This is a genomic window from Clostridium sp. TJA085 (assembly GCF_058310235.1).
Genome location: NZ_JBZEEZ010000001.1, coordinates 980415 through 1038085, shown reverse-complemented (window position 1 = coordinate 1038085; position 57671 = coordinate 980415). Strand labels below are relative to the sequence as shown.

Sequence of the window (57671 nt, the reverse complement as noted above, 5' to 3'; positions counted from 1 at the left end):
CTGATGCAAGTTCAGCTCAAGCAACAGTATCATTAATAAAAAGTTTAGGTATTGCTATTTCACCTAATATATTAGTTAATTTTATAGCAGTTGCGGGAGATAAAATGCCATCAAAGTTAATGGAAGTTATGCCACCAATTAAGGGTATGACAGGTAGTATGTCACAATCAATTGGTAGTGGTGATGTACCAAGACATATATTAAACTCTTTTCAAAATGCAGATGTTACAAGTATAGCAAATGTAATGAAAGAATTTTCAAGTTTTATGTTTGATAAGGCAAGACCAGCTATAGAAAAAAGTTTAGTAGGTCACATTCCACCAAATGCTGATGTAAATGTAATTTTTAACAATATGAAGAATGACTATATACATCAAGTTGAGGCATCTAAAGTAGCTATACAAAATACATTCCAACAAACATTAAATAATGGGTTTTTAGGATTATTTGTTACATTAGCTATAATAGCTGCAATAGGTTTTTGTGTAGCACTTTTCTTAAAAAAGAAAAATGAAGTTGTAGAATAAAATTAAATTTTAGAATTTATTTATGTAAATATTAATTAACATTAATAAATGTTTTAAAATCAATAATTTAAAAAAGAATTAGGTTAATAATCTAATTCTTTTTTTATTTTATATTACAATAGGTTTAATTATAAGATTTTTAATATTAAATGAAGAAAATAAGACTTAATTACTTTAAAAGCTAAAATTTAATAAAATATGGCTAAAAATTTGAAAATAAAAAAATAATATGATATAGTATATAGGCATATAGTGTATTTATTATATTTTTTAATAAATAATAGGAATTATTATATATAATAAGTAAAGGGGATGAAATTATGTTTAAGTTACCAAATTGTCCAAAATGTAATTCAGAATATACATATGAAGATGGAAATATGTTTGTATGTCCAGAGTGTGCTCATGAATGGAATGAATCATCAGATAATGGAAGCAATGAAGATATATTAGTTGTTAAAGATGCAAATGGAAACATATTAAATGATGGAGATTCTGTAACTGTAATTAAAGACCTTAAAGTAAAAGGAGCTTCATCAGCACTTAAAAAAGGTACAAAAGTTAAGAATATACGTTTAGTTGAAGGAGACCATAACATTGATTGCAAAATTGATGGATTTGGTGCTATGCAATTAAAATCAGAATTCGTTAAAAAATTATAATTAAAATAATTGATATAAAAGGTTAGGAAGATTCCTAGCTTTTTTGTTATATAATTGTTTTATATGTTTAAATTAAATATAAGAAATATTATATAAAATAAGATAGAAGATAGAATTATATACTGTAGATATAATGATATATTATAAAAGAATATAAAAGAATATAAAAGAATATAAAAGAATATAAAAGAATATCTAAATGAATTTTGTTTTAAAGAAAAAAGAAAGTAGTAGGTTAAAATGCGTAAGATTTTGAGAGAACATTTTAATCTACTACTTTTTTAATTTATAAATAAAGGTTTATTTATGAGCTAATTTATTAATTACATTCTAATTTTTTTCTTCTAAGTTTTCTGATTTTCTTTTCTTCACCATAAGCAACTACTAGAAGTAATATTACACCTATGATAAGTGCTGCATAGAATACAACGAAAACATCATTCCAACCGTGAAGAGTTGTACCAAATACTGTTATACCTGATGATTTTGGGTCAGCAATTTTTGCAAGTGCAACTTTAGCTGTTGAATCACCAAAAAGATATCCAAATGTTCCACTTAATCCGTTAGTTACAGTTGTTGCTTTCTTTGGTGTAAAGCCTACTATTGATACACCAATTAGAAGTTGTGGTCCAAATATTAATGCGCCTAAGCAGAATAGTGATACATTTATCATTGTAACGCTAGTAGCATATCTATATCCAAGTACAGCAAATGCAGTGATTCCTAATAAGAATGCTGCAAGAACAGCTCTTCTTCCTTTTAAAAGGTCAGATACATATCCCCAAGTCATACTTCCTAAAAGAGCACCCATTTCAAAATAGAAAATTGTATCAACGGCATCACCAATTCCAAATCCTAAGTGTTCAGTAACATAAAGTGGTGCCCAGTTATCTATTCCAATACGTACTATGTATACGAAAACATTTGATACGCAAAGTACCCAAATCCAAGGATTCTTTAAAACGTATTTTTTGAAAATTTCAAATTTAGTCATTGATTCACTTTCGATATTATCTTCATCTACAGGTTCACCAAATATTTCTTCAGCTCTATTCCAACCTAATTCTTCAGGTTCATCTTTACCAACAAACATTAAGACAACACCAACTATAAGTGCTATTATTGCAGGGAATATAAACATACCTGCAACGTTTCCATGGAAGAAAGTATTTGCACCCCATAGAGCAAGTATTCCAGCAACAGCTCCACCTATATTGTGAGACATATTCCAAAATCCTAAATATCTACCTCTTTTAATTGTTGGAGTCCATCTTGAAATAGTTGAGTAAGCTGCTGGACCTCCTGGAGCTTGTAAAAATCCACTTAATCCCCAAAGTAATAATATAATTCCTGATGGTTGCTTACCAGCAAGTAATAAAAGTCCTATTACTAATACTATAGTTGCTGCCATAGCTAATAAAAATGAAACTATACGTTTTGCATTTCTACCATCAATTATGTATCCTAATAAAGTTTTACCTATTGCATATGTAATTGAAAAACCGAATCCTATGTATCCAAGTTCAGATGTAGTATACCCTAGTTGTCCTTTTAAAAGTGGTTGTGCTGCTTTGAAGTTATTTCTAATTAAATACATACAAGCATAAACAACAAATACAACAAAGAACGCTTTTAAAAATTGTTTTGCCCATTGTTTTCTTTGAACTTCTATTGGAACAGAAACAGGTTTTTTGTTAATACTAAAAAATTTGCTTATTGTGTTCATATAGACCTCTCCTTACTTAATTTAATTTTTTTTAATAAGTGTACAGTAATAAATCCTGGAAAATGTTTTCAGAAAACATTTACAGATGTATAATAAAATAAAATATAAACAAAAAAATCTCTAAAATGTTTCATAAATGTAACATTTAGTTTTGAGGTTTATGAATGAATTTAATATTGATATTATATTATAGTTAATTATGATAAATTAATTATAATTTAAGGTTTATATTAAAAAAAATATATATAAAAACGTTTTCTTTAGAAAATATAATAAAACGTTATTTCTTTGAAATATATTTAGATTATTAGTATTTATAACTATTTTAAATTAATATTCTTAAAATTTATGGATTTACGTATTTTCTAGTGAAAATATTTATTGTAAAAAAATAAAGGTTTCTTCGAAGGAGTAAATTAAATTTTGCATAAATTAAGGAGTATTTATTATAAGAAAATAAAATTAATAATAAGAGAGCACTAAGCTAGTGCTCTTTTATTAATTAAATAATAAATTTATTATAAAATATATAACATTGATTATATATTTTATTTTGAGTGATATATAATATTTTAGTAAGAATTTTTTATTATAAATTAATAGAAATTTTGAAATTGATTAAATAGTAGTTATAATAAAAATTCTTTTTATAATAATAAATATATAATATTAAAATTTTAAGGGCGATAAATAATAATAATAATAATAGAAAAATAGAAAGGACTTTTTTATGAAAGAATTAATTGATTTATATTTTCTATTCATTAAATTAGGTTTTATGAATTTTGGTGGTGGATATACTATATTTCCAATACTTCAAAAGGAAATAATTGAAAAGAGAAAATGGATTACGAGCGAAGAACTTACAGATTATTATGCTATTGGACAATGTACACCTGGGGTAATTGCTGTAAATACTGCTACGTTTATAGGTCACAAGAGAAAAGGAAATTTAGGTGGTATAGTTGCAACTCTTGGTTTTGTAACACCATCAATAATACTTATTTCAATAATAGCAGCTTTTATTGGTAATTTTGCGGATATTCCATTTGTAAAACATGCATTTGCAGGAATACGAGTATGTGTAGCAGTTCTTATATTAAATACGTCTATAAAGTTACTTAAAACTTCTGTAATTGATATAAAAACTCTTATTATATTTTTATTAGTAGCTGGTTTTTCTATATTTACAGATATATCACCATTTTTATTTATAATAATTTCAGGAATAAGTGGAATTGCAATTAAATGGCTTGGAGGTAAAAAGCATGATACTAATTAAAATATTTTTTGAATTTTTTAAAGTAGGTCTTTTTGCTGTTGGTGGTGGAGCAGCCACTATACCATTTCTTTATAATATTTCTGATAGAACCCATTGGTTTACTCATACAGATCTTGCTAATATGATTGCAATATCTCAATCTGTACCAGGAGCAATGGGAATTAATATGGCATCATATGTTGGATTTTCTACAAAGGGAATTACAGGAGCAATTGTTTCAACAATTGGTATTATTGTTCCTTCAATAACAATAATTTTAATTGTAGCAAGAGTATTAAATAAATTTAAAGAAAATGAAACTGTAAAAAGTTGTTTTTATGGATTACGACCAGCAGCAACAGGGTTACTTTTTGCAGCTGGTTTTGAAATAGTAAAAATATCAATATTAACTATAAATAAATTTTTTGAAACAAAAAATATTTTAAATATAATATCTTTTAAAGCATTAATACTTGCTATAATTTTATATTTTTTAATATCTAAATATAAGAAATCACCAATTTTTTATATAATATTATCTGCATTTATAGGAATTATATTTAAATTTTAATATAAATAATAAAAAAGACTATATCTATTATTTAAATTTAGATATAGTCTTTAATTTTATAGATTATTAAATGATATAATAAATTAACAAATAAAATTAAATAATAATGTAATATATTTTGTTATTTATAGTGAAATTTACATTATTTATAATACAATTATATATAGTAATAAGTTATAAATACTTAAATATAAGCAGTTTAAGGAGAGTAGGAATGAGAGTATTAGAGAGACTAGAACCTAAAAAAGTATTTGAATTTTTTGAGGATATAACTAGAATACCACATGATTCTGGTAATGAAAAAGAGATTAGTGATTATCTTGTTAAGTTTGCAATGGATAGAAATCTTGAAGTTATTCAAGATGATGCATTAAATGTAATAATTAAAAAGCCTGCCACAAAAGGATATGAAAATATACCAGGAGTTATAATACAAGGTCATATGGACATGGTATGTGAAAAGTTAAGTGATATTAAGCATGATTTTAAAAAAGATCCACTACAATTAAGAATTGTTGATGATAAATTTGTTTATGCAACAGAAACTACCTTAGGAGCAGATGATGGTATGGCAATAGCATATGGTTTAGCTATATTAGATTCAGATACTATAGAACATCCATCAATAGAATTTGTAGCAACTACAGAGGAAGAAACAGTTATGGGTGGGGCTAATAATTTAGATACATCAGTACTAAATGGTAAAATTCTTTTGAATATAGATGCCGAAGAAGAAGGAGTATTTATATTAGGTTGTGCTGGAGGAATTATGCTTTATCCAGAAATGAATACAGAATTTGAGAATTTTTCAGGAGAGGCTATAAAATTAGAGATTACAGGTCTTAAGGGTGGTCATTCTGGAATGGAAGTTCACAAGCAAAGAGGAAATGCTAATAAGTTAATGGGAAGACTTTTATATAATTTAAATAAAGAAGTTGATTTTAATATTGTATCAATTAATGGTGGTTCAAAATCTAATGCAATACCTAAAAATTGCAAAGTTATAATTAGTGTTAATAAAGAAAATATAGAAAAAGTTAAAGAACTTTGCTTTAATTTTGAAAAAGATTTAAAGCATGAGTATAAAGTAGAGGAACCAAATATTAAAATTATTATTGAGGATTCAGAAAAATTAAATAAACAGTTAACTAAAAAAATAACAGAAAATTTAATTAAATTCTTAATTTTAATTCCTGATGGGGTTCAATCTATGAGTAAAGATATTCATGGCTTAGTAGAAAGTAGCTTAAATATTGGAATAGTAGAACTTTTAGAAGATAAAATTAATTTTGTTGTTGATATAAGAAGTTCAGTTAAAAGTAAAAAGATAGAGATTGTAGACAGGGTGGAAGCTCTTTGTAATGTAATGGGATTGTCTGTAATAAAAAAAGGAGATTATCCAGAATGGGAATATGAAGCAAATTCAAAAATAAAAGATTTAAGCATTAAAACTTATCATGATTTATTTGGTGTTGAACCAAAAATAACAGCTTTACATGCTGGACTTGAATGTGGAGTATTCAAAGAAAAGATGGGTTCAGATATAGAAATTATAAGCTTAGGTCCAGATATATTTGATGTACATACACCAAATGAACATTTAAAAATAGAATCAGTAGAAAAGTATTATATATTTTTAATTCAGTTATTAAAAAATATGAAATAATAAATAAAAATATTTATATAAATATTTTAAAAGAAAGTGGGTAATGGAATTGAGAAAAAAAGAAAAAAGAATAGAAGAACAAAATATTTTATTGTCAAGAGTTTATGATTTAATTTTAGATACACAAACTAATGAAGATGAACGTATTAAACTAATTGAATTTAAAGATGCAGTTGAAAGTGGAAAAGATTTTGAAAAGCAAACAATGAAGCTAGCAGAAGGTCTACGACAATTAGCTGTTCGTAAGTTTAAATATAAAGAAAAACTTAGTTCGGAAGTTAGTAAGCTTTATATAGATATTTCTACAACTGGATTATTTAAAAAGAATTTAGGGATTGGCTTGGCATCAACTAGCTTTTATTTTAAGTAGAGAATTTACTTTATAGACTATTACTTTTCATAATTTTTAAAACTAATAAAGAAATATTTAATAATAAACTCTAATTTTTAAAAATTAGAAGTATGTTTAAAATTAGAATTGATTTAAATAAGATGAAAATTAAATTTATTTTTATAAAAATGATTTAGGTTGTACTACCGTTGCATTACTTTTAATAATATACTTCAAATAGAGTTAAATTTTAATTATATTCTTTTTAGCTAAGGGGTTTATAAAATAATTATTTTATAATAAGTTAGTTTAATTTTAATATCTTTCCTATTACGAGCAAGTTAATTGAATTATTAAATAAAGTATTCAAAGTAAAATCTACTACTTGTTTATAAGAAAGTAATTTAGTTTGCTCTTTAAATGAAATAATTTTTTGAGGTAATCTTGAAATTTATATCTTTTTTATATAATTTCAAAATAAAAAAGGATATAACTTTAACTTATGGAATATTAATGTTAGGTGTATTATGTTTTATTGGAGATATAAATTTATGAAAAAAAATATTTTTGTTTTATTTAATCTTATATTAATTATTATCGTTTTTATAATTCCATTTATACCGTATAAAATTCATAAAGAAGAAAACAATTCTACTTTAGATAAAATTCAATTTCGTTTTGACTCTATGGATGGATTTGTAAGTAGCCATGAGTATTATCGCTATAAATTCTACGAAAATAGTCTTATTGGAAATACATTATATGATGAACTAACTACTTTTAAAAATGGAAATCCAACTTATATAGATTTTGATTTATACGGGAATATTATAACAGATAAAAATGGTAATAAATTTTTAGATGTAAAAGAGTGGTATCCTTCATATGGTTATATAAAATTAATGCATACTTATATTTGGGAAAAAAATATTAAAGATAAATATTTAATTATCTGTATACTAATAATAATTTTTCAAATTTTCCTAGTAATAAAAAATAAATTTCATATAACTTAATAAAACATTTTAATTACGAAATATTACATGATGATTTTATAATTCGAATGCAGGTTATCATTTTAAAATTGATGGTAAAGCGAGAATATATTCTCCTAATGGAGGTGCTATGGATAGTTTGGACACTGGATGCATGGTTGTCCCAGCAGATGATGCTAGAACAGGAGATAGTATGAAACAGAATTTGAAAATAAAAAAAGCTTATATTCCAATTAGTGGGAAAGGACAGTATGTACGTGACCTTGAAGGTCACTTCATTAACACAGTAGTAGCTACGAGTTCCACTAATACAATAGTATATGGTAATTGGAATTAATAATAATTTAATTTAAAAACATAAAATAATAAGTATAAAAATAGTATAGCAAAACTTCCTTGGCTAACTATAAATTCAAATAATTGTTTATCCATAAATCTACTCCTAAAAATTATATTTTATGTATATAAATAATAAATATAATATTATGTAAATTAAAAAAGTTAAGTTTATAAATACTATTAGAAAAACAAGGCAAATATTTAGGTATCTAAACTTTTAAAAAAAGAAACTCGCAAAACTATAAACATAAGTGTTTTCAAGGTTTTGCGAGTTCTAAAGTTTTGTTTGGTGCCACCAGTGGGAATCGAACCCACACGGTAAAACCGCATGATTTTGAGTCATGTGCGTCTGCCAGTTCCGCCATGGTGGCAAACTAATGCCGTTTTCAATAACGATAATATTATATCAAAAATACTTTAAAATATCAATTATATAAATAAATTTATCAAAAATGTGAAAAAAAATAATATTTTAGTTGTTTGATGAGTAGACATTTGCTAAAATGTATGTAGGATAAAACTTACCCAGTGGGGCAGTTTTTGACCTAGCTAGATAATGTAAACAAGTTTTTATACATAGAGACTGTTTATAATCTAATAATTAGGGAGGAGAAATAAGAATATGATGTATTCAACAGAAGTTCAAGAAATGTGTGTAATCGCAAAAGGACCTAACCATGGACCAGCACCAATTCCTGTAGAAGGAAAATGGGTTTTAGCTAAAGAAGTAAAAGATATCTCAGGTCTTACTCATGGAGTAGGTTGGTGTGCACCTCAACAAGGAGCTTGTAAGCTTACTTTAAACGTTAAAGATGGAATAATAGAAGAAGCATTAGTAGAAACAATTGGATGTTCAGGAATGACTCACTCAGCTGCTATGGCTTCAGAAATATTACCAGGAAAGACTATATTAGAAGCATTAAACACAGACTTAGTTTGTGATGCTATAAACACTGCAATGAGAGAATTATTCTTACAAATCGTATACGGAAGATCTCAAACTGCATTCTCAGAAGGCGGATTACCAATAGGAGCTGGACTTGAAGATTTAGGAAAAGGATTAAGATCACAAGTTGGTACTATGTACGGAACAGTTGCTAAGGGACCAAGATACCTTGAAATGGCAGAAGGATATGTAACAAAAGTTGCTTTAGATTCTGATAATGAAATTATCGGATACAAGTTCGTTCACCTTGGAAAGATGATGGAATTCATCGGAAAAGGAATGGATGCTAACGAAGCAATGGAAAAAGCATCAGGACAATACGGAAGAGTTGACGATGCTGTTAAATTAGTAGATCCAAGACATGAATAATTTAAAAAATTAATTTACCATTTGTAAGGAGGAATTTTATCATGGCATTATTTGAAAGTTATGAAAGAAGAATAGATCAAATCATTCCAGTACTTAATAAGTATGGAATGGAAAGTTTAGAAGATGCTAAAGCAGTATGTGACGAAGCTGGAATCAATCCATACAACATAGTAAAAGAAACTCAACCAATCGCATTCGAAAATGCAGGATGGGCTTATACTTTAGGTGCTGCTATAGCTATAAAGAAAGGTTGCAAAAAAGCTGCTGATGCTGCTGAAGCAATCGGAGAAGGATTACAAGCTTTCTGTATCCCAGGATCAGTTGCTGACGATAGAAAAGTTGGTCTTGGACACGGAAATCTTGGAGCAATGCTTTTAAGAGAAGAAACAGAATGTTTCGCTTTCTTAGCAGGTCACGAGTCATTTGCAGCTGCTGAAGGTGCAATTAAAATAGCTGAAAAAGCTAATAAAGTAAGAAAACAACCATTAAGAGTTATCTTAAACGGTCTTGGAAAAGATGCTGCTATGATAATCTCAAGAATTAATGGATTCACATATGTTGAAACAGCATTCGATTTCTACACTTCAGAATTAAAAGTTGTTAGAGAAAAAGCTTACTCAAATGGACCAAGAGCTAAGGTTAAATGCTATGGTTCAAATGATGTTAGAGAAGGTGTTGCTATAATGCATCACGAAGGAGTTGACGTATCAATCACTGGTAACTCAACTAACCCAACAAGATTCCAACATCCAGTTGCTGGAACATACAAAAAAGAATGTGTAGCAGAAGGTAAGAAGTACTTCTCAGTTGCATCAGGTGGTGGTACTGGAAGAACTCTTCACCCAGATAACATGGCTGCAGGTCCAGCTTCATACGGTATGACTGATACAATGGGAAGAATGCACTCAGATGCACAATTCGCAGGATCATCATCAGTTCCAGCTCACGTTGAAATGATGGGTCTTATCGGAATGGGTAACAACCCAATGGTAGGAGCTACTGTTGCTGTAGCTGTTGCTGTAGAAGAAGCAATGAACAAATAATATTATAATCAAAGCATTACGAAGATTTTTAATATTATAGATAAAATGAATTTATAAATAATATAAATTAAACTAATGAGTACTCGTTATTTTATATGATGAGTGCTCATTTTTTTTTTTTTTTATTTTAAATTAATATATAACAATAAAATATGTTTAAAAAAATAATATAAGTAAAAATATGTAAACTTATTATGAAATGCATTGTATTTATGTAATTGTTTTCATAAAATAAAATTATAGTTAGTCTTAGGAGGTGGAAATTTTATGTATACATTAAGTTATAGTAAAGATACACTAAGAGAATTTAAGGAAATGATAAAAGAATGTGATGAGAAAATCAAGGAGTTAGAAAATGAATTAGAAAAGGCTAAAAAATATGATAAAAGGCAATGTATTTATGACTTCTGTAACATAACAAATAAGGTTAATACTGATAACATAATAGGAGAATCTATTAAAAACATACAATCAGAGGTAGAAAAACTAAAAATAGAAAGAGAAGCTTTGCAGGTTGGATTAGATAGATTTTCTAAAGAATATAAAAATGAGATACAAAAAGAAGTTATGTTAGAAAAAGAAATTTATGATAAAAAAAATTAGAAGGATTTATAAAAACGTTTATGCATAATAATAAGATGAAATAATTACTTAAAGGTATCGTGTTTTACGATACCTTTTTGTATTAAAAAGTAAATAAAATCATTAATTTAAAATGATAACATAATGTGGTACAATTGTAATAATAAATTTAAATTGTTAAATTTATAACTACTTAAACAAAAGGGGGACATTATGAAAATAGAAGCACAAGGTATAAGCAAATCCTTTGGTGATGTGCAAGCTCTTAAAAATTTAAATTTTACTATTGATAGTGGAAAGGCATTAGGGTTACTAGGAAGAAATGGAGCAGGTAAAACTACAGCTATAAGAATTCTTTTAGGAATACTTCCAAGTGATAATGGAAAGGTTTTAATTAATAATAAGGAGTTAAACTTTAATCAAAAATCCTTTGGATATTTACCTGAAGAGAGAGGATTATATTTAAAGTTTACTGTAAAGAATCAGTTATTATATTTTGCATCTCTTTATGGAATGAGAAAAAATAATGCTTTAGAATCAATAAAATATTGGTTAGATAGGTTTGAAATAAGTAAATATTTAAATAAAAAGGTTGAAACATTATCAAAAGGTAACAAGCAAAAGATTCAACTTATAGTTGCTATAATGCATAATCCAGATGTAATAATATTAGATGAACCATTTAGTGGATTAGATCCTGTAAATGTTGAAACTTTTAAAATTGTTATAAGAGAACTGCTTAATAAGGGAAAAACTTTAATTTTTAGTAGTCATAGAATGGCTGATGTTGAAGAGTTTTGTGATGATATAATAATGCTAAAAAAAGGAGAAACAATTCTTCAAGGAAATTTAGAAAAAATTAAGGAAGATTATGGGGTAAAGGCTCTTATTATAGAAGGAGAAAAAGGTATAGAAGATATATTAAAAATAGAAGAAGTGAATTCATATAAATATGAAAATGGAAAATTTATAGTTGATATAAGAAATATTAAAAAAGGAAAAGAAATTTTAAGGAAAATCACTAACCAAGATTTAGATGTTAATGGTTTTTATTTTGAAAAACCATCATTAAATGATATTTTCATAGAAAGGTTAGGTGATTAAAGTGAGTAAATTTTTAACGATATTTGCTTTTACTTATAGAGAAACAATTAGAAATAAGGGACTTATAATTTCTACTATAATTACTTTAATAATAATGCTTGGATTTTTTAATATGGATAAAATAATGTCTTTATTTAAAAGTAATTCAACAGATAATATTATGATATGTGAAGTGAATAATAATGGAGCGATTAATAATAAATTAGTTAATAAAGAATTATTAAGTAAAATAAATGATGATAGTTATAATTTTGTAATAGCAAAAAATATTGATGAAGTTAATAAAGTTAAATCAGAACTTGAATCTGGAGATTCAAAATTTAAGGCTATATTAGAAATTTCAGAAGTAAAAGATGTAAGTGGAAAGTTATACGTAAATAAATCACCAGGTCAAGAATTAACCAATAAAGTTAACTCTATATTAAGTGAAATAAAAATAATGAATAATATGAAAAAATATAATTTAAGTAATGAGGATTATTCTAAAATAATGTCACCAGCTAATTTAGAAGTTATACAAAAGGGGAACTCATCTAACGAGAGAATGACTCTTGTATATGCACTTGTTTTTGGTATATATATGATTACATTAACATTTGGCTCAATGGTTGCAAATTCTGTTATAGAAGAAAAGACAAACAGGATAATGGAAACATTAATTACTATGGCAAAACCAATGGAATTATTCTTTGGTAAGGTACTTGGAGTTTGTGCAGTTGGATTAACACAAATATTAATACTTTTAGGTGCAGGATTTATAATGCTTAAAACTTCAGGTTTTAGTATGGAAGTTATTGAATCTTTAAATTTAAATGTATCAATAATATTATCATTTATATTCTATTTCTTACTTGGATATTTAACTTTTTCAATGCTTTATGCAGCAGTAGCTTCTCTTGCAACAAGTCCACAAGATGTAAATTCATCTATGGGAGCAATAACTATGGTATTTGTAGTTGTATTTTTAATAGCTATGAATTGTATGTTTAATATAGATACTACTTTTGCTAAGGTTATGAGTTATATTCCTTTCGCATCACCGCTTATAATATTTGAGAGAATTGTTTTATCAAATGTTGGATTTATAGAGATTATAATAACTACAATTATAAATATAGGTTTTATAATTATAGTTGGAGTTATTAGTAGTAAATTATATAGAAGAGGAACTTTACATTATGGAAATAAAATTTCATTAATGAAAGCTTTAAGAGGTAAAGTTTAAATTCTATTTTTTATTGAAAATAGTTAAATTAAATATAATGGATTAAAATAAAACATTTAAATAAGCTATCTTAATTTAAGATAGCTTACTTTATGAAAAATATACTAAAAATTTCTAATTTATTAAATATATAATGGTTGGAAATTATGAAAACATATGATATATTACTTCTATATGATAAAATTTGGGAGGAAAATAATGATAGAACCAGAGCCGGAAAGTATTATTATGCAAATAATAATAATAATAATATTAACATTAATTAATGCTTTTTTTTCATCAGCAGAGATGGCAATAGCATCAGTAAATAAAAATAGAGTTAAGCTTTTAAGTGAAGAAGGTAATAAAAAAGCGCAACTTTTAGAAAAAATTATGAAAAATCAGGGTAATTTCCTAGCAGCAATACAAATAGGAATAACATTAGCAGCTTTTTTATCTAGTGCATCAGCTGCAACAGGTATTTCAGTAGTACTTTCAAATAAATTAGAAGCATTGAATATACCATATGCTAATCAATTAGGAGTAATAATAGTTACAATAATTCTTACGTACTTTACATTAGTATTTGGAGAGTTAGTACCAAAAAGAATAGCGCTTAAAAATAAAGAAAAGGTAGCTTTAAGATCTGTAAAAACAATATATATTGTACTTATAATTACAAAACCATTTGTAAAAATACTTTCATTTTCAACTTCATTAATACTTAAATTATTAGGTTTTAATAAAGAAGGAATAGAAGAAAAAGTATCTAAAGAAGAGATACAGGCTTTAATTTCAGAAGGTGAAGTTGAAGGTGCAATTGATGAATCAGAAAAAGAAATGTTAGACAGTGTATTTGAATTTAATGATAGATTATCTAAAGAAATAATGACATCTAGAAAAGATACATATATGATAAATATTTCTGATGATATAAATGAAGAATTGGATGATATAATAAATCTACAATATTCAAGAATACCAGTTTATGAAGGGGATATAGATAATATAGTAGGAATACTATATACAAAAGATTTATTTATAATGGCAAGAAAAGTAGGTTTTGAAAATCTTAATATAAAGCATATACTTCATAAACCGTATTTTGTTCCAGAAACTAAGAGGATAAATGAATTATTTAAAGAGCTTCAATTAAACAAAAATCATATGGCACTATTAATAGATGAATATGGTGGTTTTTCAGGAATTGTAACTATGGAAGATTTAGTTGAAGAAATAGTTGGAGATATTGATGATGAATATGATATAGATGAACCAGATATAAAGAAAATAGATGAGTATAAGTATTTAGTAAAAGGAACTATAAATATTCATGATTTCAATGATGAGTTTGGGACAAGTATTGAAGAAGATGAAGATTTTGATACATTAAATGGATATATGATAACTAGAATAGGTAAAATACCAAAAGAAGGAGTCAATATAGAATTTGATGTAGATAATATACATTTAAAAGTAAAAGAAGTTACTGGAAGAAGAATTGAAGAAGTTGAAGTAACTATATTTAAAGAGTAAGTTTATATTGGATAGATTATTTTAAAAAATAATCTATCCATTTTTATTTATATAAAGGCGAATATTATATGAGGAAAGTGATTTTATAATGTATATAACTTAAATAAAAATATATAAAACTTAAAAAGAATAAAAAAATATTCGTGTTGAGGGTAGAAATTTATCGAAAAATGATATATTATTAAAAGCGGACGAAAAAATAAATGAAAGAGTGATAACATGAAAAACTTCTTTAAAAAAGATGGATTACTTGATAATTACTTCGAGATAACAAAAAATGGATCTAATTCTAAGAGAGAAGTAGTTGCAGGACTTACAACATTTATGACTATGGCATATATACTTATTGTAAATCCAACAATACTTTCAGCTGCTGGAATGGATAAAGGAGCAGTGTTTACAGCAACAGCACTTTCTGCTTTTGTAGCAACACTTTTAACAGGAATTTATGCTAAACTTCCATTTGCTCAAGCTCCAGGTATGGGATTAAATGCATTTTTTGCTTACACAGTAGTATTACAAATGGGATATTCTTATCAGTTTGCTCTAACAGCTGTATTCTTAGAAGGTATAATATTTATATTACTTACATTATTTAATGTTAGAGAAGCTATTGTAGATTCAATACCTGATTGTATAAAAAAAGGTATTTCAGTTGGTATAGGACTTTTAATTGCACTTATTGGATTAGAAGGTGCAGGAATTGTTGTTCATCCAAAGGATGGAGGAACAATATTATCATTAGGAAGTATAACTCATGGTGCTGGATTACTTGCTATAGTTGGATTAATAATAACATCAATACTTTTAGCAAAAAGAGTTAAAGGAGCACTTTTTATTGGAATGATTATTACTGCTATAATTGGTATTCCTTTTGGATTAACTCCAATTCCAAGTGCTGTAATTAGTGCACCACCATCAATTAGTGGAATACTTTTTGACTTTGAGTGGCATAATATTTTTTCATTTGATATGGTAATAGTATTATTTACTTTATTATTTATGGATTTATTTGATACTATAGGTACTTTAGTTGGTGTTGCAACTAAAGCTAAAATGCTTGATGAGAACGGAAAAGTTCCAAATATTAAGAAAGCATTGCTTTCAGATGCTATTGGTACAACTTTAGGGGCTTGCATGGGAACTAGTACAGTAAGTACTTTTGTAGAAAGTGCAGCAGGTGTTGCAGAAGGTGGTAGAACTGGACTTACAGCAGTTTCAACTGCTATAATGTTTGCTTTAGCTTTATTATTTTCACCAATATTTGCTGCAATAACACCAGCTGTTACTGCATCAGCATTAATATTAGTAGGTTTATTTATGATAGAACCTATAAGAGAAATAAATTTAGAAGAATATTCAGAGTCAATACCTGCATTTTTAACTATGATAATGATGCCATTTTCATATAGTATTTCAGATGGGATTATATTTGGTGTAATATCATACATATTAATAAAATTATTTACAGGAAAAGTAAAAGATATAAGTATAACAACTGTAATAATTGGTGTTGTATTTTTACTTAAATTTTTAATTTAGAATATTTTGCTATATTATTAAATAAGCTTAGTGTTATTTAAAATAATATAAGTTATTTTATGAAAGCATCTAAAAGTTTAACTTTTAGGTGCTTTTTTATATTTGCTATTTTAGTTAATTTACTTATAGAGAATAATAGTGTTATTATATTAATATAGTATTAATTAGTAAATAAAGTTAAGATATATTTTATATTTATAAAATATAAATATATTAAAATTATAATTATATTGTAGTTTGTAATGTTAATATATTTGAAAAACAAACATCTTTATTACTTAACAATTAAACTGTATAATAGTACAAAATGAAAATAAAAAGGAATGAGAAGATGAATAAAAATTTTAAGACAATACTTTATTTTATTATAGTTATACTTATAATTTCAGCAATATTTAAATTGTTTATAAAGATATTACCTTATATGATTTTATTGATTTTGGCACTTTGGATTATAAGTAAGGTTAATGGTTATATAAATAGAAATAAAAAAACAAGTGATACTTATAGTAATCAATCAGATGATAATTATTCAAATATAAATGATGATGTTATATTTGATGATGATTTTGAGGATCCATCAAAAGCAATAGATGTTGATTATGAAGAAGTAGATGATAAAAAATAAGATGTAGTTAATTTAAGAGGTGATGGCGTGAATTTTAGAAAGTTAAAAATATTTTATGAAACAGCTCAGACATTGAATATGACTAAAGTAGCAAAAGCATTGTATATAAGCCAGCCATCAGTTAGTCAAGCTATACAAGAATTAGAAGATGAAATTGGTGTTAAAATGTTTGACAGAATAGGAAAGAGATTAAGTTTAACTTATGAAGGCGAAGTATATTTAAATTATGTAAGGAGAGTTTTGAATCTTTATGATGAAGGATTAAATAAAGTTAGAAATATAAATAATAATAATGAAGGAAAAATTGTTATAGGAGCAAGCACAACTATAGGAATATATATCCTTCCTGATATCATAAAAGATTTTGTTGAAAATAATGAAAGAATAGAGATATCACTTATAATAGAAAATACTGAAAAAATAGAGCAGCTAATTTTAGAAAATAAAATAGATTTTGCATTTGTTGAAGGAAAAGTACATTCAGAAGAAATTATTTATGAAAATTTTTGGGAAGATGAACTTGTATTTATAAAAAAATATAATACAAAATGGGAAGAGATAGAATATATAAGTAAGCTTGCTTTAACTAAAGAGAAATTTATTATGAGGGAATTAGGTAGTGGAACAAGGGAAATTGTTGAAAAATATTTAAAAGATAATAATATAGATTATAATATTTTTATGGAACTTGGAAGTACTGAAGCTATTAAAAAGAGTGTTGAAGCAGGACTTGGAATTGGTTGTATATCAAGTCAATGTATAAAAGATGAAATGCAAAGTAAAAAAATAAGTAAATTAACATTTAATAAAAATAAGATAAAGAGAAATTTAAATCTTATAATACATAAAGATAAATTTATAAGTAATAATATGAAACTTTTTATAGATAAAGCTAAAGAAAAAAATATGTAAAAGACTTATTGAATTTAATAGACCTCATAATGTATAATTACATTAACAATAAATGGAAATGAGGGTGCAAATGGGGAAGGTATTAATTTTATCGAGGGGAACTGGACAAGCTAAAGAGTTTAAGAAAGCTCTTGAAAAATACACAAATGAAAATGGTATGGTATTAAATTATATATTTTCTAATGAAGAAAACATGAATAGATATATAAAAACCGAAGATATAAATGTTGTTTTAATATCTCCAGAGATGATGTTAGTAGAAGAACAAATAAAGCTTGAATTAGAAAATAATAAACTTCCATATATAGAATTAAGGCCAGTAGATTTTGGACTAAAAAGAATTGAGAAAGTTATGCCTCTAATAAATAAATACCTATAAATAGTTCTTATTTTTAGGAGGAATTTTATATGGGATTTAAAAAAACAGTAGAATTGGATTATCCTTTAGAAAAGGTTTTTAAAGTTTTTATAAAAACTGCAAAAAAGGATTTTCCAAAATTTAATGAAAAGAATCCTTTAGGAGCAAAAGCTAATAAAAAGATTAAATCAGGTTCACAACGAACAGTAAATATTAGGGTTGAAGTAACGGCATATGAAAAAGATAAGCTTTATCAAATAACTTCTGTGAGAGATAAGCTTATGTTTATTTCAACATACCGTTTTGAAAAATCAAAAGATAATAAAACATTATTTTCTTTAGAGGAAAATGATAATACAACAGGAGTATTTTCGGGTATTAATGCATTTTTACAAAATATATTATTTAGAAAAAGAATTACAAATAAGTTTAACCATTTAGTTAGTGGACTTGAATTTGAAATACAAAGTTATGATGAAAGAGTTCAAAAAAGTGTAAAAAAAGAAGATGTTAATAAATAAAAAAAAGTTGACCTATAAATTAGGCCAACTTTTTTATTTATATTGCAAAATTACCATTTTTAAAAACTTGAACTTTATTACCTTCTTTAGTTATTCCAATTATGTCTAAATCTTTTGATCCAATCATAAAATCTACATGAGTTAATGATATGTTAGATTCAGCATTTAAAAGTTCTTTGTCATTCATTTGTTCACCATTTTTTATACATGAAGGATAAGCTTTTCCGATAGCTAAGTGACATGATGCATTTTCATCAAATAAAGTATTAAAAAATAATATATTTGAATTAGAAATTGGAGAATTATAAGGAACTAATGCAACTTCTCCTAGATATCTTGAACCCTCATCTGTATCTAATAATTCTTTTAATGAATCATATCCTTCTTCAGCAGTAAAATCTATTATTTTTCCATCTTTAAATGTAAATGAAAAATTATCTATTAAATTTCCACCATAGTTTAATGGCTTAGTTGAATAAACAGTTCCGTTTACTCCATTTCTTTTTGGTGTTGTAAATATTTCTTCAGTAGGCATATTTGCTATAAATTCAACACCATCTTTAGTAATATCAGATCCTCCACACCATATGTGATTTGGAGCTAGAGATAATTCTAAATTAGTTCCTAATGAATTTGTGAAAATTAATTTATCAAAATTATAATCTTGAAGTTTTTTCATATTAGATTTTAAGTTATTAGAATGATTTGTCCATTCAGTAATAGGATCTTCTGAATTAAGTCTCATTACATTAAAGATAGCTTCAAAAAGTTTTTCTACTGCTTCATCTTCTGAAACATCATTGAATATTTTAGAAGCCCATGCTTTAGTTGGCATTGATATTACGCACCAAGCATTTTCGTTATTCATAAGTTTATCTGAATAATTTCTAAGAGCTATACTTCTTGCTTTACTTGCAGAACTTATTTTTTTTGAATCAATGCCTTTAAATAATGAAGGGTCACTTGCTGATATTGAAATAAATGAAGCACCATTATCAGTAAAATAATTATATTTATCTATTTCATATTGAGGAATTTTTGATAAAGTTTCTTCAGAAGCATTTTTAAAACGTATCTTTGTAAATAGTTCATCAGAATAATTTATATATACATCTTTTGCTGATGCTTTAAAGGCTTCTTCTGCTAGCAATCTTGCAAAGTTTGAACATTCAATTGGTGAATTAATAAATAAAAGTCCATCTTCTTGAATGTTAACACCCTTTTTTATAACTAGATTGGCGTATTTTCTTAATAGGTCATCAAAATTTTTCATATTTTAAATACCTCCTAAAGTTTTATTTTCTATTATTTTACTATAAAAAGTAAATACTATACAAAAAACAATCTGTAAACAAAGAAAAAGCATATTTCTTGTAACTGTTTATGATAAGTAATATAATATATTTACTTGAATTTATTATTATATGAGAATGGAGGGCTTTAATTTGACAGATATTCTACAAACATTAGTAGAAAAAAATAAAATCTACGGACAGGAAGGAAAGCTTGCTTCATATATTCCCGCTTTACTTAAGGCTGATGTAAATGATTTAGGTATAGCTGTAGTAGACTTAGATGGTAAAGAAAGTTTTGCAGGAAATTGCGATAAAAACTTTACAATACAAAGTATATCTAAAATTGTTAGTTTAATGATAGCACTTAGTGATAATAAAATGACAGATGTTTTTAAAAAAGTAAATGTTGAACCAACTGGAGAAGGCTTTAATTCTATAGTTAAGCTTGAAACTACAGAAACGGGAAGACCTTATAATCCAATGATTAATGCTGGAGCTATAGTTACTACATCACTTATTAAAGGTGAAACAGAAGAAGAAAAACTAAAAAAACTTATAGATTTTATGAAGAAAGCTACAAATAATCCTAATATAAAAATAAATGAAGAAGTATATATATCAGAAAAGTTAACAGGAAATAGAAATAGAGCATTAGCTTACTTTATGAAAAGCAGTGGCATATTAGAGGGAAATGTTGAAGAAATTTTAGATCTTTATTTTAGGCAATGTTCAATTGAAGCCAATGCAAAAGATTTAGCTAGACTTGGAGCTGTTCTAGCAAATGATGGAATAATTCCATGGAGTGGGGAAAAATTAGTAGATAAGAAAATATGCAGAATAGTTAAATCTATAATGGTTACTTGCGGTATGTATGATGCATCAGGGGAATTTGCGGTTAGAATAGGAATACCAGCTAAAAGTGGAGTTGGTGGAGGAATAGTTGGAGCTGTTCCTAAAAGAATGGGAATAGGAGTATATGGTCCTGCATTGGATGAAAAAGGAAATAGTATTGCAGGTCTTAAAATTTTAGAGGATTTAGCAAAAGAATTAGATCTTAGTATTTTTTAATTATAAAGTGTATTTTAAAAATTAAGGTTATAGCAAAATGAAGCTAGGACATAATTAATAATGAAAGATAGAGAAATTTTCTTAAGTTTGGAGGAAAGTATGAAGAAATTACTTATATTAGATTCAAATTCATTGATGAATAGAGCCTTTTATGCGTTACCACCTCTTACAAATAGTGAAGGGGTTCACACTAACGCTATATATGGATTTACAAATATGTTATTAAAAATGAAGGGGGATATAAATCCAGATTATATAGTTGCGGCTTTTGATAAAAAAGCTCCAACTTTTAGACATAAAGAGTATGATGATTATAAGGCTGGAAGAAAAAAGATGCCAGAAGAGCTTGCAGAACAATTTCCGATTATTAAGGAAATGCTTAAGCTTCTTGGAATAAAAATATATGAAATTGAAGGTTTTGAAGCTGATGATATTATAGGAACTACAGCAAAGCTTGCGGCAAAAGAAGGAATGGAAGTATTTATAGTTACAGGAGATAAAGATGCTCTTCAACTTGCTGATAATAACATAAATGTAATTATAACAAAAAAAGGTGTATCAGAAACAGCACAATACAATAAAGAACAGTTTATTGAAGAATTTGGAGTTACTCCAACTCAATTTATAGATGTAAAAGGTCTTATGGGTGATAAATCTGATAATATACCAGGAGTGCCAGGTGTTGGAGAAAAGACAGCTTATAAATTAATAAAAGAATATGGTTCTGTTGAAGGTGTATTAAATAATATAGATAGTATTAGTGGTAAAAAATTAAAAGAAAATCTTGAAACTTATAGCGAACAGGCAATATTCAGTAAAAAGCTTGCAACAATAATGGTTGAGGTTCCACTAGATAATATAATTGAGGATATAAAAAATGTAGAAGAGATGAATAAAAGTGGATTAAAAGAATTATTAATAAAACTTCAAATGAAATCTTCTTTAGCAAAATTTATTGGAGAAGATGAGGAAACTAAAGAAATAAATTATGAAGTAATTAATTCACAAGAGCAATTAAGTAAGTTTTTAAAGGATAATAAAACTTATTACATAGCGTATAGTATATTTGAATCTTCATTAAATTCAAATAGAAAACTTAAAGCATTATATTTTGGAAATAATAATTCAACAACTATAGTTAATTTTGATGAACTTATAAAGGATGATGAAGAAAAAATAGTTTCTATATTAAAAGAGTTTTTTGAAAATAAAGATAAGATAAAAGTTATACATGATGGTAAATCTCTAATAAAAGCTTTAAATAAAATTAATATAAAAATAAATGGATTTGAATTTGATACAGCAATTGCTTCTTACATTATAGATTCTTCAAAAGGTCAATATCCTTTAAGTGATGTTATTATGACGTATGTAGGTGATGAAATTCAAAAGGGCGAAGATGAATTAAAATATGGAGCAGCTTATATAGAAACATTATATAAAATTTTAGTAGATAAGATTAAAGAAGAAAAAATGGAAGAACTTTATTATAATGTTGAACATCCGCTTATATATGTGCTTGCATCAATGGAGGACGAAGGTTTTGAAGTTGATGAAACAATTTTAGATGAATTAGCAGTTAAGTTTAAGAAAGAAATTGATATAGTACAAAAAGAAATTTATGAAATGGCTGATATAGAATTTAATATAAATTCTCCAAAGCAACTTGGAAAAATATTGTTTGAAAAATTAGATTTACCTGTTATTAAAAAAACAAAGACAGGATATTCAACTAATGCAGATGTTTTAGAAAAGCTTAGAGATAAACATCCTATAATAGATAAAATAACTTACTATAGGCAAATAAGTAAAATAAATTCAACATATGTTGAGGGAATGAAGCCATTAATAGATGTAGATGGCGCTATTCATAGTACATTTAATCAAACTGTTACAACAACAGGAAGATTATCAAGTACAGAACCTAACTTACAAAATATTCCTATAAGATATGAAATGGGAAGAGAAATTAGAAAGATTTTTATAACTAAAAATAAAACAGATAAGCTTTTATCAGCAGATTACTCACAAATAGAACTTAGAGTTTTAGCTCATATAAGTGGTGATGAAAATATGATAAATGCATTTAAACATCATAGTGATATTCATACAAAAACAGCAGCAGAAGTTTTTAATGTTGATATAGATAATGTTACTCCTTTAATGCGTTCAAGAGCAAAGGCAGTTAATTTTGGTATAGTTTATGGAATAAGTGATTTCTCATTAGCTCAAGACCTTGGAATAACAAGAAAAGAAGCAGCAGAATATATGAGTATTTACTTTGATAGATATCCAAAAATAAAAGAATATTTAGAATCAGTTGTTGAAGATGCTAAAAAGACAGGGTATGTAACTACTATTTTAAATAGAAAAAGATTTATACCTGAAATTAAAGCTTCAAACAAGATAGTAAAAGCTTTAGGAGAAAGACTTGCTATGAATGCACCGATACAAGGTAGTGCTGCTGATATAATAAAAATAGCTATGATAAATGTATTTAATAGACTAAATAAGGAAAACTTAAAAAGCACATTAATATTACAAGTTCATGATGAACTTATAGTTAATGTAGTGGAAGAAGAAATAAATATTGTAGAAAATATAGTAAAAGAAGAAATGGAAAATGTATTTAAACTTAGTGTTCCATTAGATGTTGATATTAATTTTGGAGATACATGGTATAACACTAAGTAAAGGAGGATTTTACTTTAACATGATAAAGGTTGGACTTACAGGGGGAATAGGAACTGGTAAAAGTACAGTATCTAGCATGATTAAAGATGCAGGTTTTAAAGTAATTGATGCTGATTTAATAGCAAGAGATGTATTAGTTAAATATCCAGAAATATTAGAGAAAGTTAGAGCTCAATTTGGAGAAGGTTTTTTTGATTGGAGAGGAGACTTTAGAAGAAAGGAATTTGGCAATCATATATTTAGATTTCCAAAGCAAAGAGTTAAATACGAAAATATAATACTTCCGTATATAAAGGCTGATATAATGAATGCTATAAAAGAATTGGAGAACAAAGGTGAAAAAATAGTAATATTAGATGCTCCAACTCTTATAGAGAGCAAGATGAATGAGGATATGGATATTGTTGTATTAGTAGTTGCAGATAGTAAAACTCAAGTACAAAGAGTGAAAGAAAGAGATAAATTAAGTAATTATGATGCATTGAATAGAATTAATGCACAAATGCCACTAGAAGAGAAAAAAAATTATGCTAATATAATAATAGATAATAATAAAGATTTATTATATGCTAAAGAGCAAGTTGATGATTTTATAGATTTTATGAATACACTAATATAATAAGGAGTTAAAAATGAAGTTAAAAAAGATAATACTTTGGTTATTTGTGATAGTTGTAGCATTAGTAGGTATTAAGTATTATGTACAAAGGTATGCTTTCCCATATAAGCACGAAGATGTTATTAATAAATATAGTAAAGAATATAATTTAGATCCATTATTTGTATTATCTATAATAAAAGCTGAAAGTAAATTTGATTCAAATGCAAAATCACATAAAGATGCTTATGGACTTATGCAAATCACTGATAGTACAGGTGAGTGGATTGCTAGTCAAATGAAAATAAAGAACTTTTCAGAAAATATGCTTTATGATGAGGAAACAAATATAAAAATGGGATGTTGGTATTTAAATAATCTTTATAAAGAATTTGGAGATAAGGATTTAGTAATAGCAGCATATAATGCAGGAAGAGGAAATGTAAATAAGTGGCTTAAAGATAATGAATACTCTAAAGATGGAGAAAATATTCATTATATCCCTTTCCCTGAAACTAAAAATTATGTTGATAAGGTTAATATATATTATAAAATATATAAGTATTTATATAGCTGATTATTTTTATAATCAGCTATAATACTTTTAAGATAGAGGTGAATTTTACTTGAATAAACAAAAGAAAAATATTTATGGGATAGTTTTTTTTATTATATTAATAGTACTAATATTTATAAAAGTATCTATGCCATATGTTTTACCATTAGATAGTAATGTGAAATATAGTGATAATCCTGTTTCTCATAGAGAAGAAATATTATTAAAGTTTATAGATAATAAATTAACTAATAGTTCAGGTGGAATAAAAACAAATTATGTAGATAAAAAATCTGAAGGAGATATAACAAAAGGTAATGCAGTTTTATCAGAGTCAGAAGGAATGATGTTAATATATTACTTAGAAAGAAATGAGAAAGAAAATTTTGATAAAGTATTAAATTATATAGAAAATAATATGATTCTTGATAATAATTTAATTTCGTGGAGAGTTGAAGGTAACAATAAAAATCAAACATCAGCAACTATTGATGATTTAAGAATTGTTAAAGCTCTTTTGCTTGCTAATGAAAGATGGGGAAACTTTCATTATAGAAAATTAGCTATAAAAATATCAAGAGCAATTAATGAAAAGTTACTTGATGTAGATGTTTTAAGTGATTTTTATGATGGATATGGTAAAAGTGATATAACGACGTTATGTTATATAGATCTTCCTACATTAGATTATTTAAGTAATATAGATTATAAGTGGAAAAAGGTATATTCAGGATCATTAAAACTATTAAATGATGGGTACATAAGTAATAAGGTTCCTCTATATAGAACAAACTATAATAGAAAAACAAAAAAATATGATAATGAAAATACAACAGATACATTGTTATCATTAATTTGTATTTTAAATAAAGTTGAATTAAATCAATCAGCAAAAAGTAGTATTGACTGGATAGAAAATAAATTTAAGAAGGATGAAGCTATATATTCAAAATATAATGTAAGTAATGGAGAAAAAGCATCAGATGTAGAATCTACATCAATATATGCATTACTTGTTAGAATAGGATATCAATCTAAAAATAAAAATTTATATAATATGGCTTTAAGAAAATTAGAGAGTTTTCAAGTATTAGATAAAAAAAGTGAGTTGTATGGAGCATATGGAGATACAAATACATTAAATGTATATTCATTTGATAATTTAAATGCTTTATTAGCTTATAGAGATGTAAAATAAAATTACTCCTAATGAGAATATAATTTTCATTAGGAGTAATTTTATTTATATTAAATAGAGAATACTATAAATAAAAATTAATAAAAATAAATAATGACTTTTGGTCAGTATTTATGTTATAATCTCTACATTAGAAAATAAAAAGGAAGGATAACTGATGAAAAATATTTTAAAAATTTTTAAGAGGGATATAAAAAATATATTCACAAATTGGGTTGCAATAGTTGTATTATGTGGGCTTATAATACTTCCTTCTCTTTATGCGTGGTTTAATATTAAGTCATCTTGGGATCCGTATGGAAGTACGAGTGGTATTAGGGTAGCAGTAGTCAATGAGGATAAAGGTACAGAAATAGAAGGAAAAAAAATAAATATTGGAGAGAAGGTAGTAGATGAACTTTCAAAAAATAATAATATAGGATGGAAGTTTGTAAGTAAAGAAAAGGCTGAAAAAGGTGTAAGAGTTGGTAATTATTTTGCTAGCATAGTTATACCAGAAGATTTTTCAAAAGATTTAGTATCACCTACATCAAAAAATATTGTAAAACCAAAATTAATATATACAGTAAATGAAATAGCTAATGCAATAGCACCTAAGATTACATCAAAAGGTGTAGAAGCATTAAAAGCACAAGTTGATAGAAATGTTTCTGAAACTGTAGATGGAGCTATATTTAAAGTTTTAAATCAAGTTGGAATAGAATATGAATCATCAAGAGATAAAATTAGAGAAACTGTAAATCTTATATATAAAGTAAATGATAATTTACCTAAAATAAATGACCTTATAAACAAGGCTTATGATGGAACTATAACTATAGATACTATGATAAATAAAATGAATAAAATAATTCCTAATTTAGAAACTACATTAAAAGATGTAAATAGTAGTTTGGATAAAGGAAAAGAATTTATAAATAAATCTAAAGATAGCTTAAATAGTTTAGCTCCTATAATTAAAGAAGATTTAATATTTAGTAAGGATCTAATTAATGGTTCTTCAGAAATTTTAGGGAATGTATCAGAAAAATATGATAAAGAAGCACTTTTAAAAGTTTTAAATAGTTTAAATGATAAATTAAAAGTAGTAGATAACACCTTAAAATCAGTAGTTGATTTATTAGAATCAGTAAATAAAGGTTTAAGTAGTGATAAGTTAACTAATATAATAAGTAAATTAAATAATATAGAACAAAGAACTTTATCTATTATAAATGATATAACAAAGAATATTGAATTAGTTAATAATAATGTAGTTTTACAACCTGATACTATAAATAAGATAAAAAATAAATTAGATTTATTACAAGGAGATTTAAATAAAATTATTGGAAACTATGATAGTACAATAGTTCCTTCTATTAATGAATCATTAAATAAGTTAAATAAAATAGCGAAAGAAAGTATGGAATTAATAAAAGGTACTCAGGATGTAATTCCAGACGTTAAAAATGTATTAGGATTGCTTTCAAAAGGAACTAAATTAACTAATGAAGAGTTATCTAAAGTTAAAGAAAAATTTCCTGAGTTTAAAAAGTCATTTAATAAAATAACTAATGATATAAAGAAAGTAGATAAAAAAGAAGATATAAATAGAATATTGGATATAATAACTGGTGATTGGAAAGAGAAAACTAAGTTCTTGGTTAGTCCGGTTGAAATTGAAACAAATAAATTATTCCCAGTTCCAAACTATGGTTCAGCAATGTCACCATTTTACACAACATTATCTTTATGGGTAGGTGGATTAATACTTGTATCAATATTAACTGTAAGTGCTAAATCATTTGAAGATGGAACTAAAGCAAAGCCGATAGAAGTTTATTTTGGGAAATATATATTATTTGCAATAATAGGGATACTTCAAGGTGCTATAGTTACATTAGGAGATATATTTATATTAGGAACATATGTAATACACCCAGTATTATTTGTATTATTTGGAATGTTTACAAGTTTAATATTTATAACAATAATATATTCAACAGTTTCTGTATTTGGAAATGTTGGTAAAGCTATTTGTATAATATTTTTAGTACTTCAAGTAGCTGCATCAGGAGGAACATTTCCAGTTGAAGTAATGTCAGGATTTTTCCAAGGAATAAATCCTTACTTACCATTTAGATATGCAATAGAAGCAATGAGAGGTTTTGTAGGTGGAATAGTACCAGAACTTATACAAAAGGATCTTACTATATTAATAATTTCTGCTTTAATATTTGTAGTTATAGCTATATTATTAAAAAAACCAATGAATAAAAGTAGTGAAAAGTTTGTTAATAAGCTTAAAGAAAGTAATATAGTAGAACATTAAAAAATAGAAAAAAATAATTTTAAAAAAGATAGGATTTAATCCTATCTTTTTTATTTTATATAGTTTAAACGAAAGAAGTATAGGGAAAAATATTTTTATTATAAATATAGAAAGGAGAATAAAAAATGGGAAAAAAGATTTTTGGAGTATTACAGAGAATTGGTAAAGCTCTAATGCTACCAGTTGCTCTTTTACCTGCTGCTGGATTATTATTAGCATTCGGTAATTTACTTATGAATGAAGCTTTGTTAGTTAATGCTCCTTATTTAAGGGCAGATTGGATACAATTAGTTGCAAATGTTATGGAGCAATCAGGAAATATTGTATTTTCTAATTTGCCTCTAATATTTTCAGTAGGAGTTGCAATTGGCTTATCAGATGGTGATGGAGTTGCAGGTCTTGCAGCAATAGTTGGGTTTTTAATAATGAATGTTTCTATGGGAACATTTACTGGAGTTACACAAGATATGTTAACTGACCCTATGTATACTACTATAGTTGGAGTTCCTACACTGCAAACAGGAGTATTTGGAGGTATTATAATGGGACTTATAGCTTCTGCTATGTATAATAAATTTTATAAAATTGAATTACCTCCATACTTAGGATTTTTTGCGGGAAAAAGGTTTGTACCAATAGTAACAGCAGCGTTAGGAGTTATAATAGGTATTTTAATGACATTTATATGGCCACCTATACAAACAGGATTATTTTATTTTTCAAGAAGTATGATAGATGCTAATCCAACAATAGCAGCTTTATTATTTGGAATTATTGAAAGAGCATTAATACCATTTGGATTACATCATATTTGGTATAATCCTTTCTGGTATCAATTTGGAGAATATATAAATAGTGCTGGTCAATTAGTTATGGGTGATCAAAATATATTTTTTGCTCAATTAAAAGATGGAGTTCCATTTACAGCAGGAACATTTATGGCTGGAAAATTTCCTTTTATGATGTTTGGATTACCAGCGGCTGCATTAGCAATATATCAAGAGTCTAAACCTCAAAATAAAAAAATGGTAGCAGGAATTATGGTATCTGCTGCTCTTACTTCATTTTTAACTGGTATTACTGAACCTTTAGAATTTTCATTTCTTTTTGTAGCGCCTATACTTTTTATAGTACATTGTGTATTAGCAGGATTATCATTTATGACAATGCAATTGTTAAATATAAAAATAGGAATGACTTTCTCGGGTGGAGTAATTGATTTTGTTTTATTTGGTATTATACCTAATAGAACTCCTTGGTATTTAGTAATAGTAGTTGGTATAATTTATGCAATAATTTATTATAGTTTATTTAGATTTTTAATAAGAAAGTTAAATTTAAAAACTCCTGGTAGAGAAGAAGATAATGAATCTATAAGCAGAGCAAATAAAGAACAGGCAAATCTTGCAGTATCTGTATTAAATGCTCTTGGTGGCAGAGAAAATATAAATAATCTAGATGCATGTATTACTAGACTTAGAGTAATAGTTAATGATGTAGAAAAAGTTGATAAAGAAGAACTTAAAAAATTAGGTGCAGCTGGTGTAATGGAGGTTGGAAATAATATTCAAGCAATATTTGGGCCAAAGTCAGATACATTAAAAGGACAAATAAAAGATGTAATTGCTGGAAATATACCTGTAAGTGAATCTTTAGAAGAACATGATGATATAACTGAAATAAAAAATAGAAATCTTGAGGATATACCAGAAGATATAATGGTTCCTTTAAGTGGAAATGTAATAAGAATAGAAGATGTTCCAGATAAAATATTTGCAGAAAAAATGATGGGTGATGGGTTTGCTATAGAACCAATGGGAAATATTGTAGTAGCTCCTGTAAGTGGAGAAATTACATCATTATTTACTACAAAACATGCAATTGGAATAACAAGCGAAAATGGATTAGAAATATTAATACATGTAGGAATGGATACTGTTTCTTTAAAAGGTGAAGGTTTTACTTCATACGTTAAACAAGGTGATAAAGTTAAAATAGGGGATAAACTTTTAAGTGTAGATTTTGATTTTATAAAAGAAAAAGTTCCATCAATAATAACTCCAGTAGTATTTACTAATTTAACAGAAGAAAGCAAATTAGAAATAAATTATGGTGAGTTAAAAGAAGGAAAAGATATAGTAGCAACTGTAATTAAGAAATAATATTATGAAACCTAGCTAAAATTTAAAAAATAGCTAGGTTTTATTAACAAAAACTTCACATAAAAGTAAAAATAAAGTAAAATATAGTTATATGGTGGGGGGATTATATGTATATAAATAACGAATTAGAAGAGATATTATATGTAGATTATGGAAAATATAAAAATATGTCAATAATATTTTTGTCTATCTATTTAATAATTAATATTATAGGTACAATATTTTTTAGTGAAAGTATTCTAGTATTAAATATATTTATAAGAATATTTTATCTTTTATTATCATTTTGTTGCATAGTACTTATATATTCAACTATAAAAATATTTAAAAGCAAAGTATTAATAATATTAAGTCTTAATTTTATTAATATTATATTGCTTAATACTTATTTTATTTCAGAAATTTTAGATAATCGACATACAAAGATTTTTAATATAGACTTAATTTTTGAATATATACAGACGTATATTGCTATATTTGTAATATTAATTATTTCAAGATATATAAAACATATAAATATAAACTATAAAGTTTATATTTTAAGTTATGTTACTGTAATAACTATTTTATTTTTTGTGAGTAAATATCAATTTAAATTTATATATGTAATATTAAGTTTAATATTATTTTTATTAAACTTATTTGAATTAATAAAAGTTATAAAGGATAAGAGAAGTAGTAAAAATACTATAAATTATATAAATATAAATATAGTTTTAGTATTTTTTATTAATTTATTTATGTTAATGAGTTATTTTGTTGCAACTAATTTTTTATTAGAATTAATTAGATTAGTATTTTTCTTAAATTTTTCATTAAGTGTTTTTTTTATTTTAGAAAATATACTTGATACACCGTATAAAATTATGTTTGGTAAATTATATAAGAGCAATGAAGATTTAAATTATATGAATAAGGAATTATTTCTTCAAAATACGGAATTAGAATTTTCACAAAGCTTAATAAGAAAAAAAGAAATGATGTTTAAAGACTTTTTTAAAAATATACCAGTTCCAGTTGTTATATTAAGTGATGTTACTTTTAGAATAATATATTGTAATAAGTCTTTTTTAAGATTTATTGATGAAGATAGTATAAAAATGATAGTTAACAAAAAATTAGAAAATTTAATAAAGATACAAGGATTAGAAAAAGATATAGAAAATATTTTTTCAAGAAATATTTATAGAGGATTAATTGAAAAAAATGATGTTAAAAAATATATAAATATAGAAATTATAGATAAGAATATGGATAATGGTGAAATAATACTAACATTTTCAGATATAACATCAAATATAAGAATGAATCTTATAAAATGTGAAATAAAAAATAAAGTTTTACAAGAAAATTTGAAAAAAGATTTTCTTTCAAATATTAGTCATGATTTAAAAACACCTATAAATGTAATATATTCTGCACTTCAGTTAGAGGATATTTTTATAAAAGAAAAAGATGAAGAATCGTTAAAAAAATATAATAGAATATCTAAAAGTAATTGTTTTACCTTAATGAAGATAACAAATAATTTAATTGATAATTGCAAAATACAAAGTGATAATTTAAGAGCAAATAAAAAAAGAATAAATGTAGTTGAATTTACTGAAGATACTGTATCAAGCTTAGTATGTTATGCTAAAGAAAAAAATATAAAAATAATATTTGATACTAATAAAGAAGAGGTTTATCTAAATTTAGATGAAAGCTTAATGCAAAGAGTTTTACTTAATTTAATGTCTAATTCAATTAAATTTACAAAAAGTGAAGGTAGAATAGATGTAATGGTTTTAGATAGCAACAAAAATATAAAAATAATTGTTAAAGACAATGGTGTGGGAATGGATAATAATTTTTTAAATAAAGTTTTTAAGAAATATTCAATGGGTGAAAATAATAAAGAGGCAGAAGAAAAAGGTAGTGGAATAGGATTATTTGTAGTAAAAAATCTTATAGAATTACAAGGTGGAACTATTATGATAAAAAGTAAAATAGGCAAAGGAACAGAAGTTATAATAACTTTTGGAAAGGAAGAGTTAGGTGAATAGTAATATAACTTTAAAATTAGAAGCTTATACAAAAAAATATTTCAATATAATAATAGGAATAATTATTTTTAGTGTTTTATTTATTATTTTTAATAATGAAATTATTAAGCTTCATTATTCTATAAATATTTTTTGTTCTACATTTGGTATTTCATTAGGTTTAATAAGTTTAGTTAGAAAATCTAATTCTTATTATAAGTTTTTAGGTATTGGATTTTTGTTTATAGGTTTTTTGGAATATTTCTCTATATTAATAAGAATTTGTGATATATCAAATAGTTTATTATTTCTAATTATATGGGTAAATAAAATATTAGAAGTTATAGTTATTTTTATTGCTATAATTATGTATTTAAAACAAATTTCAAATGTACAAGCTATCTGTGGATATACTGCTTTAATAGCTCTATTAATGTGTGGAACTAAATACTTTTTATATCATATAAAAAATGGTATTGTCTGTAATAATTATTATATATTTTGTTTTATAATAACTATAATTACTATAATTTTTTTAGGAAAAATAAAAAAAAATACACAAGTAAAAAACATGTATATTTATATGATTTTTATTTTAATATATCAAATTTTAAGTGTTAAAATATATATTGATGAAAAATATATATCTTTGATAGGAGATATATTAAGATGTTTAGCTTATTTTGAAGTTTATAATGGAATAAAAAAATATATATTAAAATTTCAATATGATAATATGAAAGAAAAATTATTAACAATACAAAATAAGCAAAGAGAACTTAATACAAAGTTGCGTGAGAAAAGTATAATTCTTCAAGAATTAAATGCAATAAATAAAAATAGTGAAGAAAGGTATTGTAATCTTATAGAATCATTTAAAGATGGTTTAGCTATATTTAATAGAGGAAGACTAATATATGCTAATGATGATTTATTAAGTAAGATTAATATTTCAGATAAAGAATTATTAATTGGAATGAAAATAGAAACTTTAATAGAATCAATAGAATCACAAGATTATATTAAAAATAGAGTATTATCTTCAGATTATGTAAATCCAAATAAAAATATAAAAGTTGTATATAGATTTAATAAGTTTTCAGATAAATTAAAGGAATTAGAGTTTTATTTAGTGGATTATGGTATAAATAATCAAATAGTATATATAAGAGAAATAACAGAAATAAATAAATACAATAAAGTTGCAAAAATATATGATTCATATTTAAAGGAAGATGAAATTAAAAGTGAATTTTATTCTAATATATCTCATGAACTTAGAACACCTATAAATATAATTCATTCTGCATTAACAGTAAATGAAATGTATTTAAATGAAAATAATTTAGAGAGTTTAAAAAAGAATAATAATGTTATTAAACAAAATTGTTTAAGGCTTATTAGAACTATAAATAATTTTATTGATGCAAATAAGGCATCTGAAGGATATTTAAAAGCAAATAAAAAGATATATAATCTAGTAGAAATAGTTGAAAATATTACATCAGCAACAAAAAGGTATGTTGAGAAAATAAACAATTCTTTAGTCTTTGATTCAGTTTGTGAGGAAATATATATACCTATTGATGTAGATATGTTGGAAAGAATTATTTTAAATATAATTTCTAATAGTGTTAAGTATGGTAAGAAAAACAAAGAATTAAAGGTTAATATATATACTAATAAAAAATGTGTATATATAATTATAAAAAATTATACTACGGCTATTGATAAAGAGAATGAAAAATATATATTTGATAAATTTACATCTGTAAATAAGTCTTTAAATAGAAAAAAAGAGGGTAGTGGGTTGGGTTTATTTTTAAGTAAAGAAATGGTTGAATTACATGGTGGTAAAATAAGTTTTAAATCCAATAAAAAAAATGGAAATAGATTTATAATAGAATTACCTATAGAAAGTAACTTGAAAAAATACCCTATAGGGGATGATTTTGAAATTGTTACTTTAGAAAAAAAGGTAGATATAGAATTTGCAGATATATATATATAAGAATAAAAATCTCAAAAAAGTATATTTATATAATAAATAAAATTTTTGAGGTGATTTATGAAGAATATATTTAAGGTAAATGGTAAAGTTAATATAATTTCATTAATAATAAGTTTTTTAATTACTTTAGGTGGAGGAATTATAATTGGCATTTTAACTAAAAATTCTAGTATTATATATGAGCAAATAACAAAACCAAAATTTTCACTACCTGGATATGTATTTGGAATTGTCTGGCCTATATTATATATATTAATGTCAATTTCTTTATATAGAGTTTATATGAAACTTAAAACAGAAAATAAAAGTTCTTCAGCAATTTTATTATATATAATACAATTGGGAATTAATTTTTTATGGCCTATAATCTTTTTTATGTTTAAGTTATATGGTGTATCTTGGATAATGCTTTTAATACTAATAATAATTTTAAGTATTGTTATTGTAAAGTTTTTTAAGATAGATAAACTAGCTGGAATTTTATTAGTTCCATATTTAATATGGTGCATCTATGCATTGTATTTAAATATATCAATTTGGATACTTAATGAAATGTAAAACAATTCATTTGGAAAAATCATAAATTCATAGTATAATTTTAATAAGCCCTCTTTTGAGGGTTTATTTTCTTTAGAAAGGAAATAATTATGGGAAAATCTTTATTTGTAGCAGAAAAGCCATCAGTGGCTATGGATTTTGTAAATTTATTAAAAGTTAATGGTAAACGAAAAAATGGATATATAGAAAGTGACAATGCAGTTTTTACTTGGTGTGTAGGACATATGGTAACAATGTGTTATCCTGAAGCTTATAATGAAAAACTTAAGTATTGGAATCTTAGGGATTTACCTTTTTTACCAGATAAGTATAAATATGAGGTGATAAACTCAGCTAAAGGTCAATTTAATGTTGTAAGTACATTACTTAATAGAAATGATATTGATAAAATATATGTTTGTACTGACTCTGGAAGGGAGGGAGAGTATATATATAGATTAGTAGATGATTTATCTGGAAATCCTAAAAAAGAAAAGCTTCGTGTATGGATTGATTCACAGACAGAAGAAGAAATAAAAAGAGGAATAAAAGAAGCAAAACCTTTATCAGAATATAATTCTTTAGCTCATTCAGCATATCTAAGAGCTAAAGAAGATTATATAATAGGAATTAATTTTTCAAGACTTCTAACATTAATATATGGAAAGCAGCTGTCTAATATGTTAAAGAAGGATAAATCTTCAGTAGTAGCAGTTGGAAGAGTAATGAGTTGTGTACTTGGAATGGTAGTTGATAGAGAAAGAGAAATTAGAGATTTTAAGAAAACATCATTCTATAAAATATTAGGTAGCTTTAATAGAGAAGAAAAAGAAGAAGAAATTCAGGCTGAGTGGAAGGCGTTAGATAATTCAAGGTTTAAGGATTCACCAAAGCTATACAATGAAGGTGGATTTAAAAAAAAGGAAGATTGTATAAGTTTAATAAAAGATCTTGAAGAGATAGAAGAAGGAATAATTTCTAATATAAAAAGAACAAAAGAAAATAAAAATGCGCCTCTTTTATTTAACTTAGCTGAATTACAAAACGAATGTTCAAGGAAATTTAAAATAAGCCCAGATGAAACTTTAAATTATCTTCAAACTCTTTATGAAAAGAAGATGGTAACATATCCAAGAACTGATGCAAGAGTGTTATCAACTGCAGTAGCAAAAGGAATTAAAAAAACTATATTTAAAATTAGTAAAATGAATATAGGTGAAGAACTAACTTTAGCTACAAAAAATATACTTGATAAAAGTTGGGAGAAAACTATATTAAAAAGCAAGTATGTTGATGATAAAAAAATTACAGATCACTATGCTATAATACCAACTGGGGAAGGTAATAATGTAATAAATTCTTTAAAAGAAATAGAGAAAAAGATGTATTTTTTAATTCTTAGAAGATTTATCGCAATATTTTATCCAAAAGCTCAATATAGCAAGCAAGCAATTACCATAACACTTGGAAGTGAATCTTTTTATACAACTAAAAAGGTTTGTGTAGAAAGAGGTTATTTAGATATTTTAGAACCTAATAAGGAAAGCAATATGGATGAATTTCCAAAAGATTTAAAAAAGGGTCAAAAAGTTTTAGTAGATTCTTTAGAAATTAAAGAAGGGGAAACTAGTCCGCCAAAAAGATTTACAACAGGTTCTATAATAATTGCAATGGAGAATGCAGGTAAGCTTATAGAAGATGAAGAGTTAAGAGAACATATAAAAGGTGCAGGAATAGGAACATCAGCTACTAGAGCTGAAATTCTTAAAAAACTAATAAATATAGAATACATAAAATCAAACAATAAGACACAAACTCTTACACCAACAGAGTTTGGAGAAATGATATATGAAGTAATAAATATATCAATACCTTCTCTATTAAATCCAAAGCTTACTGCATCTTGGGAAAAAGGATTGAAGTTAGTTTACGAAAAGAGTATAGAACCAGAAGAATTTATGATTAAATTAGAAGATTATACTAAGCGTTCAGTTTATACTGTTTTTAAAGATAATAAAATAGGAAATTTAAATAGAAAATTACTGAAAGTTAAAAATATATATACTGAAAATAAAAAATAAAAGAAACTTACCATAGTTTGGTAAGTTTCTTTTATTTAATGAATAATTAAATTATATACAAACATTGCAATGTTAAGAGCAAGTGGAGCAACAAAAACTGTCATCATTCCAGCGATACCAATTGAAAGTGAACTCATGGCACCTTCAGTTTCTCCAAGTTCTAATGCTTTAGTAGTCCCAACTGCATGAGATGCAGTTCCAAGTGAGATTCCTATTGCTATTTTGTTTGTAATTCTACATATTCTACATATTGTAGGTCCTATAATAGCACCAATTATTCCAGATAATATAATTGCAAGTACAGTAACAGGAACTAAACCGTTAAATTCTTTACTTATGGCAATACCTATTGGTGTTGTTACAGACTTAGGCATTAATGATACTATCATAGATATGTTAAGTCCTAAAGAATGAGATAATAGTATTATTGAAAATATCCCAATTAAAGTTCCTAAAAATATTCCTATAAAAATAGCTATTGCATTTTGCTTAAGAAGTTCAATTTGTTTATAAAGTGGAACTGCAAGTACTACAGTTGCAGGTCCTAAAAACATATTAATAAATTGAGCTCCTGAATTATAGGTATCAAAGTTTACATGAAATACAGTTAAAACTGCAATTACAATTACTATTGCTATAAGTAAAGGATTAAATAATGGTATGTTTGTTTTTTTATAAATCGCTAGCCCAATCTCAAAAGCTATAAGAGATAAAACTATACTAAAAAATACGTTGCTAGTTATCAAACTCATCTTCCTTAGATCCTTTCTTTGTTTTATTTAATAGGTTTACTATAAATTGTACTATAAGTCCAGTTGAAGCGATTATTACTGCTGTTGTAATAACACAAACAACTAATATTTGAACAAGATTAGCTTTAATAATTCCAAGAGAATTCATTAAGCTAACCCCAGCTGGTAAGAAAAAGAAAGCTAAGTGATCTAAAAAGAAATTTGTTAAAGTTTCAACTTGGCTAACTTTTATTATTTTAGTACAAAGGCATATTAATAGTAATAAAAGACCTATTATATTTCCAGGTATAGGAATATGAGTAAGTGCAACTATTACTTCACCAATTAAATAAATTCCGAAAATAATAAGTGCTTCTCTAAATAATTTCAAGTTAATCTCTCCTTGTATTTTTTGTACCTTATTAATGTATCACTTTCATTCAATTAAGTAAACCTTAATACAATATAAATAAATATAGAGAATTTATAATTTGTAAACACTGTAAATCCTCTATATTTCAGTATGAAATGGTTATCTATTGTAAATAAAGTATAAGAAAAAATAAAAGTGAATATATTGTTAATAATTTTTATGAGTGTTTAATATACTTATTTTCTAGCAAAGCTACCAATTTATACATTATAAAAGCAATTAAAGATAAAATTACTATACTCATCATAACCATATCAAGTTGAGATATTTGTCCACCAAATATAATTAAGAACCCAAGACCTTCTCTTGCAACTAAAAATTCTCCCATTATAACACCAACCCATGAAAGACCAACATTTATTTTAAGAGAAGATATTAATACTGGAATATTATATGGGAAAATTAAATATTTAAGTTTTTGAATTTTTGAAGCTTGGAAGGTATCCATAAGAAGTAATTTTTCTTTATCTATTTCATTAAAGCCTGTTAATACACTTATTATAGTTGTAACTAAGGATATTAATAGAGTAATAACAATTATAGCACTTGGTCCATTTCCAACCCAGAATATAATTATTGGAGCTAATGCAACTTTAGGTAATGCATTTAATACAACTAAATAAGGGTCTAAAACTTTAGAGGTTAAAGGACACCACCATAATATTATTGCAATAAAGGTTCCAAGTAGTGTACCAAGTAAGAAACCAACAATAGTTTCAGCACAAGTAACATATATATGTCTCCATAAAGTTCCATTTGATATAAAACCTATAAGAGAGCTAATCATTCTACTAGGAGATGATGTTAAAAATGGATCTATCCATTTAAAATCAGCAGCAATTTCCCATAGTATAATGAAAAATAATAAAATACCAATTCTTAAAAGAGTAACTTTTAATTTTTCTCTTTTTAAACTTTTTATATAATTTTCATGTTCATTACTAATCATTATAATCATCAAGCTCCTTCCATAATAAATCAAAGTATTCTTTAAATTCATTTTCTTTTCTTCTATTAAAAGGAGTTAAATTATTATTTTTAAAAGATATATTAATTTCTTTTTTTACTAAAGCTGGTCTTTTAGTTAATACAATTATTCTATTTGATATAGATACTGCTTCAGCTATATCATGAGTTACCATTATTGCTGTTTTTCCTTCTTGCTTTATTATACTAAACATTTCATCACATATATTAAGACGTGTTTGATAATCTAAAGCAGAAAATGGCTCATCAAGAAATAAAACTTTAGGATTCAATGCAAGAGTCCTAATAAGAGCAACTCTTTGTCTCATACCACCTGATAATTCGGTTGGTTTATGATCTTTAAATTTAGTTAATTCATAATTTGATAGTAAGGTTTCAACTCTAGCTATTGTTTCATCATTAAGAAGACCTTTTATTTTTAATCCTAAGGTTACATTATTCCAGACTGATGTCCAATCAAACAAATGATCTTTTTGAAACATATATCCAATTTTATCTAAATTATTTTTTATATTATCTCCATCGAAAGTTACAGTTCCACTAGATTGATTAAGTAATCCACTCATTATATTTAAAAGAGTAGATTTACCACATCCAGAAGGACCTAATATACTTAGAAAATCTTTATCATTTACATCAAAGCTAACATCTTTTATTGCTTCTGTTTCTGTCTTTAAAGAATGATAGCACATTCTTATATTTTTAACTTCTAATAATGCCATAAATTTCACCACCTTATTAAATATATGTATTAAGAGGATAGCTAAAATTAAATTAATAATCTATCCTCTTTATAAATTTTATTTATTTACAACTTTTTCTGCGAAAGAGTTATTTACTATATCAGTAAATGGTGGACGAGTTTCTATTAATGATTTATCATAATCACTAATAACATCCATAAGATGATTTAAACCTTCTTCACTTATGATAGGATTATCATATAAAGCATCAATTTCTTTATAGTTATTTATAACAGAAATAATTATATCTTTGTCAGTTCCAGGGAAGAAGGAAATTATAGAATCAGATATTTCTTCTGAAGAATGTTCTTTAAACCAAGTTTGACCTTTATATATAGCTCTAGTAAATTTTTCTATAACATCTGGATTATTTTCTATATATGATTTAGTTGCAAAGAAAGAAGTATAAGGCATTTCACCAGAGGATTGTCCAATAGATGCAACTATTTTTCCGCTACCTTCTTTTTCAAGCATTGATGCTGTAGGTTCGAATAATGCAACATAATCTGCAGCTCCAGATTTAAATGCTCCAGATGTTGCAGTAAAATCTATATTAGTTACCATAGTGACATCTTTATTAGGTACGATATTATTTTTATTTAAAACATACTCTAAAGCCATTTCAGGAACACCACCAGGTCTTCCACCTATTATTTTTTTACCTTTTAATGATTTCCAATCAAAATCTTTTTCATCTGACTTGGACACTAAAAAAGAGCCATCACGTTTAGTAAGTCCTGCAAAAACAACAGGAAAATCTTCGCGACCTTGATTATAGATATATACAACTTGCTCAGGACCACAGAATCCTATGTCTGCATTTTTAGATAAAACATTTTGCATTACTTTATCAGCACCTTGACCAGTAGATAAATCTATATTTAATCCTTCTTCTTCAAAGAAACCTTCATTTATTGCAACGTACATAGGAGCATAAAAAACAGAACGTACAACTTCATTAAGTTTAATAGTTTTTAAATTAGATTGATTATCTTCTTTTTTACATCCAATTAATGAAATACATAAAGATAATATTAAAGTACATAAAAGTATTAGTTTAGATTTAAATTTCATAAAGCATCCCTTCTAAAATATTTGTGTATGATTTATAGTATGACAAATTGTGATATAATGTTAAATTAAAAAAAGACCAAATTAAAGAATTTTGGTCTTTCTTGTATTAATAAAAATTTTAAAATTAAGATAAAATTCAGATATAGTTATTGTAAGTAAAACTATTAATAGTTCAGATATAATAAGAGTTATTATATTATCGTATTTTGTGTAACCATATCCAATTAAAATATAACTAATAGCGCCGTGGAGAAGATATAATATTAATGAGTTTCTTCCAAGTGAAGATATAATAGTTTTTCTTTCAGGAATTAAACATAAAATGAATGATCCAATTATTAAAGAGCCTAAATAATGAAAACACCTAATAAATAATGGAAAAAATAGATTATCTGAAAAATTACTATAAGGCTCAAATTCAAATAAAAGTTCTATTTCTATTTTATTTGATAAAATATATAATACAAATAAAATAATACAAGATACTATTAAAAGTTTAAATTTATGCTTTTTAAGAATATCTATATAATTTTTATTAAAAGACATTCCTAAAATGAAAAATGGAAAGAAAAATAATGTTCTAGAAAGGCTTCCAACACTATTTACGCTATTATCAAACCCAATAATTAATGAAACTAAAATAGAACATATAATCCACTTTTTTTTATTTGTTACATAATCAGATAAAATATACCAACATGTTAAAGATAATAAATACCAAAGAGTCCATTGTGAATGCATAAATTCAAATTCATAACCTTCATTGCCTAAAATATATTTATAAAAAATTATATAGGAAAGTTGCGCTATAATATATAATTTAAATGTATATTTAACTTTTTCAACTGTTGTTCGACTACTAAGCCTAGAGAAGTAGCCAGATACAAAAGTGAATAGAGGCATATGAAACATATAAAGAAAAAGTATAAAATAATGAGTATTTATGTTTTTAGGGTTAGCAAGCTCTAATGAATTTCCTATTATTACAAATAATATAAGAAAACCTTTTAATGTATCAAAATAAAAATCTCTAGATTTAACTGATGTATTCATAAAATCCCTCCCGAAATCTCTTAGGAAATAATAGCATAACCACATATAAAATACAATAAAGCTAATGTGAATTTTATATAGTGTTAGTAATAATATATAATCTTTGATATAATAGCTTTGAATTAAATAGAGAGGATGAAAAAGATGATAAAAGCAGTATTATTTGATTTAGATGGAACCTTACTTGATACTAATGAATTGATATATAAATCTTTTGTTTACACATTTAAAGAAGGATTAAATAGAAATCTTTCTAAAGGTGAAATAACTTCATTTTACGGACAACCTTTAGAAGATACTTTTAAAAATTATATAAATGATAACAACGAAATAGATAGATTAATAAAGATGTATAGAGAATATAATGAAAAAATTCATGATAATATGTGTTATGCATTTGATGAAGTAGAAGAAATGCTACTACAACTTAAAAATAAAGGAATTAAAATAGGTATAGTAACTTCAAAAAGAGAATCTTTGGCAAAAAGGGGTATGGAGATAGCAGGAATATTAAAATATATGGATGTAATAGTTACTCCTGAATGTACTAAAAACCATAAACCACATAGTGAACCAGCGTTATATGCTATAAAAAATTTAAATATAGATCCAAGAGAGGCAATTATGGTAGGAGATAGCAATTTTGATTTAATTTGCGGAAGAGATGCTGGATGTAAAACTTGTGGAGTAAGATATACAGAAATGGATATAAAAAGATTAGAAGGTACAAATCCAGATTATTTTATAAATTCACCTAAAGAAATTTTAGATTTAGTTTAAAAGGAGAAAAAAATGAATATTCAAATATTCGGAAAGAAAAAATGTTTTGATACTAAAAAGGCAGAGAGATATTTTAAAGAAAGAAAAATAAAATATGCATTTATTGATATGAATGAAAAAGGAATTAGTAAAGGGGAATTAAATAGTGTAAAAAATTCTATTTCATTAAATGAGTTAATAAATGAAAAAAGTAAAGATTATAAGTCTTCAAACATAGATAAAATAAGAAGTAGTGATATGAAAATAGAAATATTACTTAAAAATCAAAGCTTAATTAAAACACCTATAGTTAGAAATGGAAAAGATGCTACTGTAGGATATAAACCTGAAATATGGAAGGAATGGGAGTAAAAATGAAAAAGAGAGATTTTAAAGGAAGTGTAGTATTAAACCCAGTTCCTGTAGTATTAATTTCTTCAAGAAATAATGAAGGAAAAGATAATGTTTTTACAGTTGGATGGGTTGGAACAGTATGTACTAGGCCACCAATGCTTTCTATATCAATAAGACCAGAAAGGTTATCATATGATTACATAAAAGAAAGTATGGAGTTTGTAGTAAATATACCTCATGCAGGTATGACAAAGGAAGTAGATTTTTGTGGTGTTAGAAGTGGTAAAAAGATTGATAAAATAAAAGAAATGAAATTTACCATGAAAGAATGTAGTAATATAAATGCAGCGTATATTGAAGAATGTCCTATAAATATTGAGTGTAAAGTTAAACAAATAGTATCACTTGGAAGTCATGATATGTTTATATCAGAAGTTTTAAGTTCACATATAAATGAAGAATTGATTGATGAAAAAGGAAAAATTCATTTTGAAAAAGGAGATCTTCTAGCTTACTGTCATGGAGAGTATTATAAATTACCTAGAAAATCGCTAGGTTCTTTTGGATATTCAGTAATGAAAAAGAAGAATAAACAAGATAAAAAAGATGAAAAATTAATTTTAAATAAAAAAAGTAAAAAGAATAAAAATAGTTTAATTAAAAAGAAAAAGTTAAATAAAAAATAAAAAAGAGAGATTAACTCTCTTTTTTATTATCTTCTAAATCTTTTTTTGTAGCTTTTTCCATAGCTATAACTGCTTCTATAACGTCTTTTATTATAACGTCTTTGGTTAATTAGTCTAATAATAAATATTATTAAAAGAACTATTATAACAATTCCTAAAAGTATTCCTAAATATGCAAATATATTAGCTTTAATTAAAGTAAATGTAGATATTCCAACACTTCCTTTTAATGATTGAGTATATTCTTTAACAGAAAGAGTAAGTGTTAAATTATCATCTGATGCAACAGACCATGCATTGTCATTATTAGAGTTTAATGATATTTCTGCATTTTTTTCATTAAAGCTATTTTTATAAAGCATAGCATTTTCTGATAGAGTTACAGGTGCTTCTATAGTTTTTTCAGGGCCGAAAAATCTAAACATTTTATATTTTAAGTTTACATTCTTTACTTCGCTTCCAGCAACTTTATATACAGAAGGAGTTGCAGCAAAGCTGTAGTTCATTATTTTATCCATATCAGCATATCTTGTCGAATCATCAGCACTTACTGCTGAATTAAGAACAATACCTATAATATCTCTACCATCTCTATTATAAACAGCAGCTAAGCATTCACCAGCTTGATCAGTTGTTCCTGTTTTACCAGCTATATTTCCGTTTTTACCTAATGTTTTATTTCTGTTTGTTAAGTTTACAGTTTTACCACCTATAGATATAGTAGCGTCTTTGCATCCCATTACTTCTTTAACCCATGGATTTGCAAAGGCTGCTTTAGTAAGTAATGCTAAGTCGTAAGCTGTTGAATAATGATCAACATTATGTAATCCATTTGGTGTTACAAAGTGGCTATTTTTCATTCCAATTTCTTGTGCTTTTTTATTCATAAGTTGAGCGAAATTTTGAGCGTTTCCAGCAACAGAATCAGCTATCATATATGCAGCATCATTACCAGAGAACATTAATAAACCCTTCATGACATCATCTGCAGTCATAGTATCTCCAACTTTCATAGTAACTCCATGCCAATTTGAATGTAGCGAATATGGAGGTTGGGATTTAGCATCTTGAGTAAATTTAATTTTATCATATTTTTGTGCATGATCTGCAAAAACTAATGCAGTTAGCAATTTAGTTATACTTGCAGGATATGCTTTTGCATTTGCGTTTTTTGAGTAAATAACCTCGCCTGTTTTTAAATCCATAGTAAGTGCATATTTAGCAGTTATATTAGGATCACTTGATAATTGAGTATCTGCAAATGATTTTATTAATCCTAAAGGAGATAATAAACACATAGCAAAAACAATTACCATTGTTTTAAGTAAAAATCCTTTCTTCTTTAACATTTTTCCACCTCGTTCTAAAATTTTGTCAAAACAATGGACGTACATACAAAAAAGTATAACATTTTATTAAATTAATAACAATAAACAACAGGTTAAAATAGGTATTAAAATTATTAAAATAAAATTAAATAAAAAAATATATTATAGGCATAATAAAGTTAAGGGGGTGATAATATGAAAATGTTTAGAAATACAATTTTAAATTTAGTAATTATATTTATTATGATTTTTAACTTTACAAGTATCAGCACTATGGCCTTAAATTCACAAAATAAAACAGTTTATTTAACTTTTGATGATGGACCTTCTAATGGAAATACAAATAAAATATTAGATATTTTAGAAAAAAATAATATAAAAGCAACTTTTTTTGTAGTTGGTAATAGAATTTCTGCAAATAAATCAATTATAAAAAGAGCAAAAAATTTAAATATGGCAATTTATCCACATTGTAATAATCATGATTATAATAAAATATATTGCAGTAAAAATTCATATTTAAAAGATTTAAATTGTTGTAAAAAAAATATGATAAATATTCTTGGTGAAAACTGTAGTGATTTTAGATTTGTAAGATTACCAGGTGGTGCTACAAATACAGTTTGTAAAAAGGAAGTTTTAAACAATATAAAAAATGAAATAAAATCTCAAAATATAATGTATATAGATTGGAATGTAGATTCAGGAGATGCTGTTGCTAGAAATGTATCAAGCAATATAATAAAAAATAATATGAAAAATTATTCAGGTATATATAATGTTGAAGTAGTTTTAATGCATGATAGTGGAGATAAAGAATCAACAGTAGATACTTTGCAAAGTATAATAAATAATTACAAAAATAAAAATTATAAATTTAAAACATTAAATAACATATCAAAAGAAGAGATAAATTATTTAAAAAAGATAAGAGTAATAAATAATTAAAATAAAAAATAACCATATTATATGGTTATTTTTTTTCATTAAATCTTTTAATAATTGTTTCTTTAGCTTTAAGTTCAAGATCATTATTTAATGGTTCTAGATTAACATTACCATATTTATGTGATAATGCAAGTTCTAATAATTTATCTGCAAGTTCAGGATTTTTTGAAAGTAAAGATCCGTGGAAGTAAGTACAAAATGTATTTTTGTATATACAACCTTCATTTCCATCTTCACCATTGTTTCCATAACCTTCAATACACTTTCCAAGTGGTTTAAGTCCATTTGTATAAGTTCTACCAGAATGATTTTCAAATCCAACATAAGTTTGATTAAATTCATAATTTTTTATTATAGTATTTCCTATAAAACGAGTATCTCCACCTTCTGTATATATATCTAAAATACCAAGACCTTCAAGTTTTTCACCATTAGGTGCTCTATAATAATTACCAAGTAATTGATATCCTCCACAAATAGCAAGTAGAACTTTTGAGTCTTCAACATATTTTGTTAAAGCAGTTTTCTTATTCTTTTTTAAATCTTCAGAAACTATTGATTGTTCATAGTCTTGGCCACCACCAAAGAAAACTATATCATAATTATCCCCATTAAATTCATCATTTATAGAAACATCAAAAACATTGACTTTTATTCCACGGCTTTCAGCTCTAGCTTTAAGTATTAATATATTACCTACGTCACCATAAACATTTAATAAGTCAGGATAAAGATGACAAATATTTAATTCCATAAATATTACCTTCTTTCTACCAAAGTTTATTTATATAACCTTTTGAATGTAGGAACTTTCTATAGTTGATCATTGCTGTATAAGTCGCAAGAACATAAATAGTATCATCATTACATTCTTTGATTTTATTAGTTAAAGCTTCATAATCAGCTTCTATTATAAATTTATCAGAATTAAGTCCGCAAGTTTTAAGTCTTACAGCCATATCATACATTCTCATTCCTGATATAAATATATTGTTAATTGGAAGTGATGGAAGTCTTTCAAAATCAACATCCCATATCCAAGAAACATCTCTTCCATCTGCGTAGTTATCATTTAACATAAATAAGGCAGAGAACGGTTCTTTATTTAAGCATAATGTATCTATTGCTTGATTATATCCAGCTGGATTTTTTACAAGAATTATTTTAACATTTTTACCTTCTAAGTTTATAACTTCTTGTCTACCAAAGCTTGAATCTTGTTTTCCTAAAGATTTTGAAATTATTTTATCAGAAACACCTAAATCTTTTGTTATTGAATAAGCACAAAGTCCGTTATAAATATTATAAGCACCGGATTGACTTATAGTAATTGGTGTTCCATTTATAATTACTCTTGAAAATTCAGGGGTAACTTCAAGTATTTCGTCAACTGCATATTTTAGTTTTGGTCTTTTATATCCACAGCTAGGACAATAAAAATCTCCTAAATGATTATATGTTATAAAATTATATTCATAAGGTGACTTACAGAATTTACAAAACTTTGAATCTGCATTTACATCTAGTTTAGTATCTTTCTGTACTGGAACATTAAATCCATAGAATTCAGTAGGATTTTTAACATCTAGTTTACCAAGTAAAGATTCATCACCATTTAATATAAGTTTAGTTTCAGGAACTTTAACAACACCTTCTAGTATTTTTGTAAGTGTTGTATAAACTTCACCATACCTATCTAGTTGATCTCTAAATAGATTAGTTATAGTTATTATTTCAGGTTTTATGTATTCAGTAATAAATTTAACATTTGCTTCATCTACTTCAATAACTGCATATTTAGATGAATTATCACTAAATTTAAAATTGTCTATAAAACAAGAAACGATTCCAGGAAAAAGATTAGCACCTGTATTATTAGTTATTACTTTAAAGCCATTTTCTTTAAGTATATTAGTAATCATACTAGTGGTTGTTGTTTTACCGTTAGTACCAGTTATTAAGATAACTTTATATCCTTTAGAAACTGTTTTTAAAATATTTCTATCAATTTTTAATGCTATTCTTCCAGGAAAAGTACTTCCTCCTTTTAAAAAGTTTTTTGAAATAAATAGTACTATTTTACTTGAAATAATACTAATAATTGATTTTATATTAATAATAATCACCACCTAGTGTTTAAGTATCTTCTTTATATAAATAATTAATAGTATAACACAAACTATATTATAGCGAAATATTTTAAATATCAATATAATTAATAGAATTATTATTAGATATATAATAAAAATAAAAGAAAATCTAAAATAATTCTTTGAATTTTACAGAAATATATATTTTTTTGCATATGGATTTTTATTTTTTTGTCTGATAGAATAAGAAACAAGAAAGGTTTGACATAAAGATGAGAGGAGATCTTAATATGTACCCAATAAAATTTGAAAATTTATACTATGACAAAATCTGGGGTGGAAGAGATTTTGAAAAATTTAGAACTAACATGCCTGAAGGATTAATAGGTGAAACATGGGATATCGCTTGTCATAGAAATGGAACTGGTATCGTAGAAAATGGTGAATTTAAAGGTATGAAATTTGATGAACTTTTAAATAAGTTAGGCCATAAATTAGTAGGAGATAAAATAGAAGCAGATAAGTTCCCATTATTAATAAAGCTTATTAATGCTAATGATAAATTATCAGTTCAAGTTCATCCAGGGGATGAGTATGCAAGAGAAAAGGATAACGATCTTGGAAAAACTGAAGCTTGGTATGTTGTTGATGCAAAAGAAGGAGCTTCATTAATAGTTGGAACAAAAGATTGTGATAAAAAAATATTTGAAGAAGCAATAAAGAAAGGAGATTTAACTCCTTATTTAAATCAAATTCCAGTTAAAAAAGGTGATATGTTCTACGTAAAAAGTGGATTAGTTCATGCAATTTGTGAAGGGGTAGTAATAGCTGAAATTCAACAAAATAGTGATACTACATATAGAGTTTATGATTATAATAGAGGCAGAGAAATCCATGTAGAAAAAGCTTTAGATGTTATAGATTTTTCATTAAAAGGTGAAAATATAAAAGGTATTACAATTCATGAAGATGGATATGATAAAACTGTACTTTGCATAGGTGAATATTTTGCTATAGAAAAATACGAAGTTAAAGAAAGTGCAAAAGAATCAAGTGATAAAAATAGATTCTATTTATTTACATGTGTAGAAGGCAACGGAGAAATTTTATGGAATGATGGTTCTTTAGAAATTAAGATGGGGGACAGTATACTTATACCAGCTCATCTTGGAGAGTATGAACTTAAAGGAAACTTTACGTTATTAAAGAGTTTTGTTCCGGATGTAGAAGAAGAAAAAGAAAAAATATTAGCTCCAGTTTTAAAATAATATTTCAAAAGTTAATAAATTCAGATTAATAAACAAAGAGAGGCTTTTAATAAGGCCTCTTTTATTTTCTTAAAATTAGATTAATTAAATTGTAATATATAGACAAGTCATTATAATAAACTTATAATTAAAAAGTCAGAAATTTTTTAGAAAGTGAGTGAGAATGAGTGGGAATAGATTTGCTATTAATACTTAAGGCAATTATTGTTGCTATAGTAGAAGGTCTAACGGAGTTCGTTCCAGTTTCATCAACAGGACATATGATTCTTGTTGGTAATTTAATAAACTTTACTGGAGCGTTTGCAGATATGTTTACGGTTGTAATACAACTTGGAGCAATACTTGCCGTTGTTGTATTATATTGGACTAAAATAAGCACTAGCGTTGTGGAATTTTTTAAATTTATATTTACTAAAGGAAGAGAAGGAGAAACAGGTTTTAGATTTGGTATTAATGTAATAGTTGGTTCAATACCTGCACTTATAGTGGGATTACTTCTTCATGATAAAATAAAATCATTATTTACTCCAAGAGCTGTAATATATGGATTTATAGTTGGAGGTATACTATTAATAGTTATAGAAAATATTTATAGAAAAAGAAGAGCAAAAGCAAGGGATATTGATGCAATTACACCTAAAGAAGCTTTAATAGTTGGTGTTGCTCAGTGTTTTGCAATGTGGCCTGGAATGTCAAGAAGTGCATCTACAATAATGGGTGGATGGATAGCTGGACTTTCAACACCTGTAGCTGCTGAATTTTCATTTTTCTTAGCAATACCTGCTATGGTAGGTTCAACTGGACTTGATATGTTAAAGTTTGATTATTCAATTATGACAACAACTGATTGGATAGCTTTAGCAGTAGGATTTGTAGTGGCATTTATAGTTGCTCTTATTGTTATGAATAAGTTTGTAAACTACTTAAAGAAGAAACCTATGAGGGTATTTGCAGTTTATAGAATAGTTGTAGGAGTTATACTTGCAGTATTAGTATTTGCTGGATTAATGACTTTACCACCATTATAAAATTAAATAAATAATAAAAAAATCAGTCAAGAATTTTATTTGGCTGATTTTTTTATTATGTAAATATTTATATTTATTAAGATAAAATTTTAAAAATATAATTTTAATATAAAACTAACTTGATTTTTAAAATAATAATAAATTTATCTTTATATAAAGAAAAAAATATGATATCATAAAAATGGTAAATATTTTACTTAAAAGGAAAAATAATCAAAAGGGTTTACTAAAGTTAAATAAGATTTTATAAGTTTAATGTTAAAAAATAGGAGCGGGGAACATTAAAAGAATAGAGGGGGATTTATTAGATGATGAAAAAGGTTAAAAAGATAGCTTTATTAACTGGTGGTGGTGATTGCCCAGGATTAAATGCTGTAATTAGATCTGTAACTAGAGCCGCTATTTTAAATTATGGGTATGAGGTTATAGGATATAAGTTTGGATATAGAGGCCTTTATAAAAATGATTTTATACCATTAACATTAGAATCTGTATCTGGAATACTTCATAGAGGGGGAACTATTCTTTATAGTTCTAATAAGGATAATCTTTTTGATTATGCTATAGAAGAGGATGGTAAATTTATTAAGAAAGATGTTTCAGATGTAGCAGTGGAAAATCTTAAAAAGGAAGGTGTAGATGCTCTTATAGTAATAGGTGGAGATGGAACTTTAACTTCAGCTAGAGATTTTTCAAGAAAAGGAATAAAAGTTATAGGAGTTCCAAAAACTATAGATAATGATTTAGCTTCAACTGATGTAACTTTTGGATTTAATACTGCAATAGATGTTGCAACAGAAGCTTTAGATAGACTTCATACAACTGCTGAATCACATCATAGAATAATGCTTTGTGAGGTAATGGGAAGAGGAGCAGGATGGATAGCATTAGAATCAGGAATTGCAGGATCTGCAGATGTTATATTATTACCTGAGATACCTTATGATATAAATAAAATCGTAGAAAAAATTAATGAAAGAAAAGATGAAGGGAAAATGTTTACTATAATAGTAGTAGCAGAAGGTGCAAAGTCAAAAGATGGAGATGTAGTAATATCAAAAATAGTAGAAGATAGTCCAGATCCAATAAGGTTAGGTGGAATTGGAAATAAATTAGCTGATGATTTAGAAAAAATAATAAAAGACCATGAAGTTAGATGTACTGTTCTTGGACATATTCAAAGAGGTGGAAACACATCAACCTTTGATAGAATATTATCAACAAGATATGGAGTAGCTGCAGTAGAAATGATTAATGAAGGATTATTTGGGAATATGGTTTGTTTAAAAGGTGATAAAATAACATATGATAGTCTAGAAAATGTTATTGGGCAACATACTAAACAAGTTGATCCTAGTTGTGAATTGGTTACAATAGCTAAAAAGATAGGAATATCATTTGGTGATTAATTAATATATATCAAGGGTTTAGCATAATGCTAAATCCTTTAATTATATTTTCAAAATATATGTAAATATGTTATAATTTTATTAACAAAATATTATTAAAATTAAGTTCATACTTAAAATAAAAAGCTGGAGGGTATTATGAAAGAGGTTAAAAGATATTTAGAATCAAGAATTGGTACTTATAGTTTTTTCTTTGAAGATTTAGAAAGTGGATTTGTTTATGGATATAATGAAAACGTTAAAATGACGGCTGCGGGATGTATGAAGCTTCCAATAGCAGTATCTTTAATAAAAGATGTTGAAAGAGGAAAAATAACTTTTATGGATAAGATTAGAATCGATGGTGTCGATAAAGTGTATGGAACAGGAATAATTCATGAATTTAATTCAAGAGATTATACGGTTTTTGAACTTTTAGTGGCTATGCTTATTCAAAGTGATAACACAGCTGCAAATAAAATTATTGATATTATTGGAATGGATAGAATAAATGAAGATATAAGAGAAATGGGATTAGAGAACACTAAATTAAATAGAAAGACTGCGGATGAAAGAACAGGTAAAATTGACATAGAAAATTTAACATCAGCAAAAGACTTATCAAAGATATGGAAGCATCTATACAAAGCAACTTATTTAACCGAAGAAAATAGTACCATGCTTATAGATATTCTCAGAAGACAGCAGATAAAAAATAAATTAGCATTATATATACCTGATGATTTAAAGTATGAAATATCAAGTAAAACTGGAGATAAAACAGGTGTTGAAAATGATACAGCATTAATACAACTTTCTAAAGGAACATTTACCTTTACTGTGTTATCTACAGAAGTTCCAAATAGTGTTTATGGAACTGTTACATTAGCTAAATGTGGAAAGATGATGTGGGATAATATAATTAATAATTGGAATTAATATGTAGATTTCAAAGGAGAATTCTAAATATTTAGAATTCTCTTTTTTGATGAATTAAACATGAAATATGTAACATTTTCTTTTTAACATACATAACATATTAATATATTTATAGAAGAAAGGATGATATGTATGTCTTATTGTGCTAATAAATGTTTTGATTTAGAGTATGCACGTGCATATATATTACCTCAAAAATACGAAAATTTATATTCAGTTTATGAAGGTCTTTGTAGAGGAACTATATTTAAAGATTTATATAAACCTTATAAATAGAAGATAATAGAGAGGTAAAATTATGAAAGAAATTGAATTATTGAATAGTATACAAAAGATACAGTTTTATGCAGTAGAACTAAATCTTTATCTTGATAATTTCCCTAATGATAAAGAAGCTATAAGTGACTATAAAGAAGTTTCTAGAAAGTTAGACGCTTTAATTAGTGAATATGAATTAAAATATGGACCTATAAGAAACTTTGGAGATGCTTATGTGGAAAATCCATTAGAGTGGGTCAATCAACCATGGCCTTGGGAAATTAAATATTAGGAGGATTTAGTTATGTGGTACTATGTTAAGACTTTAGAATATCCTATAAATTTAAAATGTAATGATCTTAGGATGGCAAAATTTTTAATGTCACAATATGGAGGTCCAGACGGTGAATTAAGTGCTGCTCTTAGGTATTTAAATCAAAGATATACAATGCCAACAAATAAAGCTAAAGGCTTATTAACTGATATAGGAACAGAGGAATTAGCTCATGTAGAAATGATTGCTACTATGATTTATCAATTAATGGAAAATGCCTCTATTGAGGATTTGAAAAATGCTGGACTTGCTGCTCATTATACAGATCACGGAAAAGCATTATATTATAGTGATGCTCAAGGAAATCCATGGACAGCAACTTATATTCAAGCAAAAGGTGATGTTATTGCAGATTTAAATGAAGATATGGCAGCTGAACAAAAAGCTAGAGCAACCTATGAATGGCTTATAGATTTGACAGATGATCAAGATATAAAAGAAATATTACGTTTTTTAAGACAAAGAGAAGTTGTTCATTACCAAAGATTTGGTGAAGCATTAATGGATGTTCAAGATAACTATAAATGTAAATATAATTAATTTAGAATAGAAAAATTAAGAGCCTTTGTTAAAGGCTCTTTTTTATATTGTAAAATTTTATTTTATTGTTCTAAACTCAAAACCTTTATCTTTAAAGTATTTAATTATTTCTGGTAGAGCTTTTGTAGTTTCAGCTTTACCATATGTATCATGCATTAGTACTACAATACTATCTGCATCTTTTCCTAGTTCATTAACACTATTTTTTAAATAAGAAACTAGTTCTTTAGAGTTTTTCTTTTTACCTTCTGCATCACCATTTAAAGCATTCCAATCAATATTTCTAATACCTAGTTCCTTCATTTTATTTTTAAAATTTTCTTTACCATTCCAAGAACGATATCCTCCTGGTAATCTTATGATTCTAGTATAAAAGTCTTTTCCTAAAATATCTTTCATTAATTTATCATTCTTTTTTAAATCGGATATTACATTATCAACATTTATTGTTCTAGAAGGATAAAGATAATTATAATTATGACTGTAAGTATGGTTACCTATGGCATGTCCTTCATTAGCAATTTGTTTCAATAAAGCTTTTGATTCATCACTTGCTATGATAGATTTTCCAGTTACAAAAAAAGTTGCTTTAATATCATGTTTTTTTAAAATATTAAGTACTTTTGGAGTATTTGTTGTTGATGGTCCATCATCAAAAGTTAAATAAACAACTTTTTTTCTATCTGTTCTAACGGGATAATGAATAGAACCTTTTATTAATTCATTTGTATTTTTAGAAATAACTAAGGCATCATCTGCGTTAGGATCATCTTTTAATTGTAAGTAGTTATTATTAACTGATCCTTTTTTCACTTCGTTTTTTACTTCATTTTTAATTTCTTGTTTTGTGCCTGTATTTTCTGCTTTGGCAACTTTAGGTTTAGTAGATTTAAAATTTGAAAAATATAATACAGGTATTATAAAAATAAGTAATATTACTAAAATAAAGAATACTATTTTTTTATTTTTATTATTTTCACTCATATTTAATTCTCCTTAGTTAATTTAATTAATTACTTTTAGTATTGTTCTTAATTAAATTTTTATTCGGATATAAAATAATAACAAATATATAATAAAAATTTAAAAAATGTAAATTAATAAATTATAGATATAAGATAATTTCTATGTTAAAATACCTTGTATGTTTTTATTAAAATTGAGATTAATTAATATTAAAATTTAATAAATAATAAATTTAATACTTTACATATTTAAATGGGAAAATATAGATGAATTTTATATAAAATTTTAAAATAAGTAAATACCTATGTTAAATATAAAATATAAATATTTCTCTTATTTGAAATTTGTATATATAATCAATCTTGTAAAGATCAATGGAGGTGTATATATGAAGGTTGAAAATAATTTATTAAATAAATTAGAGAATTATCCAATAGGAATATGCGGTACTTCACTAGGATTAATAACTATTGGATCTGCTTGGCAATTAAATAATATAAAATTTTTTAAGCCAGTAGCAATTATATTTTCAATTATAGCTTTAGCATTAATGTTTTTAAGAATAGTGAAATTTCCAAAGAAAATTTTAGAGGAATTAAAACATCCTGTTTTAGGTAGTTTTTATCCAACTATAGATATGGCTCTTATGTTAATAGCAGCATATTTTTTAGATGTAGCTCCTAAAATAGCAGAAACTGTATGGCTTTTATGTGTAGCAGTACATTTTATACTATTTATAGTATTTTCAATATTTAGATTTAAAAATTTTAAATTAGAAGATATGGTTCCAAGTTGGTTTGTAATATGGATTGGTGTAGTTGTAGCATGCGTTACAAGTCCTGGAATGGGGCATGATAGCTTAGCTAGATTATTATTTTATTTTGGATTTGTATTATATATAATTACATGGCCAATAATGTTATATAGAGTATATAATCATAAAGCTATTGAAGAACATAAACTACCAACAATAGGAGTAATGGCAGCACCTGCAAGTCTTTGTATAGTAGGATATACTTCAGCATTTACAGTTATAAATCCAGTAATACTTTGGGTTTTAGTAATTATATCATTTATAAATTTAATTATAGTTTATAGTTATATAATAGGATTTATAAAGAAAGGATTTGCGCCAACATATGCAGCGTTAACTTTCCCATTAGCTATAAGTGTAATGGCAGCATATAAAGTAAGTAAATATTTAGGAAGTGGCATATGGCAATCTGTATTTAAAACAATAGGTGATATTGAAATATTTATAGGTACAGGTGTTATTTTATATGTTGTATTTAATTTCTTATTATTATTTATTAAAGCAATAAATCCAAGATTAGAAAAAGATTTAGAAAAAGAAGAAAGTTTACTTGAAACAACTGTTAAAGAAGAAATTTTACCAGATTCTGAAGTTGAAGATTTAACAAAATAATAAATAATTACTTCTTTAAATTATTGACAGATTATCTTTTTAGTGGTATTCTTACAAACAAGATAACCTTTAATTTGATCCAGAGAGGTCATTAAGGAAGTAATAGTAATGTAGTTATATATGGGATAATTACGCCTTCCTTAGTATTTAAGGAAGGCTTTTTTTAAAAGCTTTTTTAGACAAGTATATAATTACAAGAACGTATTTCCCTTTAAATTTAACACTGAGAGGTTAAGAAGGAGTGATATTATGTTAAAAGACAGACATTTAATAGATCCTATGGATTTTACTGTAGGTGAATTAGAAGAAATTTTCAATTTAGCACATCAAATTATAGAAAATCCAAAAAAATATTCAAAGATATGTGATGGAAAAATTTTAGCAACTCTATTTTATGAGCCTAGTACAAGAACAAGATTTAGCTTTGAAGCAGCTATGATGAGATTAGGCGGAAATATCTTAGGCTTTTCAGAGCCAAATTCAAGTTCAGCATCAAAAGGTGAAACACTTGCAGATACAATAAAAATGGTATCAATTTATTCAGACATTATAACAATGAGACATCCAAAAGAAGGCTCTGCTAGAGTAGCAAGTATGTATTCAGATGTATCAGTTATAAATGCTGGTGATGGTGGACACCAACATCCAACTCAAACACTAACAGATTTATTAACAATAAAAACATTAAAAGGTAATCTTGAAAATAAAACTATAGGTATATGTGGAGACTTAAAATATGGAAGAACAGTACATTCTTTAATAAAAGCAATGTCAAGATATGAAAACAATAAATTCGTACTGATATCTCCAAAAGAACTTAGAATTCCAGATTATATAAGAGATGAAGTATTAAAGAAAAATAATATAGAATTTAAAGAAGTTGAAAGATTAGAAGATGTAATAGAAGAAGTTGATATTCTTTATATGACAAGAATTCAAAAAGAAAGATTTTTCAATGAAGAAGAATATTTAAGACT

The 57671-nt window shown here is 25.7% G+C and carries 56 protein-coding genes and 1 tRNA gene (2 of these 57 cut by a window edge); 43 read left to right on the top strand and 14 right to left on the bottom strand.

All coding sequences use genetic code 11. The features are described from left to right. Both AC4FQW_RS05370 and AC4FQW_RS05365 read left to right on the top strand, forming a co-directional pair. Positions 1-527 carry the 3' portion of an MFS transporter gene (locus tag AC4FQW_RS05370; RefSeq protein ID WP_303129378.1) on the top strand. It extends 1201 nt beyond the left edge of the window, so the window shows 527 of its 1728 coding nt (coding positions 1202-1728); its start codon lies off the left edge, out of view; it ends in the stop codon at positions 525-527. 320 nt (positions 528-847) lie between these two features. Next, positions 848-1189: a zinc ribbon domain-containing protein YjdM gene (locus AC4FQW_RS05365; RefSeq protein WP_303129380.1), complete on the top strand. Its 342-nt coding sequence runs from the start codon at positions 848-850 to the stop codon at positions 1187-1189. Positions 1190-1508: 319 nt separating this feature from the next. Here the strand turns inward: AC4FQW_RS05365 and uhpT are convergent, their stop codons facing one another. Continuing rightward, positions 1509-2915 carry a hexose-6-phosphate:phosphate antiporter UhpT gene (gene uhpT, locus AC4FQW_RS05360; protein WP_303129381.1) on the bottom strand — a complete coding sequence of 469 codons (1407 nt, stop codon included), beginning with the start codon at positions 2913-2915 and terminating at the stop codon, positions 1509-1511. Between the two features lie 730 nt (positions 2916-3645). Between uhpT and AC4FQW_RS05355 the strand changes: the two genes are divergently transcribed. The 6 genes from AC4FQW_RS05355 (at position 3646) to AC4FQW_RS05330 (ending at position 8076) form a co-directional block, all read left to right on the top strand. Continuing rightward, on the top strand, positions 3646-4197 hold the full coding sequence (locus AC4FQW_RS05355; protein ID WP_491147689.1) for a chromate transporter: 552 nt from the start codon (positions 3646-3648) through the stop codon (positions 4195-4197). Then, on the top strand, positions 4184-4747 hold the full coding sequence (locus tag AC4FQW_RS05350) for a chromate transporter (RefSeq protein WP_303131174.1): 564 nt from the start codon (positions 4184-4186) through the stop codon (positions 4745-4747). Before AC4FQW_RS05355 ends, AC4FQW_RS05350 begins: the two co-directional genes overlap by 14 nt. A 214-nt stretch (positions 4748-4961) precedes the next feature. Then, on the top strand, positions 4962-6413 hold the full coding sequence (locus tag AC4FQW_RS05345) for an aminoacyl-histidine dipeptidase (protein WP_491147687.1): 1452 nt from the start codon (positions 4962-4964) through the stop codon (positions 6411-6413). Between the two features lie 43 nt (positions 6414-6456). After that, positions 6457-6783 carry a bacteriocin immunity family protein gene (locus AC4FQW_RS05340; protein ID WP_491147686.1) on the top strand — a complete coding sequence of 109 codons (327 nt, stop codon included), beginning with the start codon at positions 6457-6459 and terminating at the stop codon, positions 6781-6783. Positions 6784-7295: 512 nt separating this feature from the next. Further along, positions 7296-7760, top strand: coding sequence for a hypothetical protein (locus tag AC4FQW_RS05335; RefSeq protein WP_491147684.1), 465 nt, complete (start codon positions 7296-7298; stop codon positions 7758-7760). A gap of 109 nt (positions 7761-7869) precedes the next feature. Then, positions 7870-8076 (top strand): hypothetical protein, encoded by a 207-nt coding sequence (locus AC4FQW_RS05330; protein WP_491147682.1) that lies wholly within the window; start codon positions 7870-7872, stop codon positions 8074-8076. On the opposite strand, the gene AC4FQW_RS05325 is transcribed toward AC4FQW_RS05330, so the two are convergent. Then, positions 8073-8171: a BhlA/UviB family holin-like peptide gene (locus tag AC4FQW_RS05325; protein ID WP_491147680.1), complete on the bottom strand. Its 99-nt coding sequence runs from the start codon at positions 8169-8171 to the stop codon at positions 8073-8075. The genes AC4FQW_RS05330 and AC4FQW_RS05325 overlap by 4 nt on opposite strands. A gap of 194 nt (positions 8172-8365) precedes the next feature. Further along, a tRNA-Leu gene (locus AC4FQW_RS05320) sits at positions 8366-8449 on the bottom strand. Between the two features lie 251 nt (positions 8450-8700). Between AC4FQW_RS05320 and AC4FQW_RS05315 the strand changes: the two genes are divergently transcribed. The 11 genes from AC4FQW_RS05315 (at position 8701) to AC4FQW_RS05265 (ending at position 18823) form a co-directional block, all read left to right on the top strand. Further along, positions 8701-9393 carry an iron-sulfur cluster assembly scaffold protein gene (locus tag AC4FQW_RS05315; protein ID WP_491147678.1) on the top strand — a complete coding sequence of 231 codons (693 nt, stop codon included), beginning with the start codon at positions 8701-8703 and terminating at the stop codon, positions 9391-9393. Between the two features lie 41 nt (positions 9394-9434). Further along, complete coding sequence (locus tag AC4FQW_RS05310; protein WP_491147676.1) at positions 9435-10436, top strand: GGGtGRT protein; 1002 nt, start codon at positions 9435-9437, stop codon at positions 10434-10436. 267 nt (positions 10437-10703) lie between these two features. Continuing rightward, a complete protein-coding gene (locus tag AC4FQW_RS05305) occupies positions 10704-11039 on the top strand; it encodes a hypothetical protein (protein ID WP_491147674.1) in 336 nt (111 codons plus the stop codon). Positions 11040-11231: 192 nt separating this feature from the next. Next, positions 11232-12122 (top strand): ABC transporter ATP-binding protein, encoded by an 891-nt coding sequence (locus AC4FQW_RS05300; protein WP_491147672.1) that lies wholly within the window; start codon positions 11232-11234, stop codon positions 12120-12122. Between the two features lies 1 nt (position 12123). Then, positions 12124-13347 (top strand): ABC transporter permease, encoded by a 1224-nt coding sequence (locus AC4FQW_RS05295; protein WP_491147671.1) that lies wholly within the window; start codon positions 12124-12126, stop codon positions 13345-13347. A gap of 195 nt (positions 13348-13542) precedes the next feature. Then, positions 13543-14862: a hemolysin family protein gene (locus AC4FQW_RS05290; protein ID WP_303131052.1), complete on the top strand. Its 1320-nt coding sequence runs from the start codon at positions 13543-13545 to the stop codon at positions 14860-14862. A gap of 219 nt (positions 14863-15081) precedes the next feature. Further along, positions 15082-16404 carry an NCS2 family permease gene (locus AC4FQW_RS05285; protein ID WP_303131048.1) on the top strand — a complete coding sequence of 441 codons (1323 nt, stop codon included), beginning with the start codon at positions 15082-15084 and terminating at the stop codon, positions 16402-16404. Between the two features lie 331 nt (positions 16405-16735). Next, entirely contained in the window at positions 16736-17032 is a 297-nt protein-coding gene (locus AC4FQW_RS05280; protein ID WP_491147668.1) for a hypothetical protein, read from the top strand. Positions 17033-17059: 27 nt separating this feature from the next. After that, positions 17060-17944: a LysR family transcriptional regulator gene (locus tag AC4FQW_RS05275; protein WP_303130965.1), complete on the top strand. Its 885-nt coding sequence runs from the start codon at positions 17060-17062 to the stop codon at positions 17942-17944. A 70-nt stretch (positions 17945-18014) separates the two neighbouring features. Then, a complete protein-coding gene (locus AC4FQW_RS05270; RefSeq protein ID WP_491147665.1) occupies positions 18015-18323 on the top strand; it encodes a hypothetical protein in 309 nt (102 codons plus the stop codon). 29 nt (positions 18324-18352) lie between these two features. Next, entirely contained in the window at positions 18353-18823 is a 471-nt protein-coding gene (locus AC4FQW_RS05265) for a DUF3284 domain-containing protein (RefSeq protein ID WP_491147663.1), read from the top strand. Positions 18824-18860: 37 nt separating this feature from the next. Here the strand turns inward: AC4FQW_RS05265 and AC4FQW_RS05260 are convergent, their stop codons facing one another. Continuing rightward, positions 18861-20096 (bottom strand): aminopeptidase, encoded by a 1236-nt coding sequence (locus AC4FQW_RS05260; protein WP_491147660.1) that lies wholly within the window; start codon positions 20094-20096, stop codon positions 18861-18863. A gap of 172 nt (positions 20097-20268) precedes the next feature. Between AC4FQW_RS05260 and glsA the strand changes: the two genes are divergently transcribed. From glsA to AC4FQW_RS05205, 11 genes are all read left to right on the top strand, one after another. Beyond that, positions 20269-21186 carry a glutaminase A gene (gene glsA, locus AC4FQW_RS05255; protein WP_303130972.1) on the top strand — a complete coding sequence of 306 codons (918 nt, stop codon included), beginning with the start codon at positions 20269-20271 and terminating at the stop codon, positions 21184-21186. A 99-nt stretch (positions 21187-21285) separates the two neighbouring features. Next, positions 21286-23880 carry a DNA polymerase I gene (gene polA / locus AC4FQW_RS05250; protein ID WP_491147659.1) on the top strand — a complete coding sequence of 865 codons (2595 nt, stop codon included), beginning with the start codon at positions 21286-21288 and terminating at the stop codon, positions 23878-23880. Positions 23881-23899: 19 nt separating this feature from the next. Beyond that, entirely contained in the window at positions 23900-24499 is a 600-nt protein-coding gene (coaE, locus tag AC4FQW_RS05245) for a dephospho-CoA kinase (RefSeq protein WP_303130917.1), read from the top strand. A gap of 13 nt (positions 24500-24512) precedes the next feature. After that, positions 24513-25055 carry a lytic transglycosylase domain-containing protein gene (locus AC4FQW_RS05240; protein WP_303130918.1) on the top strand — a complete coding sequence of 181 codons (543 nt, stop codon included), beginning with the start codon at positions 24513-24515 and terminating at the stop codon, positions 25053-25055. A gap of 49 nt (positions 25056-25104) precedes the next feature. Further along, positions 25105-26232 carry a glycosyl hydrolase family 8 gene (locus AC4FQW_RS05235; RefSeq protein WP_491147656.1) on the top strand — a complete coding sequence of 376 codons (1128 nt, stop codon included), beginning with the start codon at positions 25105-25107 and terminating at the stop codon, positions 26230-26232. Between the two features lie 157 nt (positions 26233-26389). Beyond that, positions 26390-28546, top strand: a complete 2157-nt coding sequence (locus tag AC4FQW_RS05230) for a YhgE/Pip domain-containing protein (protein WP_491147654.1) — start codon at positions 26390-26392, stop codon at positions 28544-28546. A gap of 125 nt (positions 28547-28671) precedes the next feature. Beyond that, positions 28672-30708, top strand: a complete 2037-nt coding sequence (ptsG, locus tag AC4FQW_RS05225) for a glucose-specific PTS transporter subunit IIBC (protein WP_491147653.1) — start codon at positions 28672-28674, stop codon at positions 30706-30708. A gap of 107 nt (positions 30709-30815) precedes the next feature. Beyond that, positions 30816-32753, top strand: coding sequence for a sensor histidine kinase (locus tag AC4FQW_RS05220; protein ID WP_491147651.1), 1938 nt, complete (start codon positions 30816-30818; stop codon positions 32751-32753). After that, positions 32746-34743 (top strand): sensor histidine kinase, encoded by a 1998-nt coding sequence (locus AC4FQW_RS05215; RefSeq protein WP_303130373.1) that lies wholly within the window; start codon positions 32746-32748, stop codon positions 34741-34743. Before AC4FQW_RS05220 ends, AC4FQW_RS05215 begins: the two co-directional genes overlap by 8 nt. A 57-nt stretch (positions 34744-34800) precedes the next feature. Continuing rightward, complete coding sequence (locus AC4FQW_RS05210; protein ID WP_491147648.1) at positions 34801-35301, top strand: TspO/MBR family protein; 501 nt, start codon at positions 34801-34803, stop codon at positions 35299-35301. An 89-nt stretch (positions 35302-35390) separates the two neighbouring features. Continuing rightward, complete coding sequence (locus AC4FQW_RS05205) at positions 35391-37361, top strand: DNA topoisomerase (RefSeq protein WP_491147646.1); 1971 nt, start codon at positions 35391-35393, stop codon at positions 37359-37361. A 35-nt stretch (positions 37362-37396) separates the two neighbouring features. On the opposite strand, the gene AC4FQW_RS05200 is transcribed toward AC4FQW_RS05205, so the two are convergent. The 6 genes from AC4FQW_RS05200 to AC4FQW_RS05175 all read right to left on the bottom strand — a co-directional run bounded on the left by AC4FQW_RS05200 (position 37397) and on the right by AC4FQW_RS05175 (position 42382). Next, the gene (locus AC4FQW_RS05200) at positions 37397-38113 is read right to left on the bottom strand and encodes an LrgB family protein (protein ID WP_303130367.1); all 717 of its coding nucleotides are present in this window, start codon (positions 38111-38113) and stop codon (positions 37397-37399) included. After that, positions 38097-38483: a CidA/LrgA family protein gene (locus AC4FQW_RS05195; protein ID WP_303130366.1), complete on the bottom strand. Its 387-nt coding sequence runs from the start codon at positions 38481-38483 to the stop codon at positions 38097-38099. The genes AC4FQW_RS05200 and AC4FQW_RS05195 overlap by 17 nt, the downstream gene beginning before the upstream one ends. A 199-nt stretch (positions 38484-38682) precedes the next feature. Further along, complete coding sequence (locus tag AC4FQW_RS05190) at positions 38683-39471, bottom strand: ABC transporter permease (RefSeq protein ID WP_303130377.1); 789 nt, start codon at positions 39469-39471, stop codon at positions 38683-38685. Next, entirely contained in the window at positions 39467-40234 is a 768-nt protein-coding gene (locus AC4FQW_RS05185; RefSeq protein ID WP_303130364.1) for an ABC transporter ATP-binding protein, read from the bottom strand. Before AC4FQW_RS05185 ends, AC4FQW_RS05190 begins: the two co-directional genes overlap by 5 nt. Positions 40235-40312: 78 nt before the next feature. Further along, on the bottom strand, positions 40313-41329 hold the full coding sequence (locus AC4FQW_RS05180; RefSeq protein ID WP_303130363.1) for an ABC transporter substrate-binding protein: 1017 nt from the start codon (positions 41327-41329) through the stop codon (positions 40313-40315). A gap of 81 nt (positions 41330-41410) precedes the next feature. Then, positions 41411-42382 (bottom strand): acyltransferase family protein, encoded by a 972-nt coding sequence (locus AC4FQW_RS05175; protein WP_491147643.1) that lies wholly within the window; start codon positions 42380-42382, stop codon positions 41411-41413. Between the two features lie 144 nt (positions 42383-42526). Between AC4FQW_RS05175 and ppaX the strand changes: the two genes are divergently transcribed. Genes ppaX through AC4FQW_RS05160 form a run of 3 tightly spaced genes read left to right on the top strand, consistent with a single transcriptional unit; the run spans position 42527 to position 44181 of the window. Further along, entirely contained in the window at positions 42527-43162 is a 636-nt protein-coding gene (gene ppaX, locus AC4FQW_RS05170; RefSeq protein WP_491147641.1) for a pyrophosphatase PpaX, read from the top strand. Positions 43163-43174: 12 nt separating this feature from the next. Next, the gene (locus AC4FQW_RS05165; RefSeq protein ID WP_491147640.1) at positions 43175-43513 is read left to right on the top strand and encodes an arsenate reductase family protein; all 339 of its coding nucleotides are present in this window, start codon (positions 43175-43177) and stop codon (positions 43511-43513) included. A gap of 2 nt (positions 43514-43515) precedes the next feature. Further along, positions 43516-44181, top strand: coding sequence for a flavin reductase family protein (locus AC4FQW_RS05160; RefSeq protein WP_491147638.1), 666 nt, complete (start codon positions 43516-43518; stop codon positions 44179-44181). 26 nt (positions 44182-44207) lie between these two features. Here the strand turns inward: AC4FQW_RS05160 and AC4FQW_RS05155 are convergent, their stop codons facing one another. Next, complete coding sequence (locus AC4FQW_RS05155) at positions 44208-45530, bottom strand: D-alanyl-D-alanine carboxypeptidase family protein (protein WP_491147636.1); 1323 nt, start codon at positions 45528-45530, stop codon at positions 44208-44210. 174 nt (positions 45531-45704) lie between these two features. Between AC4FQW_RS05155 and AC4FQW_RS05150 the strand changes: the two genes are divergently transcribed. Then, positions 45705-46457, top strand: a complete 753-nt coding sequence (locus AC4FQW_RS05150) for a polysaccharide deacetylase family protein (protein WP_491147635.1) — start codon at positions 45705-45707, stop codon at positions 46455-46457. Between the two features lie 25 nt (positions 46458-46482). Here the strand turns inward: AC4FQW_RS05150 and AC4FQW_RS05145 are convergent, their stop codons facing one another. Next, a complete protein-coding gene (locus AC4FQW_RS05145; RefSeq protein WP_491147633.1) occupies positions 46483-47211 on the bottom strand; it encodes a type 1 glutamine amidotransferase in 729 nt (242 codons plus the stop codon). A 16-nt stretch (positions 47212-47227) separates the two neighbouring features. Next, positions 47228-48583 carry a MurT ligase domain-containing protein gene (locus AC4FQW_RS05140; RefSeq protein WP_491148161.1) on the bottom strand — a complete coding sequence of 452 codons (1356 nt, stop codon included), beginning with the start codon at positions 48581-48583 and terminating at the stop codon, positions 47228-47230. A 254-nt stretch (positions 48584-48837) separates the two neighbouring features. On the opposite strand from AC4FQW_RS05140, the gene manA reads away from it, so the two are divergent. The 7 genes from manA (at position 48838) to AC4FQW_RS05105 (ending at position 54302) form a co-directional block, all read left to right on the top strand. Next, the gene (gene manA, locus AC4FQW_RS05135; protein WP_303130345.1) at positions 48838-49815 is read left to right on the top strand and encodes a mannose-6-phosphate isomerase, class I; all 978 of its coding nucleotides are present in this window, start codon (positions 48838-48840) and stop codon (positions 49813-49815) included. Positions 49816-49982: 167 nt separating this feature from the next. Continuing rightward, positions 49983-50843, top strand: coding sequence for an undecaprenyl-diphosphate phosphatase (locus AC4FQW_RS05130; protein ID WP_303128907.1), 861 nt, complete (start codon positions 49983-49985; stop codon positions 50841-50843). 308 nt (positions 50844-51151) lie between these two features. Then, positions 51152-52252 (top strand): 6-phosphofructokinase, encoded by a 1101-nt coding sequence (locus AC4FQW_RS05125; RefSeq protein ID WP_303128904.1) that lies wholly within the window; start codon positions 51152-51154, stop codon positions 52250-52252. 138 nt (positions 52253-52390) lie between these two features. Continuing rightward, positions 52391-53170, top strand: a complete 780-nt coding sequence (locus AC4FQW_RS05120; RefSeq protein WP_303128902.1) for a serine hydrolase — start codon at positions 52391-52393, stop codon at positions 53168-53170. A 132-nt stretch (positions 53171-53302) separates the two neighbouring features. Further along, complete coding sequence (locus AC4FQW_RS05115; protein WP_303128901.1) at positions 53303-53446, top strand: spore coat associated protein CotJA; 144 nt, start codon at positions 53303-53305, stop codon at positions 53444-53446. A gap of 22 nt (positions 53447-53468) precedes the next feature. Beyond that, positions 53469-53720: a spore coat protein CotJB gene (locus tag AC4FQW_RS05110; protein ID WP_303128900.1), complete on the top strand. Its 252-nt coding sequence runs from the start codon at positions 53469-53471 to the stop codon at positions 53718-53720. Positions 53721-53732: 12 nt separating this feature from the next. Further along, complete coding sequence (locus AC4FQW_RS05105) at positions 53733-54302, top strand: manganese catalase family protein (RefSeq protein ID WP_303128898.1); 570 nt, start codon at positions 53733-53735, stop codon at positions 54300-54302. Positions 54303-54359: 57 nt separating this feature from the next. Here the strand turns inward: AC4FQW_RS05105 and AC4FQW_RS05100 are convergent, their stop codons facing one another. Then, on the bottom strand, positions 54360-55286 hold the full coding sequence (locus AC4FQW_RS05100; protein ID WP_491147630.1) for a polysaccharide deacetylase family protein: 927 nt from the start codon (positions 55284-55286) through the stop codon (positions 54360-54362). Between the two features lie 370 nt (positions 55287-55656). On the opposite strand from AC4FQW_RS05100, the gene AC4FQW_RS05095 reads away from it, so the two are divergent. Next, positions 55657-56694, top strand: a complete 1038-nt coding sequence (locus AC4FQW_RS05095) for a TDT family transporter (RefSeq protein WP_303128896.1) — start codon at positions 55657-55659, stop codon at positions 56692-56694. Between the two features lie 249 nt (positions 56695-56943). Further along, a protein-coding gene (pyrB, locus tag AC4FQW_RS05090; RefSeq protein WP_491147629.1) for an aspartate carbamoyltransferase crosses the window boundary here: on the top strand, positions 56944-57671 show its 5' portion. The gene runs 196 nt beyond the window's last position; the window shows 728 of its 924 coding nt (coding positions 1-728); the start codon lies at positions 56944-56946; its stop codon lies beyond the right edge, outside the window.

Excerpts from the sequence above, each read along its gene's own strand:
- AC4FQW_RS05180 (WP_303130363.1), bottom strand. The coding sequence starts at position 41,329 with ATGAAATTTAAATCTAAACTAATACTTTTATGTACTTTAATATTATCT.
- AC4FQW_RS05350 (WP_303131174.1), top strand. The coding sequence starts at position 4,184 with ATGATACTAATTAAAATATTTTTTGAATTTTTTAAAGTAGGTCTTTTT.
- AC4FQW_RS05220 (WP_491147651.1), top strand. The coding sequence starts at position 30,816 with ATGTATATAAATAACGAATTAGAAGAGATATTATATGTAGATTATGGA.
- AC4FQW_RS05325 (WP_491147680.1), bottom strand. The coding sequence starts at position 8,171 with ATGGATAAACAATTATTTGAATTTATAGTTAGCCAAGGAAGTTTTGCT.
- coaE (WP_303130917.1), top strand. The coding sequence starts at position 23,900 with ATGATAAAGGTTGGACTTACAGGGGGAATAGGAACTGGTAAAAGTACA.
- AC4FQW_RS05345 (WP_491147687.1), top strand. The coding sequence starts at position 4,962 with ATGAGAGTATTAGAGAGACTAGAACCTAAAAAAGTATTTGAATTTTTT.
- AC4FQW_RS05185 (WP_303130364.1), bottom strand. The coding sequence starts at position 40,234 with ATGGCATTATTAGAAGTTAAAAATATAAGAATGTGCTATCATTCTTTA.
- uhpT (WP_303129381.1), bottom strand. The coding sequence starts at position 2,915 with ATGAACACAATAAGCAAATTTTTTAGTATTAACAAAAAACCTGTTTCT.
- AC4FQW_RS05150 (WP_491147635.1), top strand. The coding sequence starts at position 45,705 with ATGAAAATGTTTAGAAATACAATTTTAAATTTAGTAATTATATTTATT.
- AC4FQW_RS05230 (WP_491147654.1), top strand. The coding sequence starts at position 26,390 with ATGAAAAATATTTTAAAAATTTTTAAGAGGGATATAAAAAATATATTC.
- AC4FQW_RS05270 (WP_491147665.1), top strand. The coding sequence starts at position 18,015 with ATGGGGAAGGTATTAATTTTATCGAGGGGAACTGGACAAGCTAAAGAG.
- AC4FQW_RS05335 (WP_491147684.1), top strand. The coding sequence starts at position 7,296 with ATGAAAAAAAATATTTTTGTTTTATTTAATCTTATATTAATTATTATC.
- polA (WP_491147659.1), top strand. The coding sequence starts at position 21,286 with ATGAAGAAATTACTTATATTAGATTCAAATTCATTGATGAATAGAGCC.
- AC4FQW_RS05355 (WP_491147689.1), top strand. The coding sequence starts at position 3,646 with ATGAAAGAATTAATTGATTTATATTTTCTATTCATTAAATTAGGTTTT.
- AC4FQW_RS05125 (WP_303128904.1), top strand. The coding sequence starts at position 51,152 with ATGATGAAAAAGGTTAAAAAGATAGCTTTATTAACTGGTGGTGGTGAT.
- AC4FQW_RS05285 (WP_303131048.1), top strand. The coding sequence starts at position 15,082 with ATGAAAAACTTCTTTAAAAAAGATGGATTACTTGATAATTACTTCGAG.
- AC4FQW_RS05110 (WP_303128900.1), top strand. The coding sequence starts at position 53,469 with ATGAAAGAAATTGAATTATTGAATAGTATACAAAAGATACAGTTTTAT.
- AC4FQW_RS05155 (WP_491147636.1), bottom strand. The coding sequence starts at position 45,530 with ATGTTAAAGAAGAAAGGATTTTTACTTAAAACAATGGTAATTGTTTTT.
- ppaX (WP_491147641.1), top strand. The coding sequence starts at position 42,527 with ATGATAAAAGCAGTATTATTTGATTTAGATGGAACCTTACTTGATACT.
- AC4FQW_RS05105 (WP_303128898.1), top strand. The coding sequence starts at position 53,733 with ATGTGGTACTATGTTAAGACTTTAGAATATCCTATAAATTTAAAATGT.
- AC4FQW_RS05340 (WP_491147686.1), top strand. The coding sequence starts at position 6,457 with ATGGAATTGAGAAAAAAAGAAAAAAGAATAGAAGAACAAAATATTTTA.
- AC4FQW_RS05145 (WP_491147633.1), bottom strand. The coding sequence starts at position 47,211 with ATGGAATTAAATATTTGTCATCTTTATCCTGACTTATTAAATGTTTAT.
- AC4FQW_RS05200 (WP_303130367.1), bottom strand. The coding sequence starts at position 38,113 with ATGAGTTTGATAACTAGCAACGTATTTTTTAGTATAGTTTTATCTCTT.
- ptsG (WP_491147653.1), top strand. The coding sequence starts at position 28,672 with ATGGGAAAAAAGATTTTTGGAGTATTACAGAGAATTGGTAAAGCTCTA.
- AC4FQW_RS05240 (WP_303130918.1), top strand. The coding sequence starts at position 24,513 with ATGAAGTTAAAAAAGATAATACTTTGGTTATTTGTGATAGTTGTAGCA.
- AC4FQW_RS05280 (WP_491147668.1), top strand. The coding sequence starts at position 16,736 with ATGAATAAAAATTTTAAGACAATACTTTATTTTATTATAGTTATACTT.
- AC4FQW_RS05120 (WP_303128902.1), top strand. The coding sequence starts at position 52,391 with ATGAAAGAGGTTAAAAGATATTTAGAATCAAGAATTGGTACTTATAGT.
- AC4FQW_RS05100 (WP_491147630.1), bottom strand. The coding sequence starts at position 55,286 with ATGAGTGAAAATAATAAAAATAAAAAAATAGTATTCTTTATTTTAGTA.
- AC4FQW_RS05300 (WP_491147672.1), top strand. The coding sequence starts at position 11,232 with ATGAAAATAGAAGCACAAGGTATAAGCAAATCCTTTGGTGATGTGCAA.
- AC4FQW_RS05260 (WP_491147660.1), bottom strand. The coding sequence starts at position 20,096 with ATGAAAAATTTTGATGACCTATTAAGAAAATACGCCAATCTAGTTATA.
- AC4FQW_RS05160 (WP_491147638.1), top strand. The coding sequence starts at position 43,516 with ATGAAAAAGAGAGATTTTAAAGGAAGTGTAGTATTAAACCCAGTTCCT.
- AC4FQW_RS05365 (WP_303129380.1), top strand. The coding sequence starts at position 848 with ATGTTTAAGTTACCAAATTGTCCAAAATGTAATTCAGAATATACATAT.
- AC4FQW_RS05095 (WP_303128896.1), top strand. The coding sequence starts at position 55,657 with ATGAAGGTTGAAAATAATTTATTAAATAAATTAGAGAATTATCCAATA.
- AC4FQW_RS05330 (WP_491147682.1), top strand. The coding sequence starts at position 7,870 with ATGGATAGTTTGGACACTGGATGCATGGTTGTCCCAGCAGATGATGCT.
- AC4FQW_RS05315 (WP_491147678.1), top strand. The coding sequence starts at position 8,701 with ATGATGTATTCAACAGAAGTTCAAGAAATGTGTGTAATCGCAAAAGGA.
- manA (WP_303130345.1), top strand. The coding sequence starts at position 48,838 with ATGTACCCAATAAAATTTGAAAATTTATACTATGACAAAATCTGGGGT.
- AC4FQW_RS05210 (WP_491147648.1), top strand. The coding sequence starts at position 34,801 with ATGAAGAATATATTTAAGGTAAATGGTAAAGTTAATATAATTTCATTA.
- AC4FQW_RS05175 (WP_491147643.1), bottom strand. The coding sequence starts at position 42,382 with ATGAATACATCAGTTAAATCTAGAGATTTTTATTTTGATACATTAAAA.
- AC4FQW_RS05310 (WP_491147676.1), top strand. The coding sequence starts at position 9,435 with ATGGCATTATTTGAAAGTTATGAAAGAAGAATAGATCAAATCATTCCA.
- AC4FQW_RS05305 (WP_491147674.1), top strand. The coding sequence starts at position 10,704 with ATGTATACATTAAGTTATAGTAAAGATACACTAAGAGAATTTAAGGAA.
- AC4FQW_RS05165 (WP_491147640.1), top strand. The coding sequence starts at position 43,175 with ATGAATATTCAAATATTCGGAAAGAAAAAATGTTTTGATACTAAAAAG.
- AC4FQW_RS05115 (WP_303128901.1), top strand. The coding sequence starts at position 53,303 with ATGTCTTATTGTGCTAATAAATGTTTTGATTTAGAGTATGCACGTGCA.
- AC4FQW_RS05265 (WP_491147663.1), top strand. The coding sequence starts at position 18,353 with ATGGGATTTAAAAAAACAGTAGAATTGGATTATCCTTTAGAAAAGGTT.
- AC4FQW_RS05205 (WP_491147646.1), top strand. The coding sequence starts at position 35,391 with ATGGGAAAATCTTTATTTGTAGCAGAAAAGCCATCAGTGGCTATGGAT.